56 protein-coding genes (1 of these 56 cut by a window edge) are annotated in these 55540 nt (G+C 68.2%); 17 read left to right on the top strand and 39 right to left on the bottom strand.

Annotated features, from left to right (window positions below):
* The 14 genes from ACIG5A_RS43465 to ACIG5A_RS43400 form a co-directional block, all read right to left on the bottom strand.
* Nucleotides 1–1694 carry the 5' portion of a hypothetical protein gene (locus ACIG5A_RS43465; protein ID WP_397251467.1) on the bottom strand. 616 nt of this gene lie to the left of the window's left edge, so the window shows 1694 of its 2310 coding nt (coding positions 1–1694); it begins with the start codon at nt 1692–1694; its stop codon lies beyond the left edge, outside the window.
* A gap of 7 nt (nt 1695–1701) precedes the next feature.
* Complete coding sequence (locus ACIG5A_RS43460) at nt 1702–3192, bottom strand: SCO6880 family protein (RefSeq protein ID WP_397251465.1); 1491 nt, start codon at nt 3190–3192, stop codon at nt 1702–1704.
* On the bottom strand, nt 3189–4661 hold the full coding sequence (locus ACIG5A_RS43455) for a hypothetical protein (RefSeq protein ID WP_397251577.1): 1473 nt from the start codon (nt 4659–4661) through the stop codon (nt 3189–3191). Before ACIG5A_RS43455 ends, ACIG5A_RS43460 begins: the two co-directional genes overlap by 4 nt.
* A complete protein-coding gene (locus tag ACIG5A_RS43450; protein WP_397251462.1) occupies nt 4655–5488 on the bottom strand; it encodes a hypothetical protein in 834 nt (277 codons plus the stop codon). The genes ACIG5A_RS43455 and ACIG5A_RS43450 overlap by 7 nt, the downstream gene beginning before the upstream one ends.
* Nucleotides 5482–6297 carry a hypothetical protein gene (locus ACIG5A_RS43445; protein WP_397251460.1) on the bottom strand — a complete coding sequence of 272 codons (816 nt, stop codon included), beginning with the start codon at nt 6295–6297 and terminating at the stop codon, nt 5482–5484. The genes ACIG5A_RS43450 and ACIG5A_RS43445 overlap by 7 nt, the downstream gene beginning before the upstream one ends.
* On the bottom strand, nt 6294–6938 hold the full coding sequence (locus tag ACIG5A_RS43440) for a hypothetical protein (RefSeq protein ID WP_397251458.1): 645 nt from the start codon (nt 6936–6938) through the stop codon (nt 6294–6296). Before ACIG5A_RS43440 ends, ACIG5A_RS43445 begins: the two co-directional genes overlap by 4 nt.
* A 29-nt stretch (nt 6939–6967) precedes the next feature.
* Nucleotides 6968–7252, bottom strand: a complete 285-nt coding sequence (locus ACIG5A_RS43435; RefSeq protein WP_397251456.1) for a hypothetical protein — start codon at nt 7250–7252, stop codon at nt 6968–6970.
* Nucleotide 7253: 1 nt separating this feature from the next.
* Complete coding sequence (locus ACIG5A_RS43430; RefSeq protein WP_397251454.1) at nt 7254–7550, bottom strand: hypothetical protein; 297 nt, start codon at nt 7548–7550, stop codon at nt 7254–7256.
* Between the two features lie 37 nt (nt 7551–7587).
* Nucleotides 7588–8226, bottom strand: a complete 639-nt coding sequence (locus ACIG5A_RS43425) for a DUF6668 family protein (RefSeq protein WP_397251452.1) — start codon at nt 8224–8226, stop codon at nt 7588–7590.
* Nucleotides 8223–9101, bottom strand: coding sequence for a MinD/ParA family protein (locus ACIG5A_RS43420; RefSeq protein WP_397251450.1), 879 nt, complete (start codon nt 9099–9101; stop codon nt 8223–8225). The genes ACIG5A_RS43425 and ACIG5A_RS43420 overlap by 4 nt, the downstream gene beginning before the upstream one ends.
* A gap of 13 nt (nt 9102–9114) precedes the next feature.
* Nucleotides 9115–10035 (bottom strand): hypothetical protein, encoded by a 921-nt coding sequence (locus ACIG5A_RS43415; RefSeq protein ID WP_397251448.1) that lies wholly within the window; start codon nt 10033–10035, stop codon nt 9115–9117.
* A gap of 51 nt (nt 10036–10086) precedes the next feature.
* Entirely contained in the window at nt 10087–11673 is a 1587-nt protein-coding gene (locus ACIG5A_RS43410) for a cutinase family protein (protein ID WP_397251446.1), read from the bottom strand.
* A 311-nt stretch (nt 11674–11984) separates the two neighbouring features.
* The gene (locus ACIG5A_RS43405; RefSeq protein WP_397251444.1) at nt 11985–14378 is read right to left on the bottom strand and encodes a RelA/SpoT family protein; all 2394 of its coding nucleotides are present in this window, start codon (nt 14376–14378) and stop codon (nt 11985–11987) included.
* A gap of 190 nt (nt 14379–14568) precedes the next feature.
* Nucleotides 14569–15522: an alkaline phosphatase family protein gene (locus ACIG5A_RS43400; RefSeq protein WP_397251442.1), complete on the bottom strand. Its 954-nt coding sequence runs from the start codon at nt 15520–15522 to the stop codon at nt 14569–14571.
* 247 nt (nt 15523–15769) lie between these two features.
* On the opposite strand from ACIG5A_RS43400, the gene ACIG5A_RS43395 reads away from it, so the two are divergent.
* Both ACIG5A_RS43395 and ACIG5A_RS43390 read left to right on the top strand, forming a co-directional pair.
* Nucleotides 15770–16498, top strand: coding sequence for a metallophosphoesterase (locus ACIG5A_RS43395; RefSeq protein WP_397251440.1), 729 nt, complete (start codon nt 15770–15772; stop codon nt 16496–16498).
* Nucleotides 16499–16611: 113 nt separating this feature from the next.
* Nucleotides 16612–16944 (top strand): YnfA family protein, encoded by a 333-nt coding sequence (locus tag ACIG5A_RS43390; RefSeq protein WP_397251438.1) that lies wholly within the window; start codon nt 16612–16614, stop codon nt 16942–16944.
* 28 nt (nt 16945–16972) lie between these two features.
* Here the strand turns inward: ACIG5A_RS43390 and ACIG5A_RS43385 are convergent, their stop codons facing one another.
* The 3 genes from ACIG5A_RS43385 to ACIG5A_RS43375 all read right to left on the bottom strand — a co-directional run bounded on the left by ACIG5A_RS43385 (nt 16973) and on the right by ACIG5A_RS43375 (nt 19946).
* Entirely contained in the window at nt 16973–17599 is a 627-nt protein-coding gene (locus ACIG5A_RS43385) for an NUDIX hydrolase (protein WP_397251436.1), read from the bottom strand.
* Between the two features lie 116 nt (nt 17600–17715).
* Nucleotides 17716–18972, bottom strand: coding sequence for an adenylosuccinate synthetase (locus ACIG5A_RS43380; protein ID WP_397251434.1), 1257 nt, complete (start codon nt 18970–18972; stop codon nt 17716–17718).
* A 35-nt stretch (nt 18973–19007) separates the two neighbouring features.
* Nucleotides 19008–19946: a hypothetical protein gene (locus tag ACIG5A_RS43375; RefSeq protein ID WP_397251430.1), complete on the bottom strand. Its 939-nt coding sequence runs from the start codon at nt 19944–19946 to the stop codon at nt 19008–19010.
* A 103-nt stretch (nt 19947–20049) separates the two neighbouring features.
* Between ACIG5A_RS43375 and ACIG5A_RS43370 the strand changes: the two genes are divergently transcribed.
* Together ACIG5A_RS43370 and ACIG5A_RS43365 are read left to right on the top strand one after the other, a co-directional pair.
* Nucleotides 20050–20436 carry a RidA family protein gene (locus tag ACIG5A_RS43370; RefSeq protein WP_397251425.1) on the top strand — a complete coding sequence of 129 codons (387 nt, stop codon included), beginning with the start codon at nt 20050–20052 and terminating at the stop codon, nt 20434–20436.
* 87 nt (nt 20437–20523) lie between these two features.
* Nucleotides 20524–20877 (top strand): MmcQ/YjbR family DNA-binding protein, encoded by a 354-nt coding sequence (locus ACIG5A_RS43365; RefSeq protein ID WP_397251423.1) that lies wholly within the window; start codon nt 20524–20526, stop codon nt 20875–20877.
* On the opposite strand, the gene ACIG5A_RS43360 is transcribed toward ACIG5A_RS43365, so the two are convergent.
* From ACIG5A_RS43360 to ACIG5A_RS43350, 3 genes are all read right to left on the bottom strand, one after another.
* Nucleotides 20874–22463, bottom strand: coding sequence for an ATP-binding cassette domain-containing protein (locus ACIG5A_RS43360; RefSeq protein WP_397251421.1), 1590 nt, complete (start codon nt 22461–22463; stop codon nt 20874–20876). The genes ACIG5A_RS43365 and ACIG5A_RS43360 overlap by 4 nt on opposite strands.
* Nucleotides 22464–22615: 152 nt before the next feature.
* Entirely contained in the window at nt 22616–23227 is a 612-nt protein-coding gene (locus ACIG5A_RS43355; RefSeq protein WP_397251419.1) for a DUF4291 domain-containing protein, read from the bottom strand.
* A 55-nt stretch (nt 23228–23282) separates the two neighbouring features.
* Nucleotides 23283–23840: a helix-turn-helix domain-containing protein gene (locus tag ACIG5A_RS43350; RefSeq protein ID WP_397251417.1), complete on the bottom strand. Its 558-nt coding sequence runs from the start codon at nt 23838–23840 to the stop codon at nt 23283–23285.
* Between the two features lie 59 nt (nt 23841–23899).
* Here ACIG5A_RS43350 and ACIG5A_RS43345 point away from each other — a divergent pair, with 59 nt between their 5' ends.
* On the top strand, nt 23900–25246 hold the full coding sequence (locus tag ACIG5A_RS43345) for an erythromycin esterase family protein (RefSeq protein WP_397251415.1): 1347 nt from the start codon (nt 23900–23902) through the stop codon (nt 25244–25246).
* Between the two features lie 62 nt (nt 25247–25308).
* Here ACIG5A_RS43345 and ACIG5A_RS43340 read toward each other — a convergent pair whose 3' ends face one another.
* The 5 genes from ACIG5A_RS43340 to yajC all read right to left on the bottom strand — a co-directional run bounded on the left by ACIG5A_RS43340 (nt 25309) and on the right by yajC (nt 31031).
* Nucleotides 25309–25881 (bottom strand): adenine phosphoribosyltransferase, encoded by a 573-nt coding sequence (locus ACIG5A_RS43340; protein ID WP_397251413.1) that lies wholly within the window; start codon nt 25879–25881, stop codon nt 25309–25311.
* A gap of 38 nt (nt 25882–25919) precedes the next feature.
* Nucleotides 25920–27638, bottom strand: a complete 1719-nt coding sequence (locus ACIG5A_RS43335) for an ABC transporter substrate-binding protein (RefSeq protein WP_397251411.1) — start codon at nt 27636–27638, stop codon at nt 25920–25922.
* Nucleotides 27639–27657: 19 nt separating this feature from the next.
* Nucleotides 27658–28869: a protein translocase subunit SecF gene (gene secF / locus ACIG5A_RS43330; protein ID WP_397251409.1), complete on the bottom strand. Its 1212-nt coding sequence runs from the start codon at nt 28867–28869 to the stop codon at nt 27658–27660.
* Nucleotides 28866–30584: a protein translocase subunit SecD gene (secD, locus tag ACIG5A_RS43325; protein WP_397251407.1), complete on the bottom strand. Its 1719-nt coding sequence runs from the start codon at nt 30582–30584 to the stop codon at nt 28866–28868. Before secD ends, secF begins: the two co-directional genes overlap by 4 nt.
* Before the next feature lie 99 nt (nt 30585–30683).
* Nucleotides 30684–31031, bottom strand: a complete 348-nt coding sequence (yajC, locus tag ACIG5A_RS43320; RefSeq protein WP_397251405.1) for a preprotein translocase subunit YajC — start codon at nt 31029–31031, stop codon at nt 30684–30686.
* 343 nt (nt 31032–31374) lie between these two features.
* Here yajC and ACIG5A_RS43315 point away from each other — a divergent pair, with 343 nt between their 5' ends.
* Complete coding sequence (locus tag ACIG5A_RS43315) at nt 31375–32730, top strand: hypothetical protein (protein WP_397251403.1); 1356 nt, start codon at nt 31375–31377, stop codon at nt 32728–32730.
* Nucleotides 32731–32775: 45 nt separating this feature from the next.
* On the opposite strand, the gene ACIG5A_RS43310 is transcribed toward ACIG5A_RS43315, so the two are convergent.
* Nucleotides 32776–34266, bottom strand: a complete 1491-nt coding sequence (locus ACIG5A_RS43310) for a flavin-containing monooxygenase (RefSeq protein WP_397251401.1) — start codon at nt 34264–34266, stop codon at nt 32776–32778.
* A 79-nt stretch (nt 34267–34345) separates the two neighbouring features.
* On the opposite strand from ACIG5A_RS43310, the gene ACIG5A_RS43305 reads away from it, so the two are divergent.
* Complete coding sequence (locus ACIG5A_RS43305; RefSeq protein WP_397251399.1) at nt 34346–34993, top strand: TetR/AcrR family transcriptional regulator; 648 nt, start codon at nt 34346–34348, stop codon at nt 34991–34993.
* Nucleotides 34994–35173: 180 nt separating this feature from the next.
* Nucleotides 35174–35788 (top strand): DivIVA domain-containing protein, encoded by a 615-nt coding sequence (locus ACIG5A_RS43300; protein ID WP_397251575.1) that lies wholly within the window; start codon nt 35174–35176, stop codon nt 35786–35788.
* Between the two features lie 460 nt (nt 35789–36248).
* Here the strand turns inward: ACIG5A_RS43300 and ruvB are convergent, their stop codons facing one another.
* Genes ruvB through ruvC form a run of 3 tightly spaced genes read right to left on the bottom strand, consistent with a single transcriptional unit; the run spans nt 36249 to nt 38533 of the window.
* Nucleotides 36249–37340 (bottom strand): Holliday junction branch migration DNA helicase RuvB, encoded by a 1092-nt coding sequence (gene ruvB / locus ACIG5A_RS43295; protein WP_397251397.1) that lies wholly within the window; start codon nt 37338–37340, stop codon nt 36249–36251.
* A 3-nt stretch (nt 37341–37343) separates the two neighbouring features.
* Entirely contained in the window at nt 37344–37943 is a 600-nt protein-coding gene (ruvA, locus tag ACIG5A_RS43290) for a Holliday junction branch migration protein RuvA (RefSeq protein WP_397251395.1), read from the bottom strand.
* Nucleotides 37940–38533, bottom strand: coding sequence for a crossover junction endodeoxyribonuclease RuvC (ruvC, locus tag ACIG5A_RS43285; protein WP_397251573.1), 594 nt, complete (start codon nt 38531–38533; stop codon nt 37940–37942). The genes ruvA and ruvC overlap by 4 nt, the downstream gene beginning before the upstream one ends.
* A 150-nt stretch (nt 38534–38683) precedes the next feature.
* Here ruvC and ACIG5A_RS43280 point away from each other — a divergent pair, with 150 nt between their 5' ends.
* The 5 genes from ACIG5A_RS43280 (at nt 38684) to ACIG5A_RS43260 (ending at nt 42328) form a co-directional block, all read left to right on the top strand.
* Nucleotides 38684–39220: a PadR family transcriptional regulator gene (locus tag ACIG5A_RS43280; RefSeq protein ID WP_397251393.1), complete on the top strand. Its 537-nt coding sequence runs from the start codon at nt 38684–38686 to the stop codon at nt 39218–39220.
* Between the two features lie 19 nt (nt 39221–39239).
* Nucleotides 39240–39671, top strand: a complete 432-nt coding sequence (locus ACIG5A_RS43275) for a PPOX class F420-dependent oxidoreductase (RefSeq protein WP_397251391.1) — start codon at nt 39240–39242, stop codon at nt 39669–39671.
* An 83-nt stretch (nt 39672–39754) separates the two neighbouring features.
* On the top strand, nt 39755–41161 hold the full coding sequence (locus tag ACIG5A_RS43270) for an alpha/beta hydrolase (protein ID WP_397251571.1): 1407 nt from the start codon (nt 39755–39757) through the stop codon (nt 41159–41161).
* 70 nt (nt 41162–41231) lie between these two features.
* On the top strand, nt 41232–41438 hold the full coding sequence (locus ACIG5A_RS43265) for a DUF5988 family protein (RefSeq protein WP_397251389.1): 207 nt from the start codon (nt 41232–41234) through the stop codon (nt 41436–41438).
* A 326-nt stretch (nt 41439–41764) separates the two neighbouring features.
* Entirely contained in the window at nt 41765–42328 is a 564-nt protein-coding gene (locus ACIG5A_RS43260; protein ID WP_397251387.1) for a DUF4333 domain-containing protein, read from the top strand.
* A 64-nt stretch (nt 42329–42392) separates the two neighbouring features.
* Here ACIG5A_RS43260 and ACIG5A_RS43255 read toward each other — a convergent pair whose 3' ends face one another.
* Together ACIG5A_RS43255 and pdxT are read right to left on the bottom strand one after the other, a co-directional pair.
* Nucleotides 42393–43145: a YebC/PmpR family DNA-binding transcriptional regulator gene (locus ACIG5A_RS43255; protein ID WP_397251385.1), complete on the bottom strand. Its 753-nt coding sequence runs from the start codon at nt 43143–43145 to the stop codon at nt 42393–42395.
* Between the two features lie 147 nt (nt 43146–43292).
* A complete protein-coding gene (gene pdxT, locus ACIG5A_RS43250) occupies nt 43293–43946 on the bottom strand; it encodes a pyridoxal 5'-phosphate synthase glutaminase subunit PdxT (protein WP_397251383.1) in 654 nt (217 codons plus the stop codon).
* Nucleotides 43947–44186: 240 nt separating this feature from the next.
* Here pdxT and ACIG5A_RS43245 point away from each other — a divergent pair, with 240 nt between their 5' ends.
* On the top strand, nt 44187–45878 hold the full coding sequence (locus ACIG5A_RS43245) for an amino acid permease (protein WP_397251569.1): 1692 nt from the start codon (nt 44187–44189) through the stop codon (nt 45876–45878).
* 283 nt (nt 45879–46161) lie between these two features.
* Here ACIG5A_RS43245 and ACIG5A_RS43240 read toward each other — a convergent pair whose 3' ends face one another.
* Both ACIG5A_RS43240 and ACIG5A_RS43235 read right to left on the bottom strand, forming a co-directional pair.
* On the bottom strand, nt 46162–46983 hold the full coding sequence (locus ACIG5A_RS43240) for an acyl-CoA thioesterase (RefSeq protein ID WP_397251381.1): 822 nt from the start codon (nt 46981–46983) through the stop codon (nt 46162–46164).
* Nucleotides 46984–47020: 37 nt separating this feature from the next.
* The gene (locus ACIG5A_RS43235) at nt 47021–47164 is read right to left on the bottom strand and encodes a hypothetical protein (protein WP_397251379.1); all 144 of its coding nucleotides are present in this window, start codon (nt 47162–47164) and stop codon (nt 47021–47023) included.
* A 221-nt stretch (nt 47165–47385) separates the two neighbouring features.
* Here ACIG5A_RS43235 and ACIG5A_RS43230 point away from each other — a divergent pair, with 221 nt between their 5' ends.
* On the top strand, nt 47386–47997 hold the full coding sequence (locus ACIG5A_RS43230) for a hypothetical protein (RefSeq protein WP_397251377.1): 612 nt from the start codon (nt 47386–47388) through the stop codon (nt 47995–47997).
* Between the two features lie 32 nt (nt 47998–48029).
* Here ACIG5A_RS43230 and ACIG5A_RS43225 read toward each other — a convergent pair whose 3' ends face one another.
* From ACIG5A_RS43225 to ACIG5A_RS43205, 5 genes are all read right to left on the bottom strand, one after another.
* Complete coding sequence (locus ACIG5A_RS43225; protein ID WP_397251375.1) at nt 48030–48764, bottom strand: SDR family oxidoreductase; 735 nt, start codon at nt 48762–48764, stop codon at nt 48030–48032.
* 192 nt (nt 48765–48956) lie between these two features.
* On the bottom strand, nt 48957–49457 hold the full coding sequence (locus ACIG5A_RS43220; RefSeq protein ID WP_397251373.1) for a hypothetical protein: 501 nt from the start codon (nt 49455–49457) through the stop codon (nt 48957–48959).
* A 177-nt stretch (nt 49458–49634) separates the two neighbouring features.
* Complete coding sequence (locus ACIG5A_RS43215) at nt 49635–50072, bottom strand: GNAT family N-acetyltransferase (protein WP_397251371.1); 438 nt, start codon at nt 50070–50072, stop codon at nt 49635–49637.
* 263 nt (nt 50073–50335) lie between these two features.
* Nucleotides 50336–51262: a LysR substrate-binding domain-containing protein gene (locus ACIG5A_RS43210; RefSeq protein WP_397251369.1), complete on the bottom strand. Its 927-nt coding sequence runs from the start codon at nt 51260–51262 to the stop codon at nt 50336–50338.
* Nucleotides 51263–51550: 288 nt separating this feature from the next.
* A complete protein-coding gene (locus ACIG5A_RS43205) occupies nt 51551–52147 on the bottom strand; it encodes a hypothetical protein (protein WP_397251367.1) in 597 nt (198 codons plus the stop codon).
* A 141-nt stretch (nt 52148–52288) separates the two neighbouring features.
* Here ACIG5A_RS43205 and ACIG5A_RS43200 point away from each other — a divergent pair, with 141 nt between their 5' ends.
* Together ACIG5A_RS43200 and ACIG5A_RS43195 are read left to right on the top strand one after the other, a co-directional pair.
* Nucleotides 52289–53455: a sensor histidine kinase gene (locus ACIG5A_RS43200; RefSeq protein ID WP_397251365.1), complete on the top strand. Its 1167-nt coding sequence runs from the start codon at nt 52289–52291 to the stop codon at nt 53453–53455.
* A gap of 67 nt (nt 53456–53522) precedes the next feature.
* On the top strand, nt 53523–54158 hold the full coding sequence (locus ACIG5A_RS43195; protein WP_397251363.1) for a response regulator: 636 nt from the start codon (nt 53523–53525) through the stop codon (nt 54156–54158).
* Between the two features lie 80 nt (nt 54159–54238).
* On the opposite strand, the gene pdxS is transcribed toward ACIG5A_RS43195, so the two are convergent.
* Nucleotides 54239–55159, bottom strand: a complete 921-nt coding sequence (gene pdxS, locus ACIG5A_RS43190; protein WP_397251361.1) for a pyridoxal 5'-phosphate synthase lyase subunit PdxS — start codon at nt 55157–55159, stop codon at nt 54239–54241.
* Nucleotides 55160–55540: the final 381 nt, after the last annotated feature.

The following is a 55540-nucleotide window of genomic DNA, read 5'->3' as shown; positions in this document are numbered from 1 at the left end:
ATGACAGCGGCTTTGAGCTTCTTGTCGCCGGTCGGGATGTGCGAGACGTCGATGCACACCGCGACGGCGCCGGTATCGATCGGCACCGTGGTCTGCCCGTTGAAGATCGCGCCGAACGGGCCCTGGGTGAGCGCGCGCAGCGAGCGGCGCAGGCCCTTGATCGCCACCTGGTATTCGGCCGCGTCGTCGGCGCCGGCGTCGAGCTGCAATTCGTCACCGCCCGCGACGATCACCTCGAGGAGGTTCTCCATGATCGGCGGCTGTTCCGGGGTGAAACCGCTGCCCGGCTGGTACAGGATGCGCAGCGCGGTGGCGATCAGCGTCTCCTCGTAGTCGCGCACCCGCGCGCCGCGCACCAGCTCGACCAGGCCTGCGATCAGCGTCACCTGCCTGGCCCGCATGTCTTGCAGCACTTGCATTTGCAGCGCGGGCAGCTCGTTGAGCCGCGGCACCACCGAGCCGAGTACACCGGCGGCGAGCGGGTTGAGCTTGCCGTGCCCGTAGCCGAGGTCGATCACCTGGCCGCCGACCAGCTCGACCATCTTGCGGTAGTCGGGCTTGACATCGGCGAGGATCAGCGGCGTGATGCCCTGCGCGATGCCGCCGAGCACGATCCGGCGCACCAGCGAGGACTTGCCGAAACCGTTGAGGCCGAGGACGAAAAGGCTCGGCGCGGTGATGAAGCTGCCGCGCATGAACCAGTTCATCGGATCGAAGCAGACCGGCGCGCCGGTGTGCAGATGCGAGCCGAGCGGTGTCCCGATCAGCGGCGCGCCCGCGCCGACCGACCACGGCCACAGACCGGCGACCTGCGCGGTGGTCGCGCGATATTCGACGGGGCGGCCGACCACGTTCATCCGGCCGCCGCCCGGGCCCGCATAGCCGCGGTCGGTGAGTTGGGCTGTGCTGCGGTCGAATCCGTCCTCGAAGGTGGCCTCGGCACGCGCGGCGTAGTTGCGCCTGCGGATATCGTCGGTGCGGATGCGGAACGACGCCCATCCGGCGCGCAACCCCGTCTGCTCCCTGGCGATCGCCTCCAGCTTGGCCCTGGTGACGTCGTCGAGCAGCGGTGGGCCGGACTGTTTACGCTTGTCCGCCTTGGCCTTTGCGCGCCGCGCCGCCTTGTCCTGCTGCGGTGCGCCCATCGCGCGGTCGGCGGTGTAATCGGTTTTCGCGACCCGCTGACCGCGGCTCGACTTCTTGGTGGTGCGATCGGGCCGCGGCGCGCGTGGCTGCCCGCCGTCGCGCGGCCTGCCGTTGCGCGCCGACTCGGCACGTGCCCGATCGGCGGAACCTCGTTCGCCACGGGGCTTTTCGCCACCGCGTCCGGCATCGCCACCACGGGCAGCATCACCACTACGCCTGGCATCGCCGCCGCGCGCCCGCCGCTCGGCCCCCTCCCGCGCCGAGCGCCGTTCCCGTTCGGGTGTCTCTTCGACGCCCGAACGCTCGTCGCCGCTCACCCGAGGCGCAGCGGCCGAAGGTCGCTTCGCGCCGGGCCGAGCGTCGCGAAGCGGCGTCTCGGCACTCGCTGGTCGCCGTGGCCGGTCCGGCATGTCCTCGATACCGGAGCGCTCACCACCGCGCGGCCTGCGCTCGGCGGGGCGCTCGCCCCAGTCGTCGTCGCGGCGCTGCCCGCGCCGGGGCGGGGCGCCATCGCGCTCCCGTACCGGCGGCTCGTAATCACGTGCCATGAATCACTCACCCCGCCAATGCCTTCGGAATGGTCGCGTGTTCCGGCAGGATCACCCCGCAGCCGAGCGAGGCCGCGAAGGCCGCCGCCTGGTAGCGGTAGCACCGCCGGATCTTCAGGCGCGCCTGCGTGGACAGATCGCGCGTGATGGCTTCGATACGCGGCAGATCGCCGCGCAGGGGCTCGGTGATGGTCACCAGCGCCCCGAAGCGGGTCACACCGTGACCCCGGGCTTGTTCCTCACGGGCTTGCTGAGTGGCGCCGACCCGCAGTGTCGCGGCGGCGGAGACGACGCCCCGTTCGCTCTGCTGTGCCACCAGCGCGTTCTTGAAGTCGTCGTCGACGATTTCGGCGGCGTCGGCGGCCGAGTGCGGGCGGTACACGATAGCGATTCGTTTGCGCGGTACCTCGGGATTGGGAGCAAGCAGTCGCTGCAGCACGCGTTCGTCCACCGCGCCCTCGGGTGCGGCGTCCATCTCCCAGGTGACCGAGCGGCCGCCGTCGTGCACCAGATGGTCCCATTTCTCGTCGTGCGAGACCGGTCCGGCGTCGGCCCAATCCAGGCCGTGCCCCCCGGGATCCGCGGCGGCGACCTCGAGATCGGCCTGCGACGCCGGGTCGTAGCTGCGCCGGATGAACGAGATCACCTCGTCGGCCGACATCGGCTGCGCGCGCACGCCCGCCTCCGCCATCGCGGCGCAGATGCCGGGCAGCCGACGGCCGATCTCCACCGCCTCCTCGGCCGGGTTCTTACGGCGTTCGGCGGTGGTGGCCTTGAAGGTGATGGCCACGCGCGGCAGCAGCTGCACCCGCTCCTGCGGCAGCTCGGTCGCCAGCTCGTACATCACCTGCTGTGCCAGCTCCGGCGCGTCCGGGCGGGTGATCGTGGAAACCTCGGTGAGCAAACGGTTTCCGGTCTCCGGCACGGTATCGATGACCGGGACGACGGCGACGATGTCGCTGGTCTGGCCGACCGAGGCGAGGAAGGTGCCCCACGCCGAGACCCAGCGGTCGATCACCGGCTGATCCACCGCCTCGTGGCCCTGCGGCCACGCGCGCAGCACCACCGTGTATTGCGCGAACTGCGGTAGGTGGATCATGCCGAAGCTGTAACCGCCCGCGTCGATGCCCTCGTACAGCTTCGACGGGGCGAGCAACCCCGGTAGCCGGGTGACCCCACCGGGGATGCGGGAGAACCGCCCGCCCCGGTACACGTGCTCGCCACGCTTACGCGAGCGCATCCAGTTGAACATCATTATTCCGTTCTCGTATCCGGAGCGGCCCCCTGTCCGCCACACCAGTGGAACCATCACGACCAGGCCGACGCCGCCGACGATCGCGCCCCACTTGAATCCGCCGACCAGCGCGCACAGCAGCGCGGTGATCACGACGACGAAGCCGAGCACGGTCTCCTCCCAGCGCAGGCCGAAAAGGCCTGCGCTGCGGGGCTTCTGCCACAGTCCGTACGAGCGCCGCTCGTAGGTGTCCGTTGTCGTCATCGCGGAATGGTGCTCCTCCCGAGGTCGGGCGACCGGTTCGCCCAGCGGTCGCCCGCGACGTCACCCATGGCTTGATCGGCCCGGCTCAGACCGCTGGTCGCGGCGCGTGCCGCGCCGACCCGGCCCGCCACCCTGGCCGCACCGGACTGTACTGCGCCCGAGCCCGACGGCCCGGAGGCGCGCGGCGGAGTTCCGCCGCCACCACCGCCGCCTCCGCGTGGCGAGGGCGGCCTGCCGCCGGTGCCGCGCGTGCCGCCCGCCCCGCCCGGCGGGCGCGGTCCGGTGGAACTGCCGCTGACGTACCCCGCGGAACCCGGTGCGGCCGTACCGCGTACGCCGACCGCCTTGGTACCCATGGCGCCGAGCGCCGCGACGCCGACGAGGGTGCCGCCCGCCGCGGTGAGACCGGAACCGCCGCTACCGACGATCGCGACCGCCGGGGTGACCAGGCGCATCAGCGCGGGCAGCACGAACGCGACGCTGCACAGCAGCACGACCGCGACCAGCATGCGTTGCGCCTCTTCACCTTCCGGCAGGCCGCCGGTCGAGGTGAGGCTGTCGACGTGGCCCGCGGTGGTGAACGCGATCATGTAGACGATCGCCGCCACCGGCTTCCACAGCATGAACGCGATGACCCAGCCGATCAGCTTCTGATACGACGACTTACCGACGTTCATCCCGGACGCGGCCGCGGCCAGCGGCAGCGCGCCCGCCGCGACGAGCAGCAGCCCCTGCCTGACGATGGCCAGTACGATCTGCGCCAGCGCGCCGAGCAGGCCGACGATCGCGATGATCAGCACCAGGCCCGGCGAGAAGGCTTGCAGTTTACTGGTTTTCACCATCAGCTCGGCCAGGTCCTTGGCGTTGCCGTTGGTCGACTCGCTGATGATCCACTCGGAGAAGCGATCCGAGGCCTGGGTACCCGCGACGATCACCGCGCCGAGCATCCAGGAACTGAATACCACCCTGGCGAACATGCGGAACGATTCGGCGGCCTCGTTCATCACCGCGCCGCGGCGCGCCTCGGCCAGCCTGGCGCCGGAAAGTATCACCGAGGCGATGAGTAGCAATATCTGCGCTTGATAGGTGTAGTCGTTGATCTTCGTGAACAGCGAACCGGAATCACTGGCCGCCTCGTTGGGCACCTTCATCCAGAATGTCAGCGCGAGAATAATGGCCTCGCCGAGGCCGTTCATCAGCGAATCGACCACCTTGCCGAAGGTGGAGTCCCACGCCTTGTCCTTGACCGCGTTCGCCGCTTGACCGGGATGGGAGGCGGCATTGCCCGCCTTGCACGCGGCCGACGCGGCGTCACCGAGGGAGAATCCGGGCAGGCCGACATTGTCGAGCGTGTCGTGCAATTCGTTGCACTTCTCGTCGAATCCGTAGGTCTGACCATAGGCCACCGTCGGCGTCGCGATCATCACCGTGAATATGACCGCGAGGATCGTGAACAGCCGCCTCACCATTGTGTCCACCCATCGATCGAGTCGATCGTCTCGAGCGGTTGTGCCTCGCTCGCGGACGATTTGAGTTTCCAGCCACCATCGCGCCATGCCATATTCAGTCTCATGGCCACCCAACTTCGCCCGCCGTGCAGGAAATCACGGGTCTTGCGGGCAATACGTACCACAGCGAATTCGTCACTATAGCTTTCGATTCGGAATGCGTCGGATGCGAACAACAGCGGTTTTGCCGACTCGGGTAGCTGCTCGGGGATCTTGCCCTCGGCCAGTTTCTTGTCGCGGTCGGCCTGTTCCTGGGGTGTGAGGATCACCAACTGCTGCCACAGGGCCCGATCGGTCGATCGAGCCGCCGTGCGCCAATAGATCTGCTCGGCCGCGAGCGCGGCGCCCTGCGGTGTGTGGCCCAAGCCGATCGGCACCCCGTTCTCGATCCCGGTCGGACCGTCGGTGGTGGAGAACGGAATCACCGGGCCGTTGTATATCCGCTGCCAGCCGCCCTGCTCGGTGGTGCCGCCGGGTGCCGCGGTGAGCCAATCCGGATCGGTCGGCTTACGCTGCCCGCCGTTCTGCGTAAGCGGCTGTCCCGCAGGGTTTTTCGGCAGGTCGAAGCGGTGTCCGAAAGCGTCGGCGTCCATTTCGGCAAATCCGGTCGCCGCAGGCGCTTCCGGCGCGGGCGCGTTCACCGAGCTCACATTGGTCCGCGTCACCCGATCGCCCTGAGCGGCGTTGTCGCGCACCGCGACAACGGTCACCGTCGCGGTGACGGCCACGGCGATCAGCGCGCCCGCGCCGTACAGCGCGAGCGGCGAGCGGCGGCGCGCGCTCACCATTTCGTCCACCCCGCCAGCGATTCGACGAAGTCGCCCCTGGCATTGGCGGAGGCGGCGGGCTTGAGGCGCCAGTCCCCCGCGTCCCACACCATCACCAGGCGCACGGCGATCCAGGTCTGCTTGCCGTCCTGTACCTCGCCGCGGGCCGCCAGCCGCAGAATCGCCAGATCGTCGGCGTAGTCGTCGATTTTGAACGCGTCGGTGGCGACGAAATATTTGGTGATCTTCTCCGGCTGCTGCTGCGGCAACCGGTCCGCGGCGAGTGCCTTGTCGTAGGCGGCGATCTGCTGCGCGTTGACCCGCACCTGCCGCACGTACAGATCACGGTCGGCGGGCCTGGCGTTGAGCCGGTAGGTGATCTGCGCCGCCGCGAGTGCCGCGCCCTGCGGTGTATGCGAATAACCAACGGCCAGGCCGTCTTCGATCCGGCTCGGCCCGTCGGAGGTGGAGAACGGCACCGAGGCGCCGTACACCCGCTGCCAGCCGTGCGGGCCGGTGGTGCCCTCCGGCGCCGCGGTCAGCCAGTCCGGATCCGAGGACTTGCGCTGGCGCGTGGGATCCTGCGTCAGCGGCTGTCCCGCGGGGTTGTTCGGGATGTCGACGCGCCTGCCGAGCAGATCCACGTCCGGATCGGCGAAGCCGGTGGCGTCGGCATTGCCGCCCTTGGCCACCGAGCCGCTCGCGGACGAATCGTCGCGGCTCACATACATGATCACGCCGACGATCACGATGAGCGCGAGCACGGCCGCGGACGCGACCGCGCCGAAGGAGACGCGATCGCGCGCGTACGGCTCCCTCTCGCTGCTCATTTCGGCGCCTCCAATGTCACGATGTCGGTGGGTAATACGTCGATGGCTTCGACGTGTCTTGCGGTCGATTCCGGGTCGGGCAGGCGTAAGCGCCAGTCCTTGCCGAACCACTCGACGGTGGTGTGGTTCACCGCGCGTGATTTGTCCGAGTACTCGGTATAGACGTCTACCGCTGAGCGGTCATCGGTGTAAGCCGTGATCTTGTAGCCGAGCAGTCGCGGTGCGTATTCCGGCGCCACCGGGCCGGTGATGGACAGCTGCAGCCTGCTCACCGCCCACTCGTCCTTGGCCCGGTCCGGCACCACCTCCTGGGCCGCGACCTTGCCCCACTGGCCGTCGACCGCAACCGAGAGCCGCACCTGGTGGATGATCGCGGCGAGCGCGGCGCCGACCGGCGAGCGCTCGAAACCCGTTGCCGCGCCGTCGACCGTCTGCTTCGGCCCCTGATCGGCGTGCGGCAGCGACACACCCTGGTAGGCCTGCCAGCGCACGCCGGTCGGCGCGGCCGACAGATCGGACCGGTCGCGGTCATCGCCGCCACCGCAGCCGACGGCGGCCATCAGCAGGGCAACCCCGACCGCCGCCGAACCGCGCGCCCGGTAACGCCGGAGCGCGCCACTCGGGCAATCACGTCGCGTCACTGTGGAATTCATCGAGGATCCCGGATGCTTCACGCCGGCAGGAACGCGAGGGCGATCCCGGAGGCGGTACTGGCGACGATGGCACCGAGCAGGCTCATCAGCACGCCGTGCGAGGCGTCGTTCATCGCCAGATCGCTGCGGAACGCGAGCCACAGCCGACCGGCGGAGACGATCATCCACGCCAGGCACACCAACAGGACGAACCAAAGCAGCCAATTCAGCAGGTGCATCAGCGGTTCCAGCACCTCGGACGGCATTCGCTTGTACGCGAGCAACTCTGCCGCCGACATCCGCGTTTCAGTTGTCTCGGACATCTCAGGTGCCGATGACCGCGTTCATGATGGTGCCCGCGCTGGTCGCCACCACACCACCGATCATGGCGCCCGCCACCATCTTCGGCGATTCGAGTCCACCGCCGGTCCACTTCTCCCAGGCGAATTTGCCACCCGCGTAGGTGATGCCACAGATACCGGACAGCAGGACGAACCAGGTGAGGTACCGGACCAGCTGGAGGATCTTCTCCGAGCCGGGCGGCGCCTCGGGAACCGGATTGCCGACCTGCGCCAGGACCGTGCCGTACGTGTCCTGCACGGCGAGGAGCAACATACTCATCGGACACCCTCCTGGAAACGTGTACTAAGGTTTACGCTCACTCGTCCTCCCCGAAATCTGTACTCGCACTGAGATTCTCGCGCACGGCGGCGACGATGTCGTAACCGAGCTCTCTGATGTCGAGCGGGACTTCCTCCAGCGGGTCGATCTTGCGCTTCTTGTGCGGCAACGGATCTCCCGGCGCCCACACCGGCAGCTTCTCCGCCTCGACCAGCGTCCACTCCTCGTACCACGGCACCTGCCACAGCTGACCGGCCAGCGAGCCGACCACGTCGCGGTAGCGCCTGATCTCGGCGGGCAGCCTGCCGGGCCGGGCGGCGACGGTGATCAGCCCGAGCACGTCGACGCCACCGGCGAAACCCGAATGATGTTGGCGCAGAAGGTCATGCGCCCGGGTGAGACCCGAAATGGTCTCTCTGGCAACCAGAACGACGAAGGGCGATTCACGCTCGAAGACGCCGGGCCAGCGGCGGCTCGAATCCGCCGCGGGCGCAAGCACATGCGCGAGGGTACTGGCTCCGGCACCGCCATGCACACCCAGTAACCAGACCAGCGGCGCCCGGCCGACACCGGGGACGGGACGGTCCCAGATCGGCGCGCGACGCGATTCGGGAGGGGCGACAACACCGGCGGGGGCGGCTTCGGGGCGGCGAGGAAGATTCATGGCGGCGGTCATGATGCCACCCCGGCGAGCAGGCGCCCATAGGCCCGGCGCGTCTCGGCCGCCAGCGAGGCGTGCCGGACGAGTTCGCCGCGGGCCAGATGCGGATCGTACGGGATCTCCCTGATATCGCGGACCCAGCCGGACAGGTGTTCGCGCAAATGATCCGCAACGCGCGACTCGCCACCCGGATGCTGGTGTGAGACAACGATTGTCGTATCGCCGACGATGCCGGCACCCTGTCCCTCGGCCGAGTCACCGAACTGGTCGTCGAGCCATTCCAGGGTCACCCGAAGCCGGTTGGCCGCGTCGGCGCGTGCCGGAATGGCAAGTACCAGAGCAACATCCGCGTCGGCGAGCAGCGGACGCAGCTGACGCCCGGCAATCGGGCTGCCGCCGTCGTACACCGCGGTGTAGCCCGCGTCGTCGACCGCGCGCGCGACGGTCAAATACGTGGCGCGTCGCCGCAACGGCGCGGCGTCGCGCCAGAGCAGTCCGATCCCTGAGCTCGCGCGCGAGAGGCACTCCTTCAGCGGCGCGGGCTCGTCGTCGCCGCGCCCGTACAACCATGACTGCAGGCTGATCGGATGCAGGTGTTCGTCGGCGCCGCGTAGCGCCAGATCGCTGCCCGCCGCCGTCGCGTCCACCGCGATGGTCGGTATCCCGGCGACGCCGAGTTCGCCCGCGATGCCGAGTGCGGTGGTCGTCGTGCCCGCGCCGCCGCAGCCGCCGACCACCAGGATCGGGCGCTGGACCGGTTCGGCGTAGTCGTCGTCGGAGCCCTTGCCGCGTCGCAGGCGCACCACCGGAGCCGTACCGCGCGCGTCCCCACTCGACGGCCCGTCCTGCGCGGGTGCCTCGTCGAGCCAGCGGCTCCAGTCCTCTGCCATTTCCTCTTCTCCTCTATCCGGCCGCGATACCCGTGATCAGGGTGCGACCGCCGATCACCGCGGTGGTGACCGTCTGCTTGTACGTGGCGGGGACACCGCCGGGCCGATATTCGGTGACCTCCACCGAGTACTTGCCCTCGGCGAGCGTCGCGATGCGCACGCAGTGCGTAGTACCCACCGGAATGGAGTCGATGCCACGCTGGATCAGCGGTGCGGGCGCCACGTTCGCGTCGGGCGCGACCACCTGCCTGACCTGCTCACCGGAGCGCGCCACGTAGTAGGCGTGCTGGAAGGCGAGCACCGCGTCCGGTCCGCTGCCGGTGCCACCGGCCTCGGCGCTGCGCAGCGTGCCGCCGGTGCGTTCGGTCGGGCAGGCGCCGGGCAGGAGACCGGGCGCCGGGCTCGAATGGTTGCTGCCCGCGGTGAATTGCATGGTGGCCGGTGTGCCGGTGGCGGCGCCCTGACCGGCCCGCAGCAGATACATCACTCCGGCGGCGGCCGCGGCGAGCAGTACGACGGCGACGATCAGCACCGCGATCACCCGGCCGCGCCGGGAGCGCCGACGCTCACGCGCCGCCTTGCGTAGGTCCTTGGCAGACGCGGGTGCCGCACCCGGTGCGTAGTCGTCCTCGTCCGGCCACGGGAAGCGCACCAGGTCGCCGTCGCGCGGCTCGGCGTAATCGTCGTCCGGACCGGGGGCGCGGCCGTCCACCCAGTCCGACCAGCCGCCGGTGAATTCGGCGCGCCGCGACGGCAGATCGGGCGGCACCTCCGCCTTGACGCGCTCGGCCTCGGGATCTTCCTCGCGAATGTAGTGCGGGTACCTGGCGGGCCCGTCGTCGTCGAAGGGAGCGTGCGGTGTCACCGGGCGCGCGCCCGGTTCGGGCTCCAGCGCCTCGTACCACCGGGACAGGTCTTTGTACGACTTCAACATTCCCCCATTCCCGCGGAAGGCGCGTGTCGCATCGTCGGACCCTCTCGGCGTTCAGTTCGTGGAGAACGGGTAGGTGTTGGCGGTGCCCGGGCGTACCGTGGGCGGATTCGAAGTCGCGCCGCCGGATGAGGCGCCCTCGGCTCCTGTCCCGAACGGAAATTCTCCCGTACCGGAGGTATTCGGCGTAGCCGACGCGCCGGTACTCGGCCCGGCGATTCCGTTCTCGGCGGATGTTCGGCTACTCTGCGGGGCTGCCTTACCGCCGAACCTGTCGGCCACATCCTTGGCCACCGCGGCGAACCACTCGGCAACGAACCTGGTCGGCGCGTCGCCGTTCGCCGCGACCGTCGCATTGTTGTACGCCTGGTGCCGCTGGACGGTGTCCCAGTAGCGCACCCAGGTGGTGACATCGAGCAATTCGCGGTTGTCTGTGATGGTGGACACCACGGCATCGAACGCCTGAGTTACCAAGCGCGACACCGTGGTCGGCGGCACCAGCTGGGTGACCGCGTCGGCCAGCCCGGTGCCGAGCAGCCGCAGCCCGGCCGCCGGATCGGCCAGTCCCGCCGTGGCCAATTCGCTGAGGGCCGCCGGGTTGATGACGGACCTGACCAGGGTGGCCACCGCGTCGATCCCGATCATGCCGACCCGCAGCAGCGCCCGCAGCGCGGCGGGCACGTCCAGCGGCGTGCGCGGGTCGGCGGCGTCGGCGATGCGCTGCGAGATGGACCTGCCCGGCGCGAGCGACATGGCGGCGAGCGAGGCGCCTTTCACGTCCTCGTCGACGACCCGCGTCGCGGTCTTGATCGAGGTGTAGGCCAGCGCCTGCGCGATGGAGACCAGCGAGGCGACCGGATCACCGCCGGACAGCGTGGACTGGCCCGCGATGGTGGCCACCGCGCGCAGGATCGGCGCGCCCGCGGGCGCGTCGCACGAAAGATCGCCCGCCGCACAGAAACTGGCCACTCGGCCGGTCAGTGCGCCGAAGTTCGCCGCCCTGTCCCGCTCCGGGCCGATGCCGCCGCCGGAGGCCGGTGACTGCGGTAGCGCCTCGATGCCCGCCAACCGGTCGCCCGAGGTGCCCGGTGCGGCGTCGGGGGTCATCTTGCCCGGCGAACCGGGGAACAGCGGCGCGCCCGGGTTGCGGGTCGGATCGCCGAACAGCGCGACCGCCGCGACCCGGTCCGCGGGCAACACGCCCGCGCCGTTGCCGATCTCCTGCGCGAACATCGAAGCGACATGTGCCCCTTGCGAATACCCGACCACGGCGAAGCGGGTCTTCGCGCACGCGTCGGCGACCGTCCGCGCCATCGACCGCAGCCGCGCGAGTCCACCCGCCACCGAATCCGCGTACGGGACGGTGGTCGTCGAGGTCGCTCCGCCGAAGCTGGATTCGTAAGGGACATAGGCGCGGTCGACCAGACCGGCGTCGGGGGCCTTGGCCAGCATGGGCCGGAAAACGGTGGACAGCATGCCGGTATCCGTCGTCGGCGCGGCATCCGGCGACGATTCCCCGGTGCCCTGAATTCCCAACGCGTACAGTGCCGGACAGACGGTGATCGACAGCTTCGTCGACGGCTCGGCTACCACGGGAGCGATGCCGGCGGTCGAGACAGCAACGGTGAACGCAACGAGCATTCCCGCAAGTCTTCCCGTGCCTCTGGCCATGACGAATCCGCTATCAGTTCGTATTGCTGCAGTTAACACAAGCCCGTCGAAACGCCATAGACCGTAACAGATTCCGGTTATTACCGCCGCAACAGCGAAAATCTTCCAGGAATAGCCCCGGAATTCACGACACTTGCCCATGGGGCGGGGGCCGCGCCCGGACAAGTTTCCGGTCGCGGCGCAGCGGGGGCAATCGCGGAGCGATTACCCGGCCATCGGAAACCGTTGGCGCGCTGGCTAACTCGAAGCTACCAACCGAACAGTCTGCTCGATGGCCGGGCTCAGGCCGCCGAGGTCACCCGGTAGACGTCGTACACGCCCTCGACATTCCGAACCACATTCAGCAAATGGCCGAGATGTTTCGGGTCGCCCATTTCGAAGGTGAATTTACTGATAGCCACGCGGTCGCCGTGGGTGGCCACCGAGGCGGACAGAATATTCACCTTCTCATCGGCGAGCACCTTGGTGACATCCGAGAGCAGCCTGGTGCGATCGAGCGCCTCGATCTGAATGGCGACCAGGAACACCGACGACGGCGAGGGCGCCCACGCCACCTCGATGATGCGCTCGGCCTGCTCGCGCAGCGAACCGGCATTGGTGCAGTCGGTGCGGTGCACGCTCACCGCGCCGCCGCGGGTCACGAAGCCCATGATCTCGTCGCCGGGCACCGGGGTGCAGCACTTCGCCAGCTTGGCCACCGTGCCTGGCGCGCCGGGAATCAGCACGCCCGCGTCACCGGTGACGCGCTGGCGGTTCGGCGTCGTCGACGGGGTGGAGCGCTCGGCGAGCTCGTTCTCCACGTCACCGATGCCGCCGAGCTGCGCCATGAGCCGCTGCACCACATGGTGCGCGGAGACCTGGTGCTCGCCGACCGCGGTGTAGAGGGTGGAGATATCGGTGTAGTGCAGTTCGTGCGCGACGGCGGTCATCGCGTCGACGCTCATCAACCGCTGCAGCGGCAGCCCGACGCGGCGAACCTCCTTGGAGATCTGCTCCTTACCGCTTTCCAGCGCCTCCTCGCGGCGTTCCTTGGCGAACCACTGCCGGATCTTGGCCTTGGCGCGCGGGGAAACCACGAAGTTCTGCCAGTCGCGGCTCGGTCCGGCGTTCTGCGCCTTCGAGGTGAACACCTCGACCACTTCGCCGTTCTCCAGCTGCCGTTCCAGCGCGACCAAGCGGCCGTTGACCCTGGCGCCGATGCAGCGGTGACCGACCTCGGTGTGCACCGCGTACGCGAAATCGACCGGGGTCGACTTCTGCGGCAGCGTGATCACATCGCCCTTCGGGGTGAACACAAAGATCTCCGGCGACTTCAGGTCGAAGCGCAGCGACTCCAGGAATTCGGCCGGGTCCGCGGCCTCACGCTGCCAGTCGAGCAGCTGGCGCATCCACGCCATATCGTCGACTTCGGTGCTGTCGTTGGAGTGTTTGCCGCGGGTCTCCTTGTAGCGCCAGTGCGCGGCGATGCCGAATTCGGCGGTGCGGTGCATATCCTGGGTGCGGATCTGCACCTCGAGCGGTTTGCCGTCCGGGCCGACCACCGTGGTGTGCAGCGACTGGTAGACGCCGTAGCGCGGCTGCGCGATGTAGTCCTTGAACCGGCCCGCCATCGGCTGCCACAGCGAGTGCACCACGCCGACCGCCGCGTAGCAGTCGCGCACCTCGTCGCACAGGATGCGGATGCCGACCAGGTCGTGGATGTCGTCGAAGTCCTTACCCTTGACGATCATCTTCTGGTAGATCGACCAGTAGTGCTTGGGGCGGCCCTCGACGATCGCGTTGATCCGGGACGCCGCAAGGGTATTCACGATTTCCGCGCGTACCTTCGCCAGGTAGGTGTCGCGCGAGGGCGCGCGGTCGGCGACCAGGCGCACGATCTCGTCGTACTTCTTGGGGTGCAGGATGGCGAAGGCCAGATCCTCGAGTTCCCACTTGACCGTGGCCATGCCTAGGCGATGGGCCAGCGGCGCGATCACCTCGAGTGTTTCCTTGGCCTTCTTCGCCTGCTTCTCCGGCGGAAGGAAACGCATGGTGCGCATGTTGTGCAGGCGGTCGGCCACCTTGATCACCAGCACGCGCGGGTCGCGGGCCATCGCGATGATCATCTTGCGGATCGTCTCGGCCTCGGCGGCCGCGCCGAGGTTCACCTTGTCCAGCTTGGTGACGCCGTCGACCAGGTGCGCCACCTCCGCGCCGAAATCGAGGGTCAGCTGCTCGAGCGAGTAGCCGGTGTCCTCCACGGTGTCGTGCAGCAGCGCCGCGACGAGCGTGGTGGTGTCCATGCCGAGCTCGGCCAGAATGTTGGCCACCGCGAGCGGATGGGTGATGTACGGATCGCCCGATTTGCGGAACTGATGTTTGTGCCGCTCGTCCGCGACGTCGAACGCGCGTTGCAGCAGCGTCAGATTCGCCTTCGGATACAGCTCACGATGCACCGAGGCGAGCGGCTCCAGCACCGGCTTGACCGCCGCGATGCCGCGCTGGCCGGTCATCCGGCGGGCCAGGCGCGCCCGCACCCGCCGCGAGGCCGAGGTCGGTACCGCCGCCGAAGCGCCGGGCTGCCTCGGCGGTTGCGCCTGCGGGGTCGGCGGCGGCGCCGAGGCGGGCTGGGCACCATTGACTCGCGGGTCGACTGCCGATTGCTCGACATTCGCCCCGCCAAGATGCTGAGTCATGCCACCACCTTCCAACGCCGCGATCGGACCACCCTATCCGAACGCCGCAACCGCCCAGACCACCAACTTTAGTCCCGCACTCGAGCATGCGTCCGATACGAGCCTGCCGATCGGACAACGAATGGATACCGCCTCGAGTGCCCGGATGGTTACATCCGCTCGATGGTGTCGCTTCGGTGGTGTCGCGGGATCAGCGGACGCTGGCGGCTTCGACGGCCGGGATGGCGCGCATCGAGACCCCGTCGGCGTCGCGGGCGGGCGGTGCGCCGTGCAGATCCAGGACGGTCGGGGTGATGTCGACCAGGGTGTAGCGGGAGGTGGTGGCTCCCGCGGGGAAGTCGGGGCCGCGGGCGATGACGAAATTGGTTGTCTCGTCCGAGGATTGGGCGCCGTGGCCGCCCTTCGGGGTGTGGCCGTGATCGGCGGTGACCAGGATCGTCCACTGTTCGGCGGGGTTGGCCTTCGCGCGGGCGTCGATCGCGGCGACGATGCGGCCGACCTGGGCATCGATGCGGAGCACGGCCGCCAGGTAGGCGTCGGACGCGCCGCCGTGGGCGTGGCCCGCGAAATCGACCTGATCGAGGCAGACGAACAGGAAATCGGGGGCGAAGCGGGTGATGGCGGTGACCGCGGCATCCGTGCTGGCGCCGTCGGTCTTGTCCTCATCGGGGTCGTTCGGCACCGGAGGTGTGGAGATGACGACATCGGCGTGCGGGGTGCCGCTGCCCGCCATGATCGCGATCATGTCCCAGGTGGCGATGGACTGCGTCTTCAGGCCGGGGCGGAAGCGCTCGAGCTGAGTGAACACCGTCGGATACTTCGCGAACGGTTTCGCGTCGAACCCGTTGTCCTTGATGCCGTGCTTACGGTCCCAGACACCGGTCAGCACCGTTGCCCACGACGGGCCGGAAATGGTGATGTGCGGGGCGATGGAGCTGCGGCTGAGCAGGCCTTCGGCGCTGAGCCGCAACAGATTCGGGGCCTTCACCTGCTGAACCTTGTGATACATCAGGCCGTCCAGGCCGAGGACGACGACCTTGGGCACGCTGACCTCCGCCCCGGCGGCCCGGGTGGCCGCGGCTACCGGAAGTAGCGTAACGGCCGCGACCGCAACAGCATTCGACAACAGCTGCCTTCGGTTCATGATCCGAACCATGCGGGGTAGCCATGGCCGTACGGAAGGCGCCGGAGCGACTGTTCATTGACGTTTCATCGGTAGCGCCATCGCTGGTCGCCTCGCTGAACACCGAGCCAACTCTCCATAGCCGATAGCTATTCCTACAGTTCACACGCCGTGTCTCAGTGATGAACGCCGGATTTACGGCAATCCGGCGCCGAACGCGGGCGCGAGCCCGATTGACACCGCATCGCCCATCTGGCTGGCTGGGGCCATGCAGTCCCGCGTCCGGATCGCCGCCGTCGCCGATCTCCACCTGCGCGCCGCCGTCGCAGGCAAATTCCGCCCCGCCTTCACCGGCCTCGGCGCACACGCCGACATGCTGCTGCTCGCCGGCGATCTCACCGAGGGCGGCACCCTCGGTGAGGCGGATATGCTGTGCGCCGAGATCGCCGACCTACCGGTACCCGTGGTCGCCGTACTCGGGAACCACGATCACGACCGGCGGCTCGGCTACCGCATCGCCACCATGCTCACCGGCATCGGCGTGCACATGCTCGAAGGCGACACCGTCACCCTGGAGGTGGCCGGTACACGCGTCGGCATCGCGGGCGTGATGGGCGGCAGCGGCGGCTTCCCCGGCCATCCCGGCACCCCCGACGAAGGCAGCCTCGAACACCAGGCCCGAATGCGCCGCGGGCCACTGGACGCACTGGTGCTGCGCCAGGCACTCGACTCCCTCGACACCGAAATCCGCATCGCCCTGATGCATTTCGCACCGGTGATCGACACCCTGGTCGGCGAGCCGACGAAGATCTACCCCGGATTGGGCTGCCACGAGCTCGCGGACGCCATCGACGGCGGCGGCGCATCGCTGGCCATCCACGGCCACGCCCACGCCGGCACCGAATGCGGCAAGACCGCGGGCGGGGTTCCGGTACGCAATGTTTCGTACCCGGTGCTGAAGCGGGCATACGCGGTATATGAACTGCAACTCTGCTGAGCGGACACTTTTCGCCCCGCGCGACGGAATCGGCGGATCCGTGAGCTGACAGTGCCGGTTGAGCAGAGGTCCGCCGAACATCGATAAGCCCGGCCGGTCGGTACCTTTCGTGTATGACCGTTGCCAAGTCGCTGCTGCTGTTCGCGTTGGCCGCGCTCGCCGAGATCGGCGGCGCCTGGCTGGTCTGGCAGGGCTGGCGTGAACAGCGCGGCATCCTGTGGATCGCGGCGGGTGTCGTCGCGCTCGGCGCCTACGGTTTCGTCGCCACCTTCCAGCCCGACCCCAACTTCGGCCGGATCCTTGCCGCATACGGCGGCGTCTTCGTCGCGGGCTCGCTCGCCTGGGGCATGCTCGTCGACAAATTCCACCCCGACCGCTGGGACTACCTCGGCGCCGCCATCTGCCTGATCGGCGTCGCCATCATCATGTACGCCCCGCGCGGTTGAGCACGCCGAGCGCAGGGGGTTCGATGGGCTAGCTGTCGGGGGTGAAGGCCCAGACGACGGCGGGGCGGCCGGTGGCTTTGACGCGGCGGCGTTCGGCGGTGCGCTCCAGGCCGGGGATGGCGGCGAGGGTGCGGTTGAGGTTGGCCGGGTCGGGGCGGGTGCCGAGGATCGCGGTGGTGAGCTCCACCGCTCGGGTGGCGGGGAATTCGTCGCCGGTGAGTGCGCGGGTGAAGGTGCGGTCCTTCCAGAGCAGGCGGGTGAGCAGGCCGCGCGCGGCGTCGACGATGCGGTTGTGATCGAAAGCGAGCGCGGGCACCTGATCGAACGAAACCCATTGCGCCGGACCCTCATGCGGGCCGACCACCGCCCACATCGCGATCGACAGCGTCGGCCCGCGCGGATCGCGGTTCGGCTCGTCGAAGGTCACCAACTGGCCGACCGCCCCGATCGCGGCCTCCGGCACGCCGAGCTTCGCGTGCACCGCCCGCCGCGCCGCGGCAACCAGCCGCTCCCCCCGCCCGAGCAGCACACCGGGCAACGCGAGTTCACCGGCGAACGGCGCCCACTCGCGCGGCGCGACACCGACGGTCACCCCGGCATCGTCGGGCCAGAACCGCAACGCCACCACATCCACCGAAACCACGGACTGCTCCACGCCGACCCATCCTGCCCCAGACCCCACCCACCCGATAACCACCCCACACAAACCCCGGCCGTACCGGTCGATCGGCGAGTGTGCACTCAGGCGGTGCTACTCGACTGCGGCGGTTGTCATGCCGCGGCTACGGCGGGGGCGGTGGGGGTGCGGTGGGTGCGGGTTGGGCCGTTGGCGGTGAGGACTACCGGAGTTCGGAGTTCGTGCTCGAGCCAGGAGACGAGGTCGGCCGGTAAGGGGGTGAGGGTTGGGGTGGCGGTGGTCAGGAGGTCGGTCAGGTGCTGTTGGTGGGTGAGGTCTTGCCAATTCCCGAGGGGTAGGTGGTCGACGGTGCCGGTGGGGGTGCGGTATTCGGTTGCGGCGTAACGGGTTCCTGGGGCGTCCAGGTGGGTGACGGCGAGGCCGTCGATGCCGCCTGCGGCCTCGATGGCGTAGCGGAGCAGAATCGGGTCGAAGTGGCCCAGGCGGAACGGGCCCTGGTAGCGGCCGATGGTGTTGTGCGGCTCCGGGATTGCGAGGGTGGTGTCCTCGGTGGGGAAAGGGCCCGCGCCGTGGCGGGTCAGGTAGGTGCGGGTGACGCCGAGTACGTAGCCCGTCGCGCCGATGGCGGCCAGCATGGCGCGGGCGTTGCGCGGTTCCACGGTGGACCAGGTGGTGTGCGGGTGGAGGCCGCGCCATTCGTCGAGCAGGATGCCCTGTGCGCCTTCGAAGATCAGGCGTCCCCGCCGGGCGAAACGGGCGAGTTGGCCTGAGCCGCTGATGGTTACGGCCGCGGCGAATTCGCGGTACATGTCGACGAGGTCGTCGATCGGCTCGTAGCGGTGCTCGCTCGGCGCGATCAACGGTGCGTAGTGCGCGGCGAGCGCCTGGAGCTTCTCGCGAAGCACCGTGGGACGCAGGCAATCCGACACCGTCGGCGCGTCGTGGTCCAGCGCGTGGCTCGCCGTCTCGCCGATGCCACGACCGCAGGAACCGTGCCGCGAGGAACCCCTCGCGTCTTCGCGGGCACGGTTCGCCGCGATGTGGATCGGTGTGGTCAGCAGCGCGCGTTCGTCGATGTGCAGCAGCCCCAAGGGATTCGGCACACCGAGCGCCGCCAACTGCCGCGCCTCCCCCGCCAGCGCGATCGGCTCGACCAGCATGTACCGCGAAAGCAGCGTCGGCACACCGGAAAACGTCCCGGACCCGAACTGCGCGAACGTGTGATGCCGCCCCTCGGCGACCACGTTGTGCGCCGCCTGCGCACCCCCGTTGAACCGCACCACCGCACCGACCCCGAGCCCCGCCTCCGCCGAGCACAGCCAATCGACCGTCGCCCCCTTCCCCGCATCCCCGAACCCCAGATCGACCACCACAATGTGCCGCCCGACCATGTCGAACTCCTCCCTGTCCACGCGCGGCGAACTGGTCAGTGGCCGCTGGGGAGGGCTCGGGGGCCGTGGGCGGCGAGTGCCTTTCCTACCGCGGTGGATTCGGTGGTGGAGCCGACGTCGCGGAGGTCGGCCAGGCCGGTGTCGAGGTCGACGGTGTTCTCTTCGAGGCCGATGGTGAGGGCGATGAGTTCGCAGACGGCGGCGGGGTCGTCGAGTTTCAGGAAGTTCTGGCCGAGCAGGGCCCGCCAGTGGTCGGCGATGTCGGGGTCGTCGAAGTAGCTGGACTCGTTGGGCAGGACGTAGTACACGTGCCACCGCTCGGCCAGTTCGCGGTAGATCGAATCGACCGCGATGTTGCGGCCCACGTTGTCGCCGATGACGTTGCGGATGTGACGGACCGGCAGGTGCGGCTTGTTCAGCTCGTCGCCGATGAGGAACAGGTAGCCGCGCTTGCCGCGCTTCTCCCACGCATCGGTCACCACGTGTGTGGCCATGAAATACGCTGCGAGCTCGTAGCTTTCGGACTTCTGACCACCGCCGCCGCCCTCCAGGAAGATCCGGCGCAGCTGCTCGTCCATCCGATTGTCGGATTCGAACTGTCCGATCTGCAGCGGCACCCGGTCGCTGTCGGCGTCGCCGATGGCGCCGAACAGGATCTGCGGATCCCGCGCATATCCCTTGCGCTGCAACAGCCCGTGCAGTTTGCCGAGCTTGTCCTGCATGATGCGCGGCACCCGCCCCATCGATCCGGTGACGTCGAACAGCACCGCGATGGGCAGCGAATGACCGTGCTCGGCCGAATCGCGGCATTCCCGGACGTCGACGCCGAGCGGGTCGAGCGCCGGATGCGGCCGCCATCGGCCGTACGGCTCGGACCGCATCTCGGCGGTGTATCCGAAGTCGTCGAGCCCCCTGCTGGCACGAAATGTCTTGGCCGCCCGATACGCGGTGTCGTCCCAATTTCCGTAACCCATGTGGATCACTTCCTCCCGTGTGATTGTTTTAGTGTAGAAGACTAAAACAGGGGGCGTCAATACTCGGAGGCGAATTACGTTGCGACATGACAAGATCGGTGACGTGCAGTTGGTACCACGCAATCCCACCGAAGGCGTCTACCCCGCGACCGAGGACTACATCCACGCGATGGAGGTCACCGGCGCGCAGAAGTTCCTCTTCATCTCCGGCACCATGGGTCTCGATCCCGACGGCAAGCCGGGCGCGACGCTCACCGAGCAACTCACCCTGATCTGGAACAACATCCGAGCCATCCTGGCGTCGGCCGAGATGACCGTCGACAACATCGTCCGGCAGACCAGCTACCTGCGCGACGCCGCCTACGCCGAGGAGAACGCGGCAGCGCGCCTGGAAGCGCTCGGCGGCCGCGCCATCCCGACCACGGCGATCGTCGTCCAGACCCTGGTCAGCGAATGGCTCGTCGAGCTGGAGATCGTCGCCGCGGGCTGAAAGAACCGGCTCCGGCCGGGGCGCGGGCAACCCTCGGGCCGGGCAACGGCTGACCCGCGGGGTCGGCATCGCGTTTAGACTGCGATCGTGGAGCCGCTGACGCGTGTGCGGGCGATATGCCTGGCGCTGCCGGAGAGCAGCGAGCGGCTCAGCCACGGCAGCCCGACGTTCTTCGTGCGCACCAAGACATCGTTCGTGAAGTTCATCGACGGTGGATACGACGAGCCGGGCCCCACGATGTGGTGCCCGGCCCCACCGGGTGTGCAGGCCGAACTGGTCGACGCCGAGCCCGAGCGGTTCTACATCCCGCCGTATGTCGGCCACAGCGGCTGGATCGGGGTGCGCCTCGACGTCGAACCCGATTGGGACGAGATCGCCGAGATCATCCGCGACGCCTACCGGAAGGTGGCGCCGAAGAAGCTCTCGGCGTCGGTCGACTAGCGGACCAGTGTCTCGGCCAACCCGTCCGCGGTCAGCTCGAGCCGCCGCGTCACCCCGATGTCGTCGAGGAAGCGGGGGTCGTGGCTCACCACGATCAGCGCGCCCTCGAAACCGGCCAGTGCCTGGGTGAGATGGTCCAGGCTCGGCAGGTCGAGGTTGTTCGTCGGCTCGTCCAGCAGCAGCAGTTTCGGCGCCGGATCGGCCAGCAGCAGCATGGCCAGCGCCGCGCGCAACCGTTCACCGCCCGACAGTGCCGCCGCCTCGACATCGGCGGCGGCGCCACGAAACAGGAAGCGCGCCAATTGAGCTCGGATCTGCTCCGCCGAGGCGTGCGGCGCCGTGGACGCCACGTTCTCGAATACCGAACGCCGCTCGTCGAAGATGTCGAGCCGCTGCGGCAGCATCCGCCACGGCACCTTCGGGTGTTCGGCCGCGATCCGGTGCAGCAGCGTGGTTTTGCCGACGCCGTTGCGCCCGGTGAGCGCGATCCGCTCCGGGCCGGTGACCCGCATGGTGACCTCGGGCCCGCACGCCAACCGCACCTGCTCCAGCTCGATGACGTCCTGGCCCGGATAGAGCCTGGTGTCGGGTAGCTTCACCCGGATCTCGCGGTCCTCGCGCAGCATCTCCTGCGCTTGCTGCAACTGATCCTTGGCCTTGTCCACCTTCTCGATATGGTTGTTGCGCAGCTTGCCCGCCGACACCTGTGCCTGCCGTTTGCGTTCGGCCATCACGATTTTCGGCTCGCGCTTGCTGTCCCACATCTTCTGGCCGTAGCGCAGCCTGCGGTCGAGCTTGATGTGCGCCTCGACGAGTTCCCTGGACTGCTTGCGCACATCGCTGCGCGCGTCGCGGACCGCCGCGCGTGCGGCTTCCTGCTCGGCCTCGATGATCCGCTCGTACGCGCTGAAATTGCCGCCGAACAACCGCATGTCGCCCTGCCGCAGTTCCGCGATGGTGTCCATCCGGTCGAGCAGTTCGCGGTCGTGGCTGACCGTGAGCACCGTACCGGAGAATTCGGCGACCACATCGTAGAGCCGTTCTCGCGCAACCCGATCCAGGTTGTTGGTCGGCTCGTCGAGCAGCAGCACATCCGGTTCGCGCAGCAGCTGCGCGACCAGCCCGAGCAGCACCGTCTCGCCGCCGGACAGCGTGTCCAGCCTGCGATCCAGCTGCTGCGCCGAATCCGCGAGGTAGTGCAGGCCGAGCCCGCCGAGCAGCGCGATGGCGCGTTCCTCGACGTCCCAGCGCGCGCCGACGAGTTCGAAATCGCGCTCGTCACCGGCCCCGGATTCGATGCGGTGCAAGGCTTTCCGGATATCGGCAATGCCGAGCACGGCATCGACCCGCTGCCCGGCGGCGAGACCGAGGTCCTGCCGCAGGTAGCCGAGCAGACCGGTCACGGTGATGATCCCGCGCGCCGGGGTCAACTCGCCGGCGACCAGCCGAAGCAACGTGGATTTACCGGCCCCGTTACTGCCGACCAGCCCGATATGCCCGGGCCTGAACACCGCGGCGAGTCCCTCGAAGACGGGCGTGCCGTCCGGCCAGGAAAAAGTGAGATCGGAAAAAGAAACATTGGTCATGCGAACTCCATGAGGATGCGACGGATACGCGGCGCGCGATGGCGGGCCGCCCGTGGGCACTACCTCACAGCTTCAACGGCATGACTCCGATCGACGGAAATAAGACTCGTATAGGTTAAACACAATTCGGCGCCGTGCGCCAGTGGTTTGCCTCACAGCCCAGGCGCCGCACCGATTTCCGTGGCGATCCGCGCGGGCAGCGGGTACGGCCGCTCCACCGGCACGGCCTGCGCCGCCGCCGCCAGCCGACCTGCCGCGACGAGCTCATGGATCCGATGCGCCGCATCGGTGACATCGCGGATTCCGGTGATCCACCGGTCGACGTATTCGTCCACCGCCGGACCGCCGAGCCCGATCTGCAGCGAGCGGTGCGCGAGCGGCCGATGATGAAGGTCCCGCTCAGGGTCCCACTGGATGCGCACCGGGCTCACGCGCAACCGGTCCGACCATGCCTGCCGATCCGAATACATCTCCGGCACATAGTGACTCATACAGGCCCTGGCCAATGCCCACTCGAACCCGGTGCGGGTGATCGTCACCGCGAGCACCCGCTCCTGCCCAGGCTCGGCCGCCCATCCGCAGCGATACATCATCCACAGGAACGACGGCTTGATCCACGTCATCCGCTCCCGCTTGAACGGCGCGACGAAAGTTCCTGCCCCCAAGGCGGCTTCGGCGATCTCCGCCGAATAGGCCTGGTACACAACGATCGTCGCCTCGTCATAGACCGCCCGCACCTGACGCAGCGGCACCGCACTACTCACCCCGCGATGCTGTCACCCCGACCACCGGCCGGCAAAGCCCTTTTCGCCGGGTGGGTCAGTCCGCCTCGGCGGCGTTTCGAGTCGGCGCCTCCTCGATCGGGAACTGGATGATGCTCATCAGGTACGGAATGCGTTCCGGCGCAGGCTCGTTGGCCACCCTCGGCCGCAATGTTTCCAGCATGGCCGCGACCAGCTCGCCGTGCTCCTCGGGCGTCAGCCAGAAGATGCCCTGGCGATAGCCGATCGCGTCGGCGACCGGGTCGGCGCCCGCGCGGTCGAGATAGGCGTTGAAGTCGGCGTGCAGCGCGGCCAGGGTCGCGGTGAAACCGTTGCGGTGGTCGTCGAGGGACATCGTCGCGGCGGACTCGGCGTCGATCGTCGCGCGATCGCGGCGCAACCGGTAGTGGCGCTCGACGGCGCCGTGTACGCGCTGTTCGTCGGCGACCTCGAGCACTCCCGCCTGAGCGAGCAGGCCGACATGGCGGTACAGGCTCGTTTTGGGGATGTCGGGGAAGTGTGCGCACAACTCCGACGTGGTACGGGTGCGTCCACCGGACATGGCGTGCACGATGCGCAGTCGCACCGGATGCAGGAGGAGGTCGAGTGGATCCATGGCTAGACGATCCCACATTTGGTACCGTTACCAAAATTGGAAATGCAGGAGGGTGGAAGATGACCACGAATACGCCGACGGTGACCGCACGGCTCAGCGACCAGGCGATTCACCCGCTGCGCACCCTCGATCCGGCCGAGCCGCTCGACGATCTCGCCTGGCTGGACGAGGCGATCGGCGACGCACGCGTGGTCGCCATCGGCGAGAGCGCGCACTACAACAGCGAGTACTACCGGCTCCGCCATCGCCTGCTCCGGTACTTGGTGCAGCGGCACGGGTTCGGCGCCTACGCGATGGAGTCGGGATTCACCGAGGGCTGGACGACCGATAGCTGGGTCCGCGGCACGGCGCCCGCGGCAGACCTGGATCAGGTCATGGCCGGGGGCGTGACATCGCTGATGGGCCTGTGGACCGAGATGCGCACCCACCTCGCGTGGATGCGCGACCACAACAGCACCGGCTCGCCCCAGGTCGGCTTCTACGGCATCGATCTGCCCGGCTCGAACGCATCGCTGCTCCCCGGTCTGGACGCCGTGCTCGGCTACCTCGCGCAGGCCGACCCCGGCTTCGAGGTGGACCCCGAAATCCGGGAAGCCGCGGCCATTTTCGCGGCTTCCTCGCCGTTCTCGGTCCCCGCAGCCATGTCCGCCTACGCGAATCTCACACCTGAACAACGGAATTCGCAGACCGCGAACCTGGCCGACCTCACCGCCCGCCTGACCGCGCGGCGCCTCGACTACGTCGCGCGGACCGGCGTCGAATCCTACGAGCGCACGCTGCGCACCATGCGCCTCACGGCCACTCTGGACATGATGATCCGGCAACTGCCCCAAGGCAATCAGCGGGATGTGATGCTCAACCGCGACGCCGCGATGGCGGATACCGTCGAGTGGATCCTGCAGCGCGCGGACCGTGTCCTGCTCGCCGCCCACAACGGTCACATCCAGCGCCATCCGACCACGCTGCCCGGCATGCCCCCGACGGCGACCCTCGGCATGCACCTCGCCGATCGACTCGGCGGGGACTACGTGGTCATCGGCACCACCGCGGGCACCGGCCGGACACTCAACACAGATCCGTCGGAGTTCTACGCGGGCAAGCTCTTCCAGGATCTTCCCGCCCCGGAACCGGGCAGCCTGGACGCCCTCATGGTCGCGACAAGCGACGGACCGTTCGCCGCGGACCTACGCCACCTGTCCCCTGCCGACTCCGCGGCCGTCGAGGCGTGTACCCGGCACCGCATCGGCGCTTACTACGCCGATCTCGACGCGCTGAACGCATTCGATGTCGTCGTCCACATCCCCCACGTCACCGCGGCCGAACCCGATCGAGCCGCGTTGACGCATACACCCCAGGATGTCCAGGAAACCTTCGCGGCCTACCGCGCGACGTCATCGGCCGACTGATCCGAACGCCCCTCGGCGCTGAGCAGACGGAATGCGGCCACACCGCTCAGCGAACGGGGCGGTCAGAGCTTGACGATCGAGGTGATCGGGTAGTCGCCTTGAATCGCACGGCCGTTGAGGAATTCGAGCTCCAGAACGACTGCGGCGGAGATGATTTCGGCGCCGGCCTCCTGGAACAGGGCAGCGGCGGCGGCCAGGGTGCCGCCGGTGGCGAGCACGTCGTCGAGGAGCAGGACGCGGCGGCCGGCCAATTCCACACCGTTGGCGGGGATTTCGAGGGCGGCGCTGCCGTATTCGAGGCTGTACTCACGAGAGATGACCGGCGGGGGAAGCTTGCCGCCCTTGCGGACCGCGACGACGCCGGTGCCGAGCATGGTGGCGACGCCCGCGCCTAGGAGAAAGCCGCGGGCATCGATGCCCGCTACCAGATCGGCGTCGGGAGCGGAGGCGGCGAGGCAGTCGATGACGGCGCGGAAGCCCTCGGGATCCGCGAAGACCGGGGTGAGATCGGCGAAACGCACTCCAGGAGTAGGGAAGTCGTCATGCCAGCGGGTGAGGCGTTCGACCTGTTCGGCGGCCAGGGCGGTCCGCTCGGCGACTCTGTCGTCGGATTCGATCGCCGCGTGCTTACTCATCGACACCTCTCCATGGTCACATTCACCCTCAACACCTGTCACCTTTTCAGCACCCAGCGATCCATATTCCAGCCGGTGCCCGCCTGGTTGGGCGCGGCGACACCGTTCTGCATCCCGTTGCCGAAAGCGATGGTGCGCGGGGTGACGAACAGGGGAATGCTCGGCATCTCCGCCCACAGCAGGTTCTCGGCCTCGGTGAGCAGATTCAGCGTGAGCGACGAGTTGTCGTCGCCCACAAGCTGATCGGTGATGGCATCGTAACGGCCGTTACCGAAGCGACCGAAATCGAGCCCGCTACCGGCGCGCAACGCGCTGGTCGCCGCGGTTCCGGTCAGCGAACCGGCCGGACCCGGCCGTGATGCGGTACTCGCCAGCACCGCGTCGACTTTGCCCTCGGTGAGCTGGGCCGGGCCGAAATCGGGCGCGCCTGCGTCAACCACGGTGATACCCGCGGGTTTACACGCCTCCGCGATCATCGTCACGGTCTGCGTGCGCCGCTCGTCCGGGCGCAGATAACCGACCCGCACAGTGATATCCGGCGTCCGCGCGGCGGCCAGCGCCGCCGTCGCGGCGGGCACGTCGGCGCCGCGGTACTTCTCGGCCGCGCCGGTGCTCGCCCCGTAGAAGATCGAATCCTGTTGCTGGATACGCGAGTTCAGCGGTGCGGTGCCGAGACCGGTCTTCGGCGCGTCCTTGGCCTTGCCGAGCTTGTCGAACAGCGCCTGGCGCGGCACGCACAGCGCGAAAGCCCGCCTGGCGTCCGCGGATCCGAATACACCGCCGGTGCCGAGCACCAGCTGCTCGGCGCCGCGCCCCGGCACGCTCTGCGCCGAAAAGCCGTCCAGATTCAGGTCTTTCACCGATCCGGCGCCGACGTCGACGACGCCCACCGCGTTGTCGGCGACCTTCGACTTGATGTCGGCGGTCTTCGGGAACACCACGATGCGCCCGGTCTGCGGCTTGTTGCCCCACCAGCGCTCATTGGCCACCAGCACCAAACCGTCCTTGGCACTGAACGATTCGATCCGGTACGGCCCGGACGCCGGGAACCGCGCGGCCTCCAGCGACCCCGAGCCGAGGCTCCAGCCGCTGTTCCAGAAGTCGGCGAGCCGCTGGATCGCACCCGGGTCACCGGATTGCAAGGCGGTCACCACATTCGGCACGTTGGCCACCCGCGCGGCCACGTGCGCGGGCATCAGCTCACCGGCGGCGAACAGGGTGCGCCACGGCAGATAGTGCCGCCCCGGCCGGAACACCACGGTGGCGTCCTTGGAACCGGGCTGGCATTCCACCCGCTCGATATCGGCGTAGCCCGCGGTGTCGGCCGCGTCGAACAACGGAACCTGGCCGCGGTCACCGGGTTTGGTGAACCGCCCGCTGCGCGCGGACCAGGCGAGCACCAGGTCGTCGCAGGAGGTCTTCACGCCGTCGGAATACACACCGTCCGGGTTGAGCCGGTACTGGATGGTCTGCGACTCCCCCGGCACCTCCTTGGCCGTGCCGACGTCGGTGTCGGCGACCGGCTGCCCGTCCGGACCGGTGTAGAAGAACCCGGTCAGCACCCGCGAGAACACGCTGGCCGAACCACTGCTCGCGCCGAGCGTGGTGCCACCGTTGTAGGTGGCGATCACCGCGTCGACGGCGTAGCCGATGGACGGCACCTGGTTCTGACTGGAGCAGCCCACCGCGAGCCCCGCGGCGAGCGCACCCGCGGCCAGCGCCCCGATCAGCCGGACCGATTTCCGTCGATACCGCATGAAACCCCTGCCCCTGGTGTCAGTGCCGCCTGTTCCGTTTCCCACTGGGCCGCGCGCCCGGCCGCGGCGCCTGGCCCGCCTCACGAGGCTGCCGTACGGGGACGTCACCGAAGCCACGGCCGCTCGCGGCGGCCGCACGCTGTTCGGCCAGCGCGGTCGCGCGGGCACTGGCCTGACCCGAGCGGCGGGCGAGCACCTTCTTGGTGTGCGCGGCCACCGGGCCGAAACGCTCCTTGATCGACACCAGCAGCGGCACCGCGAAGAAGATCGACGAGTAGGCGCCGACGATCATGCCGACCAGCTGCACCAGCGCCAGGTCCTTCAGCGTGCCGACGCCGAGCAGCCACACCGCGATCACCAGCATGCCGACGATCGGCAGGATGCCGATGACGGTGGTGTTGATCGAGCGCATCAGGGTCTGGTTGGCCGCGAGGTTCGCCTGCTCGGCGTAGGTGCGCCGGTTCAAATGCAGGATGCCCCTGGTGTTCTCCTCGACCTTGTCGAAGACGACCACGTTGTCGTAGAGCACGTAACCGAGGATGGTGAGCAGGCCGATCACCGCGGCGGGCGTCACCTCGAAACCGACGAGCGAGTAGACGCCCGCCGTGACGATCATATTGAAGAACAGCGAACCGATCGCCGCGATCGACATGTCGCGCTCGAATCGGATGGCGATGTAGACCATCGTCAGCGCGATGAACACGATGAGCGCGATGAGCGCCTTCTGGGTGATCTCGCCACCCCAGGTCTCGCTGATCTCCGCGACGCTGATCGCGTTGCGGCTCACCGTGCCGTTGGCGTCCTTCGGCTGGAAGGCGTCGAACAGCGCGTTCTGCAAGGTCTCGGACTGCGTGTCGTTCAGTGTGTCCGAACGGATCTGGATCGTCGACGCGGCGCCCGAGCCGACCTTCTGCACCGTCACCGGCGCGTGGCCGATGGCCCGGCTGTAGACCGCCTCGACCTGATCGTTGCTGACGTTCGAGGCCGCGGGCAACGCGATCCGCGAGCCACCGGCGAAGTCGATGCCGAGGGTGAATCCGCGAAGTCCGATGCTCAGCAACGAGATCAGCACGAAGGCGGCGGTCAGCGCGTAGTAGAAGCGGCGGCGGCCGACGATCTCGAACCCGCCGGTACCGGTGTAGAGCCGCTCGAAAACGCTGTGCTTGGGCCCGGCAGGCTGATCGTCGAGTTCCTCGTCGAACGCCGGTTCCAGGGTCGAGTTGTTCCTCATCGTCCGCCCTCCTTGACCAGGACGCCGCTGCTCGCTTTGCGTTCCCTGGCAATCTGCTGAATCGCGCCCAGGCCGTTGACCGACGGCTTCGCCCAGAACGCCGACCGCGACGCCAGCATCATCAGCGGTGCGGTGACCAGGTACAGCACGATCACGTCGAGCACGGTGGTGATACCGAGGGTGAACGCGAAGCCCTTGACCTGTCCGGCCGCGAGCACGTACAGCACCACGGAGGCGATCAAGCTGACCGTCTTACCGGACAGGTTGGTGCGCTGGGCGCGCGCCCAGCCGCGCGGCACCGCGGAACGGAAGCTGCGGCCCTCGCGCATCTCGTCCTTGATGCGTTCGAAGAACACCACGAACGAGTCGGCGGTCAGGCCGATACCGATGATCAGACCGGCGATACCGGCCAGGTCGAGGGTGAAGCCGATCCAGCGCCCGAGCAGGATGATGATGCCGTAGACGGCGACACCCGAGGCGAGCAGCGAGAATCCGGCGAGGAACCCGAGCATCCGGTAGTAGAGCAGGCAGTACAGGAGCACCACCGCGAGGCCGATCGCACCGGCGAGCAGACCGGCGCGCAGTGACGAGAGGCCGAGCGTCGCGGAGACCGTCTCGGCCTCCGAGGTCTGGAACGACAGCGGCAGCGAACCGTACTTCAGCGTGTTCGCCAACTCCTTGGAGGTCTTGGCGTTGAAGTTGCCGGAGATCTGCGTGCTGCCGCCGAACTGCCCGGCCGCGCGCACCACCGGCGCGCTGACGACGCGGCTGTCCAGGGTGAACGCGAGCTGCTTGTTCAGGTACTCGTTGGTGAGCTTGCCCCACTCGTCACCACCCGCGGACTTGAACTCCACGTTGACGACCCACTGTGCCTGGCTCAGCGCCGAATTCGCGTCCTTGATCTCCTGGCCGTCGAGCTTGCTCTTGTCGAGCAGGTAGACCTCGTTGCCATCGGTGGAGCAGGTGACCAGCGGCAGGTTCGGATCATCCGCACCGGCCAGCGGGTCGAGCTTGGTGCAGTCCATCGCGAGCATCGCGGCCTGCTGCGTGGCCGGATCGGTGCTCTGCCGCAGTGCCTTGGCGTCGGCGATCTCCTTCTGCGCCAACTGCTGCGGGGTCTGCGTGCCGGGAGCCGGCGAAGGCGTGGGGCTCGGCGTGGGCGCCTGGGCCGGGAACACGCGGTTCTGCGGCTCGGGAGCAGGCGCGGTCTCCGGGGCGGGCGCGGGCGGCACGCCGGTATCCGCCGGCGGCACCGCACCGGGCTGACCGGGCGGCGTCGCGCCGGGCGTTCCCGGCTGCGTCGCGCCGGGCGTACCCGGTTGCGCGGCGCCCTTCGCGGGTTGCGAGCCGAGCACCGGGCGCACGTAGAGCTTGGCGGTGGTGGCCAGCGAGCGGGCCTGCTGCCCGTCGTCGCCGGGCACCGTGATGACCAGGTTGTCGCCGTCGATGACGACCTCGGAGCCCGAGACACCGAGACCGTTGACCCGCTGCTCGATGGTCGACTGCGCACGGCGCAGCGCGTCCTGGCTCGGCTTGCTGCCGTCCGGGGTGCGGGCGGTCAGCGTGACCCGGGTGCCACCCTGCAGGTCGATGCCGAGCTTCGGCGTCGGGGACTTGTCACCGGCGAAGAACACCAGCGCATAGATCACGGCCAGCAGCACGGCGTACACGCCGAGCAGCCGGAACGGATGCGCCGTTCCCTGGGAAGGTGGCACGGTAGGTCATCTCCTAGACGGAAAGTCGAGAATGGAACAGGCGGGCATGCACCATCGCGCCGGATCTCCGGCCGGGTACCGCGACTCGGTCGAGCCGGGTCAGTCCTTGGTCAGCCGGGTCTCGGTCTGATCGACGGACTCCTCGACGGAAGCGGCATCGGCCTCGTCGGTCGCGGTCTCGTCGGTCGTCTCATCCACGGTGCGCACCTCGCGGATGGCCTGGCGCAGCCAGGTGGTGACGACATCCTCGGCGATCTCCAGGTCGACCGTGGTCTCGTCGATGTCGACGACCGTGCCGTAGAGACCCGACGTGGTGATCACCGCATCGCCGACCTTGAGCGTTTCCTGCATGTCCGTGACCTTCGCCGCCTCCTTCTTCTGGCGGCGGATACCGAGGTACATCGGCACGAGCAGGGCTACCAGCAGCAGCGGAAACAGAAGTTCCATCGTCGAAGTCAGTCCCTAGTGTTGTGGGGCGGATCGGGCATGTACGCACATAGTCTGCCAGTTCGTGTCGCCACCGCCACACCGGCACACCCAGTTGACCGTGAATCCGCGGCCGCCTATCGGTCGAGCGACCTGAATCCACGGCCACGCGCTGCCACCGCGGGCCGGAGACCGAATGGTATCCGGACGAAACCGCAGATTAGGTGAATCTTGTTGCGCTACCGTAAATCTCGCAGGAAATTCACCTTATCAGGACGTCCCGCCTGCGTCGCCGGGAGCCTGTCTTCGCACGAACTCATCGCGTATCGAGCCCGTGGATCGGGGCGTTCTGCGCATTTCAGAAATGGGGACGACGATGGCCGAGGAAGCCAGAATCGATGTAAAGACGCTTTTCCAGAAGGCGGCCGGTGATCTGTCCGCGCCGGAGTTGTACGAACTCGCGCGCATCGCGGAATCCGGGCCGTGGTTCGGGATGCCGGTGGCGCGCTCCACCGAGCAGGTCCGCAGGCCTAATTTCGAGTGGCCGCTGGTCTCCGAACATCCCTATCTGGGGAAGTACGGAAAGGGCACGGCGGCGGTCTACCTCGGCAACGGCCATGAGCGGCTGGTCCGCCCGATGATCTTCGCCGACGGCTTCAACTACGGTCCGAGCAATCTCGACGACCTGTGGCAGTGGTTCAACGCGCCGTATTCCGAAGCGGGCGAACAGCTCTTCGACCAGCTGCTGGCCGCGGGCATCGATATCGTGCTGCTCGGCTTCGACACCCGCCACGACTACGTGCAGGTCAACGCCGGTGTGGTGCGGGCGTGCCTCGCGAAGGTGATCGCCGAACGGCAGGGCAATGCCAAGCTGATCACCGGCGGCGTGAGCATGGGCGGCCTGATCACCCGCTACGCGCTCGCCGCGATGGAGGCCGACGGGGACAACCACGACACCGAGACCTATCTGTCCTGGGATTCGCCGCACAACGGCGCGTGGGTGCCGCTGATCCTGCAGCAGATGGCGCACTTCTTCGAGATCTTCGAGGCGGCGAACCCGTTGAAGGCGAGCAAGGCCGCGCTGCTGCGCAGCCCGGCCGCGCAACAGCTGCTGTACGCCTGGGTGGAGGATTCGCGGTATTCGGGTCCGGTCGCCACCGCGTCGCCGCTGCGCACCCAGTTCGTGGAGGAATTGACCGCGCTGGGCGGATTCCCTTCGCAGCCGGTCAAATTGGGTGTCGCCAACGGGCGCGGTGACGGCCGGGGCCTCGGCCACACACCCGGTGAGATCGTCTTCGAGAAGAAGTTCCTCGGCGGCCTCGCGGGCAGCGCGACCGCGCGCTTCCAGCCCGCCTTCGGCACACAGCGGCCGATCGGCGGGATGCACCTCGGGCTCACCGTGCGCACCTCGACGACCAGCGCGGTCGCGCCGTTCGACGGCGCACCCGGCGGCACGCTGGATTCGTTCGGCCAGGTGGCGGGCACGCTCGGCATCGAGCTCGAGGAAGCCAAGCGGTGGGGCTGCTTCGTGCCGACGATCAGCGCGGTCGGGTTGACGTTCGACCCGCTGACCTGGCCGGTCGAACTGGACAAGGATCTGCGCGGGCTGAAGCCGGAGGACACCGCGCTCAACGAGTTCTGTTGCGACACAGCGAACTCCGAGCATTCGGCGGTAACGCCGACGCTCGCCGAATGGGTGCTGCGCAAGATCGCGAAGTAGCGAGCGGCCCGCCGCCGCGGCGATCCGCGGCGGCGGGGCGGTCGATCAGGACGCCGCGCCGTAGGCGTAGTCGTCGAGCGGGAAGGTGACCGCCTCGCGGTGGGCGTTCAGCGTGCTGGTCGGGCGTAGCAGCGCGGCCTCGCCGTGCTGGTTGAAGTAGTAGCTGCGCGCGGTCGAGCAGTCGCCGCCGTAGAACACCGAGGAGCCGAGCTTGTCGGTGACCCGGTCCAGGAATTGGGCGTTGGCCTGTTCGGTGACCTCGAAGGTGTGCTCGCCGCGGCGGAACAGCTCACCGAACAGCCTGCCCATATGCTTCATCTGCGCTTCGATGGTGGTGAAGTACGACAGCCCGCTGTAGGAGTAGGGGCTGTTGAGCGAGAGGAAGTTCGGGAACTTCGGCACGGTGATGCCCTCGTAGGCCTGGAACCTGTTGTCGCGCCACCACTTCCCGAGGTTGAGCCCGTCGCGGCCGATGATCTCGATGGCCGGGAAGTTCACATCCCACAGGTTGAAGCCGGTGGCCAGGATCAGAGTGTCGATCTCGGTCTTGTGCCCGTCGGCGGTGACGATGCCGTCGGCTTCGACGTGATCGATGGAGTTGGTCTCCAGGTGGACGTTCGGCTGGTTGAACGTCTTGAAGTAGTGGTTGGAGAAGGTGGGGCGCTTGCAACCGAAGTCGTAGTGCGGGGTGAGCTGCCTGCGGGTTTCCTTGTCGCGCACCTGCGCCCGCAGATGCGCCTTGGCGAGTACGCCCGCACCCTTGTTCATCAGCTTGGCCTGCTTGAAGTGCAGCACGCCGACCACCATCAGCGCCTCGAGCAGGCTGGTGTTGACCAGCCGCGCGGCCTTCTGGGTGGCGGGCACCTTGGCGAACAGCTTCTGCACCGGGGCCGGGATGGCGGCATCGACCTTCGGCACCACCCAGATCGGGGTGCGCTGGAAAACGGTGAGCTCGCGCACCTTCTTGGCGGCCTCGGGGACCAGTTGCACCGCGGTGGCGCCGGTGCCGATGATGGCGGCCTTGCGATCGGTCAGATCGAAGTCGTCCTCCCACGCGGTGGTGTGGATGATCTTGCCCGCGAAGGTATCGATGCCGGGGAACGGCGGGGTGTAGGGCTGGGACAGGAAGCCGGTGGCGGTGAGCAGATAACGGCCCGTGAGGGTTTCACCGCCCGCGATGGACACCACCCAGTGCTGGTGCTCCTCGTCCCAGCGGGCGCCGTCCACCACGGTGCCGAAGCGCATCCGGCGGCGCAGGCCGTACTTGTCGGCGATGAAGGCCGCGTACTTCTTGAGCTCCTTGCCCGGCGCGAACAGCCGCGACCAGTACGGGTTGGGCTCGAAGGAATACGAGTAGGTGACCGAGGCGATGTCCACCGCCAGGCCCGGGTAGTGATTGACGTGCCAGGTGCCGCCGAGATCGTCTTCCCGCTCCAGGATGACGTAATTGCTCAGGCCTAGTCGGTCGAGCTCGATGCTCGCACCCATTCCGCCGAATCCCGCACCGACAACGATCGCGTCGAACTGAGGCGCCACGCCGAACCTCCAGGGTTTGTGAATCAGATATCACGGAATGACACCTCATTCCGTTTGTGACGACTGTATCATTGGCGAGGTGACGAAGCCATCCACGCGTGCGCCCCGGCGGGCTGGGAATGCCATTCAGCGACGTAAAGCCGAACTCAAGCAGGAGATCATCGACACGGCCTTCGTCTGCTTCGCCGAGAAGGGCTATCACGCCACCGGTATCGCCGATATCGCCGGTCAGCTCGGTATCGGGCACGGCACCTTCTACCGGTACTTCAGCAACAAGCGCGACATCATCGACCACGTCATCGACGACCTCGCGGCCCGCATCATCGACGCGCTCGGCACCGAGAACGCCCCCGACGCGGCAACCAGCCTCGAGGAGTACCGCGCGCAGACCGACCGGATCGGCACCGCGCTCACCAAGATCCTGCTGCAGGACCGCCGCGTCGCGCAGCTGCTGCTGTTCCACGCCACCGGTATCGATGACGAACTCACCGCCCGGTTGTATGGCCTGCTCGACACCGCGGACGCACTCACCGCGGGCTATCTCGAGCACGGCGTCGAGCAGGGTTATCTGCGCGCCGACCTGGACACCGTCAACACCGCCCGCGCGGTCACCGGGATGCTGCTGGCCGGGATCGTGCACGGCTTGCGCGATCCCGATGACGCGGCGATTGCCGGATTGACCCAGGCCATTCGCCGACTGCTGATCGACGGCGTCCGGAGAGGCTGAATTCCCGAGTTCGCTGACCGGATTCGTGTTGATCCGGCGAACATTTCGCGAACCACACGCGCCCGTGACGACTACTGTGGGTCTCGACCGTCGCGGGACGCAGGGGCGCACATGTTCGCAAGAGACCGGGCAGTACGACAATCACATTTTCCGGCGGAAGGGGGCGATATGCCTGACACAATGTCGCGAGTGACACCCGACGACGTCAGCCGAACACATTTCGCCATGCCGCCGATGGGCCACCGTGGCTACCACGCCGAAGAGGTGGACGCCTTCCTCGAACTCGTCGCCGCCACGCTGGCGGGGCGCGGCGTGCTCACCGCCGACGACATCCGGCACGTCAACTTCGACGCGCCCCGCTTCGGCGGCCGCGGCTATCAGGCCGAACAGGTCGACGAATTCCTGGACCGGGTGCGGGTCGAACTCGAATTCCGCCAGCGCGGCACCCGCCCCACCCCCGCGGGCCCGAGCCACAACGGCAACGGCGCGCTACTCACCCCGGACGACGTGCACCGCATGCGCTTCACCCAATCGGCGGTCGGCAGGCGCGGGTATCACGAGGAAGAGGTCGATGCCTTCCTCGACCTGGTCGCCGCCACCCTCGCGCACGGCGGACCGGGCAGCCTCACCGTCACCGACCTACGCTCCGTCCGCTTCACCGAGGCACGCCTCGGCACCCGCGGCTACCAGCGTGACGAAGTGGACGCCTTCCTCGACCTGGTCATCACCGCCCTCGACCACGCCGAACACCAGCACCACCACCGCTGGGTCCCGCACCGCGAACCGGTCGAATAGGCCACTCCCCCAACCCCTCCCGCCGAGCGCAGGCGGAAGGGCGCGGTGACAGCAGGCAGCCGAAGGTGGCGCGAGCGCCGTCGAATGGGTTGCCGGAAGCAGCATCTCGAGCAGCCGGGCCCTTCAGCACACCAACCACCGAGCCAGTCGAGCCCCGTTCACACAACCTCGTCGAGCGCAGTCAAATGTCCCCAAGGGGCGGCGTGTCGCAGGGCCATTTGACTGCGCTCGGCGAAAACCTGGCCCATGCAGTGGCCTCGGCCGCTGGCGTTGCGGGATCGGCACGCTCGGCTGGCTTCGGTGGAGCGCACCGCATTTCAGCTATCCCTGACCGAGGTTCAGCGGGCAGACACACGCGAGCACAGTCGAATGGCCCCTGGGAACGGCGTGTCGCGGGGCCATTCGACTGCGCTCGGCGATTGCCTGTCCCGCAACATCTCTCGGCTGGTGATGGGTGGGGTCAGTCGAAGAGGTCGAGGGTGGGGTGGGGTTCGCGGCCTCGGACTTCGATGGAGCCGAAGACGAGGTCGGGTGGGGGGACGAGGCCGAGGTGTTCCCAGGCGGCGGCGGTGGCTACGCGGCCGCGGGGGGTGCGGGCGACCATGCCCGCGCGGACCAGGAAGGGTTCGCAGACCTCTTCGACGGTGGCGGCCTCCTCGCCAACGGCGACGGCGAGGGTCGAAACACCGACGGGGCCGCCGCCGAAGCTGCGGACCAGCGCGGCGAGGACGGCGCGGTCGAGGCGGTCCAGGCCGAGCACGTCGACGTCGTACACCTCGAGTGCGGCCTGGGCGATGGGGCGGGTGATCAGGCCGTCGGCGCGGACTTCCGCGTAGTCGCGCACACGGCGCAGCAGGCGGTTCGCGATGCGCGGCGTGCCGCGGGAGCGGCCGGCGATCTCGGCGGCGGCATCCTTTTCGATCTGTACGCCGAGAATATGCGCCGAACGCAGCAGGATGCGCAGCAACTCGGCGGGGTCGTAGAAATCCATGTGGCCGGTGAAGCCGAACCGGTCGCGCAGCGGACCGGTCAGCGCGCCAGACCGGGTGGTGGCGCCGACCAGCGTGAACGGGGCGATATCGAGCGGAATCGACGTCGCGCCAGGGCCTTTACCGACCACCACGTCGACGCGGAAGTCCTCCATCGCCAGGTACAGCATTTCCTCGGCGGGGCGGGCGATGCGGTGGATCTCGTCGATGAACAGCACATCGCCCTCGACCAGGTTGCTCAGCATCGCGGCCAAATCCCCAGCGCGCTCCAGCGCCGGACCGGAGGTGATGCGCAGCGCGGTACCGAGTTCGGTGGCGATGATCATCGCCATACTGGTCTTACCGAGGCCGGGCGGACCGGAAAGCAGCACGTGATCGGGGGTGCCGCCGCGCTGTTTGGCGCCGCGCAGCACCAGCGCGAGCTGTTCGCGCACCCGCGGCTGGCCGATGAAATCGTCGAGGGATTTCGGGCGCAGGCTGGCCTCGATCTCTCCGTCGGACTTCAGATAGCTTGCGGTGACTTGGGATTCGGCGTCATCGGTGACGGGGTCTTCGTAGTCCATCGTCTACCGATTCTTGCCCAGCGCACTGAGCGCGGCGCGCAACGCCGTCGAGGTATCCGCGCCGGGCTGCTCGGCCAGCACCGAATCCACCACCGGCTCGGCCTGTTTGGCCGGGAAGCCCAGGCCGACGAGCGCCTCGACCACCTGATCGCGCACCGGTGTGAGCACCGGCGCGCTGCCGGGCGGGCCCGCGGGCACCGGAACGAGATTCACCTTGTCGCGCAGTTCGACCACCATGCGCTCGGCGCCGCGCTTACCGATGCCGGGCACCCTGGTCAACGCCGCGACATTGCTTTCGGCGAGCGCCTTGCGCAATGCCTCGGGTTCGAGCACCGCGAGCACCGCCATGGCCAGCCGCGGGCCGACGCCGCTGACGGTCTGCAGCAGGCCGAACAGGTCGCGCGCCTCGGTGTCGGCGAAGCCGAACAGCGTCATCGAGTCCTCGCGCACGATCATCGCGGTGTACAGCCGGGTTTCCGCGCCGCGGGTGAGGGTGGCCAGCGTGGACGGTGTGGCGTTGAGCCGATAGCCGACGCCCGCCGCCTCGACCACCACATGGTCGAGCGCGATCTCGAGCACCTCGCCACGTACCGACGCGATCACGGACGCACCACCTTCCTCTGCTCGGCAAGCCGCTCTGCCTGTTGAACGGCAAGCCGCTGCATGTATTTCCGCTGCGCTTCGGCGGCCTGTGCCTCGGCCTTGGCCATCCGATCCATCAGCGGCGCCCGCCAACAATGACAGATGGCCAGTGCGAGCGCATCAGCCGCGTCCGCCGGTTTGGGCGCGGTGGCCAAGCCGAGTATCCGGGTGACCATCGCCGTCACCTGCGCCTTGTCCGCGGTGCCGTTGCCGGTGACCGCGGCCTTCACCTCGCTGGGCGTGTGGAACGCGACGGGAATGCCACGGCGCGCCGCCGCCAGCGCGATGACGCCGCCCGCCTGCGCGGTGCCCATGGCGGTGCGCACATTGTGCTGGGCGAAGACCCGTTCGATCGCCACCGCCTCGGGTTGGTGTGTATCCATCCAGCATTCGGCGGCGTCGGCCACGCCGAGCAGCCGATGCGCGAGATCCATATCGGCGGGTGTACGCACCACATCCACGGCGATGGCGGTCACCTTCCGGCCGAGCCCGCCGTCGACGACGCTGAGGCCGCACCGGGTGAGCCCGGGATCGACACCCATCACCCGCACGAACGCCCCTCTCGCAGACACGAACAACTGTTCGAGAGTCTAACCGAGCCGACCGCATCGCCGCCCCAACGACACGGGTGGAGTCTTTGCACGGTCGGTGCGACATAGGTCGCATCGACATATGTCCCAGCCGACACTATGTTCGGGACAATGACCAGCGCACTGACTCTCGCCATCCTGGGATTCCTGCACGAGCAGCCGCTGCACGGCTACGACCTGCGGGTGCGCATCGCCCGGCTGTCCGGTCACGCCAGCACGGTCAGCCACGGCACGCTGTATCCGGCGATCAAACGCATGGAAGCGGCGGGGCTGCTCACCAGGCAGGCCGAACCCGGAGCGGCCGCCGCGCCACGGCATATGCTCGGCCTCACCGAGGCGGGTGAGATCGCGCTGCTCGAGCGGCTGCGTGCCCCCGCCGATGTGTTCATCACCGACGAGAACCGCTGGTTCATCCTGCTCTCCTTCCTGCGTCATCTCGGCGAGCCGCACGCGCAGGCCGCGGTACTGCGCAGGCGGCTGGACTTCCTCTCCGAGCCGAGCAGCTTCTTCTACGACGGCACCCGGCCCCTCACCGCCGAGGAGGTCGACGACCCGTTCCGTCGCGGCGTCCTGCGCATCGCCCGCGCCACCAGTACGGCCGAAATCGACTGGCTCACCGAAACTCTGCGCGAACTGACCGACCGATAGGAGCACCACCGTGTATCCCATGACCGACGCCGAATGGCGGACCTTCGTCCTCGCGGGCACCCGCACCGGCAAACTGGCCACCCTGCGCACGAACGGGCGCCCGCACGTCACCCCCGTCTGGTTCCTGCTCGACGAGAGCGACACCGGGCCGGCGCGCGTCGTCTTCACGACCTGGCACGAATCGCTGAAATATCGCTCGCTGCGCCGCGATCCGCACTTCTCGCTGTGCGTCGACGATCAGGAACCGCCATACGGCTACGCCATGCTGGAGTGCACCGCCGAATTCACCGACGACCCGGCGCAATTGCGCGAATGGGCGACTCGCATCGGCGGACGCTACATGGGCTCCGATGCCGCGCGGGCCTACGGCGAGCGCAATTCGGTCCCCGGTGAATACCTGGTCCGTGCCACCGTCGAACGGGTGATCGCCCTTCGTGATATCGCCGCATAGCCGTCCACAGGTGAGGTGGAGGGGATTCACAGCTGATCTCGAGGAAGCGGCTCGACAATGCCGTGGTGCCCGTTCTCCGTGCCATGTTCGCCGCGCCCGCGATTCCGGCCGCGCCGCAGTTGCCGCCCGCCGATTCGCATCCCGATTACGGGTTCCGCCATGGTCTTTCACTGACGCACGGGTGGCTGCCGGTGACGGTGCAGGTGCTGGCCGTCGTCGTGCTGGCCGTCGCGATCGGGTGGCGGACGCGGCGGTGGCGGCTGGTGTGGCTGCCGGTGTGTGCGCTGTTCGGTGCGGCGGGCGCGGTCGCGGCGTGGGCGTACATGAACGATCAGGGGCTGGCCTCCGATCCGGCGCCGGGCCCGCTGTGGGTGTGCGTCGGCGCGACCGTCGCCGCGCTCGCGGTGGTCGTGCTCGGCTGGCGCGGGGCGCGGTGGTGGCGGCGCGGTATCGCGCTGCTCGCGGTGCCGCTGGCGTTGCTGAGCACCGGAATCGTGCTGAACCAGTGGGTCGGCTACTACCCGACCGTGCAGGCGGCCTGGAACGCGCTGACCGCGGGCCCGCTGCCGCACCAGACCGAACTCGCCGCGCTGCCCGCGCTGCGCGGCACCAACGTCGGTGACGGCCGGATCGTGCCGGTCCGAATCCCGGACGCGGGCAGCGGCTTTCCGCATCGCACCGAATACGTGTATCTGCCGCCCGTCTGGTTCACCGGCGCGACACCGCCCGCGCTGCCGGTGGTGATGATGATCGCCGGCGAATTCAACACACCGGCCGACTGGCTCCGCAGCGGCCAGATCATGCCCGAGCTCGACCGGTTCACCGCCGCGAACGGCGGCCGCGCGCCCATCCTCGTCTTCGTCGACTCCAGTGGCAGTTTCAACAACGACACCGAATGCGTGAACGGTCCACGCGGCGACGCGGCCGACCATCTCACCAAGGATGTGCCCGGCTATGTGGAATCCCGGTTCGGCGCCACCGCGGATCCGGCCCGGTGGGCGGTGGTCGGCTGGTCGATGGGCGGCACCTGCGCGGTCGACCTGGCCGTCATGCATCCGGAACTACTGCACACCTTCATCGATATCGCGGGCGATATCGGCCCGTCCTCCGGCACCAAGGAGCAGACGATCCAGCGCCTCTTCGGCGGCGATGCCGAGCGGTGGGCCGCGTTCGATCCGCGCACCGTGATGGCCGCGCACGGCGGATACACCGGGATGGCCGGGCTTTTCGACGACCTCGCACCGCAGCGCACCGGCAGGCAGCGGCCCGCGTCGGGCGCCGCCACCGGACTCGGCGGGCGCGGCGGCTACGACACCGGCGAGACCGGCGCCGCCGAGAAGCTGTGCGACCAAGCGAAAACGGTCGGCATCGACTGCACCGTGCACACCTCCCAGGGCGGTCACACGTGGCAGTTCGCCGCGGCGGCGTTCACCTCATCGCTGCCGTGGCTCGTCGGGAGGGTCGGCATGCCCGTTCCCGATACGGCATGACGCCGCCGACGCGCGGGGCCGAAACCGCGAAACCCGAAACCCCGGCGTCGGCGCACCTACCATCGGAGACATGAGCAACGGCGCAAAAGCAGTCCTCGAGGGTGGACCCATAGACCTGCCGAGTCGTGTTGTGACGATCACCCCGCCCGGGACCGAGATCAAAGTGCATTTCAAGAACGGCTACGAACATTTCGAGGCGACGCCGCGGATAAAGGACACCGCCGAAGGACCGCTGCGCGTTTACCAATGGACGTACCGGACCGCGATCGCCGAATAAGAGCCGCGTTCCGGCAGGCGCCCGAATAACGGACGCCTGCCGGTCGGCACAGTGCCGATTCGACGCGTTTCACCGAACCGACGAGCCGCTGAGTTGTGCTGATCGCGTAGCGCTCAGCGGCACACCCTTCGCGATCACCTACGCCATCGGCCTCGTGCGCCACCGCCCGTGCGGCGCGTCCGTCATCGTGCGACGGCACTCGAGCGTTATCCGAGATGACGGTTATCTCCCTGGCGCGCAATATATCTCGCGCCACACCCAGCGGCACTACCATGACAGGTGGATGCGGTCGGCCACTCTCGGCCGCTGGGGGTAGGGAGAGTTCGATGCGCCTTCTGGCGACAACAGTTCTGGCGGCCATCGCCTTGGCCGCGGCAGGCTGCGGCAGCGAATCCGCGCCGACGACAGCACCGGTGAGCAAGCAACAGGTGGAAACCCAGATCACCGAGAAGCTCGCCGCCAAACTCGGCGCGTCACCGCAGGCGGTGCACTGTCCCGGCGACCTGGACGGAAAGGTCGGCGCGACGCTGCGCTGCGATCTGACCGATCACACCGGAATCGAATACGGCGTCACGGTCACCACGACCGCCGTCGACGGCAAGGACGTGAACTTCGAAATCAAGGTCGACGACCTGCCCAAGGCGGGCTCGCTGATCGTCGTGACCAAGGCCGATGTGCAGGAGCAGGTCGCGACCGAACTCGGTGGCCAGGTGGGGAAGCGGCCCAAGTCGGTGACCTGCCCGCAGGATCTGGCAGCGAAGGTCGGCACCACCATGCGGTGCACGTTGCGGGACGACACGGACGCCACCTACGGGCTGACGGTCACCGTGACCTCGGTCGAAGGATCGAATGTCAACTTCGACGTGAAGGTGGACAGCCAGCCGAGCTGACGTCACCTGATATGGATCGGGGCGGCCCATGCGAACATGGACCGCCCCGAATCTATGACCGGGTTCAGTCGTCCAGCTGCGCCAAGACCTCGTCGGAGATGTCTACGTTGGTGTACACGTTCTGCACGTCGTCGCTGTCCTCGAGCGCGTCGACGAGCTTGAACACCTTGCGCGCGCCGTCGGCGTCGACCGCGACCGACATCGACGGCTGGAAGCCGGATTCGGCGGAGTCGTAATCGATTCCGGCGGCCTGCAGCGCCTTGCGCACCTCGATCAGGTCGCTCGGGTCGCTGATGATCTCGAACGATTCGCCGAGGTCGTTGACCTCCTCGGCGCCCGCGTCGAGCACGGCCATCAGCACGTCGTCCTCGGACAGGCCGTTCTTGTCCAGGGTGATGACGCCCTTGCGGTGGAACAGGTACGACACCGAACCCGGGTCGGCCATGTTGCCGCCGTTGCGGGTCATCGCGACGCGCACCTCACCGGCGGCGCGGTTGCGGTTGTCGGTGAGACATTCGATCAGCACCGCGACACCATTGGGGCCGTAGCCCTCGTACATGATGGTCTGCCAGTCGGCGCCGCCGGCTTCTTCGCCGCCGCCGCGCTTGCGGGCGCGCTCGATATTGTCGTTCGGGACCGACGACTTCTTCGCCTTCTGGATGGCGTCGTAGAGCGTCGGGTTTCCGCCAGGGTCGCTGCCACCGGTTCGAGCGGCCACCTCGATGTTCTTGATCAACTTGGCGAAGAGCTTGCCGCGCTTCGCGTCGATCCCAGCCTTCTTGTGCTTGGTGGTGGCCCATTTGGAGTGGCCGCTCATGCCCTACTTCCTTCAGGTCGATGGGTACCCGCGCCGGGCGGACAACTCCCCCAGCCTACTCGGCCGGTCATCATGGTTCGCCGCGTGCACTCGCCCTAGCGCTATCGGGCGCAGCATGTGCGCGGATCCGCGCACGGCCGGAGCCACCTAGAGGTCGCGGACCATATCCACGAACATCCGGTGCACGCGCAGATCACCGGTGACCTCGGGGTGGAACGACGTCGCGAGCACCGTGCCCTGGCGCACCGCGACGATGCGACCGGCGAACGGGCCGTCGGGGACCGTCGCGAGCACCTCGACGCCGTCGCCCGCGCGCTCCACCCACGGGGCGCGAATGAAGACCGCGCGCACCGGGCCGTCGTCGAGGCCGGTGAACCGGAGGTCGGTTTCGAAGGAGTCCACCTGGCGGCCGAAGGCGTTGCGGCGCACCGTCATATCGATACCGAACAGGTGCTGCGCATCGGGCCGGGTATCGAGCACCTCGGAGGCGAGCAGGATCATGCCCGCGCAGGAACCGAAGGCGGGCATACCTTCTCGCAGCCGGGCGCGCAGCGGCTCCAGCAGTTCGAAAACCTCGAGCAGCTTGCTGATGGCGGTCGACTCGCCGCCGGGCAGCACCAGCGCGTCGACCGCGTCGAGCTCGGATGCCCTGCGCACGTTGACCGGTTCGGCACCGCAGTGCTCCAGCGCGGCGAAGTGCTCACGCACGTCACCCTGCAAACCGAGCACGCCGATCCGCGGCGGCGACGCGGCCGCGCGCGCCTGCGGAGTCTGCTCGGCGATCACCGAATCGCGGGCCATGCACCATCCCTTTCGTCCTGATGTCATCGACTTTACGGGCGTCGCGACTGTGGGCCTGATCACGGTCACCGTCAACGTTCCATCAACGCGGGCGGCGGCGGCGAAAAACAGGCAGAGACTCGAAGCGTGATTGCTGTGTTGCCGCGCCGGACGCCTGAGCCGCCCGGAGATACGACTGGTGCCTCGTCCCGCCGCGGTTTGACCGTTTCCACCGGATTGGCCGGATTGTCCCTCGATGCCATGGCATCGGTGTCCTACGGACCCGAAGCCATCGTGCTGGTACTTGCCACCGCGGGCGGCGTCGGGCTCGGCATGACGCTGCCGGTGACGCTGGCCATCGCCGCGCTGCTCGCGGTGCTCGTCGCGTCGTATCGGCAGGTGATCGCGGCGTTCCCGGACGGCGGCGGCGCATACGCGGTGGCGAAGAAACATCTCGGCCACCGCACCAGCCTGGTCGCGGCGGCCTCGCTGATCGTGGACTACGTGCTCAACGTGGCGGTGTCGATCGCGGCCGGTGTCGCGGCGCTGACCTCGGCATTCCCCGCACTGCACGGCTACACGGTGTGGATCTGCCTCGCGGTGCTCGTCGGCATCACCGCGCTCAATCTGCTCGGCATCACCGAGAGCGCACGCGCGTTCATGATCCCGACCGTCGTCTTCGTCGCCGGTATCTTCGCGGTCATCATCGGCGGGCTGGTGCGCTCGGAACCGGCCAGCGTGACCGAGGGTGTCGCGGCGGTCAGCGATATCCACACCGTCGGAGTGCTATTGCTGCTCAAGGCATTCTCCAGCGGATGCGCGGCGCTGACCGGCGTGGAGGCCATCGCGAACGCGGTACCCAGCTTCGAGGCGCCGAAGGTCAAGCGGGCGCAGCGGGCCGAGGTGGCGCTCGGCGCGCTGCTCGGCATCATGCTGATCGGGCTCGCCGTGCTGATCGAGAAGTTCTCGCTGCGGCCGATCGAGGGCACCACGGTGCTCTCGCAGCTCACCGAGGCGGCGCTCGGGCACGGAATCGGTTACTACGTGGTGCAATTCGCGACCGTCATCCTGCTGGCGCTGGCCGCCAACACCTCCTACGGCGGGCTGCCGACGCTGACCAGGATCCTGGCCGACGACAACTGCCTGCCGCACCGTTTCGCGGTCAGCTCGCCGCGCCAGGTGTACCGGTACGGCGTGCTGACGCTCGGGCTCAGCGCCGCGGTGCTGCTGATCGCGGCGGGCGGCAATATGAACGCGCTCGTTCCGCTGTTCGCCATCGGCGTGTTCGTCGGGTTCACCATCGCCCAGGTCGGCATGGTGCGGCACTGGTGGCTCACCCGCGCCGACGGCTGGCAGTGGCGGATCTCGCTGAACGGGTTCGGCGCGGTGCTCACCTTCGTCGCCGCGATCGTCACCACGGCGATGAAGTTCACCGAGGGCGCCTGGCTGATCGTGCTGGTACTGCCCGCGCTGGTGCTCGGCATGGAGCGGATTCGCAACGCCTACAACCGGATTCACGGCTGCCGCGGATCGGGTGCGGTACCCGCGCAACCACAGGCGACAGGGACGGCGATCATCGTCCCGGTGTCGGAGGTGTCCGAGCTGAGCCGGGAGGCACTGTCGGCCGCCATGTCGATCGGCAAAGACATTGTCGCCGTGCATGTCTGCCTGCCGGGTGAATCCGTCAGGGCCTTCACCAAGGCGTGGGAGGCATGGCATCCTGAGGTCAGGCTGGTCCTGCTCGAAGACAGCGATTCGACCGTCGGCGGCCCCGTAGCCCGGTACGTGCGCGACAACTTCGACGGCAGGCGCAAGGTCGTCGTGATCGCCGAAATCGACCCGCCCATGGGCTGGGACCGCGTCCTGCCGAGCCACCGCAGCGACGAACTCGAACGAGAGCTACGCCGCATGACCGACACCGTGGTCTGCCACCTGCGAGTCCAGGTGGGCTGAATACCTGACGAAGTTCAGGCGCCGCGCGGGGTGCGACGGCCACTCGCACCCCGCGCGCCGACAATCGCAAGCTCGCGCCCGTCCGGCGCGCACGTTACGACGCCGCGCATCGAATAACGCCGCAATCCGTGCGCGGCGGTCGAATCAGTGCGCGGCGCAATCAATCACCGACGTGCTGCCACATGGGCCTCGCACGTTTCGTGACGCCGTGCCGAATAGCGCGGAGGTCGGTGCGTGGCGGTTCAAACGGTGCGCGGCACGCGACCTCGTGCGCGGCGGATCATCAGTCGTCGCGGAGGGTACGGATCAACCCTTCTTGCACAACCGCGGCGACCAGTTCGCCGGACTTGTTGAAGATGCGGCCGCCGGTGAGGGCGCGGCCGAAACCCGCGGAGGGCGAGGACTGGTCGTAGAGGAGCCAGTCGTCGGCGCGGAAGGGGCGCAGGAACCACATGGCGTGGTCGAGCGAGGCGTTCTGGGTCGGCTCGTCCGGGTGCGGGACCTTCGACGAACCGAGCAGCGTCATATCGCTCATGTAGGCCAGGGTGCAGACGTGGAACAGCGGGTCGTCGGGCAGCGGGTGGCGGTAGCGGAACCACACCTGCTGCTGGGAGGCCAGACCGGAACGGCGCGCCACCTCGTCCTGCGGCACGGTCCTGATATCCCAGTGTTCCCATTCGCGCATGGCCCACAGGCGTTCCGGGCTCATGGTGGTCGACGCGTCCGGCAGCACCTCGGGGGCGGGCACATCCGGCATCGTGTCCTGATGCTCGGGCCCGGCGTCACCGACGTGGAACGACGCGGACATCGTGAAGATCGCGGCACCGTCCTGCACGCCGGTCACCCGGCGGGTACAGAACGAACGGCCGTCCCTGATCCGCTCCACCAGATACACGGTCGGCTGGTCGGGATTGCCGGGCCGCAGGAAATACCCGTGCAGCGAATGCACCTGGAACCGCGGCTCCACCGTGCGCACCGCCGACACCAGCGCCTGGCCGGCAACCTGTCCGCCGAACGTCCGCGGCAGCTGGGTCTTGGTGGACGCGCCGCGGAAGATGTCCCGCTCGAGCCGCTCTATCTCCAGCGCCTCTTCGATTGTCGCCATGCGCTGAGGTTATCGCGCCGTGGCGCCCGGCAACCTCTCAGGTTCGATCGTCCAATTCGTCCCGGATATCGTCGAAGGTCTCCTGGCGATCATCCAGCCGATGTCTGCCCACTCTGGCGTTCGGCTGCTCGGCCTCGACAGCCTGCGCTTCCACCGTGTCGAACTCGTCCGGCTGTGTCATCTCACTACCCCTGTTCAGAGATTCGATCCGACATAATAGGCGCTGTCGGGCGCAGCCCGCCCGCAGACCTGCGCATGGCCGGAGCGAATGCGGAGGTACGCCTAGCGGCGAGACGCTTGCCGCCCATCCAGGTTAGGTCGCACTATGAGAACCCGGTCCGGAAACCGGATTTCGGCACATCCGACGCGGCGGCGCGCCACACAGGAAAGCATGATGGCGGTATGCCGCACTTCGCCCCGATCACCCAGGACGCACTGGTCGACCGGATCGCCGACGACGTCCGCGCGCTCAGCGGCCACCGCGTCCTCGCCATCGACGGCGCCGACGCCGCGGCCCCACTCGACCTCGCACACCGCCTCGCCACGGCACTGCGCGACACCGGCCGCCCCACCGAGGTCATCTCGCTGCACGACTACATCCGGCCCGCGTCGCTGCGCATGGAGTTCGGCCGCACGGATGAAATGTCCTACCGCACAGCCTGGTTCGACTATGCGGCACTGCGCCGCGAGGTCATCGACGCCCTGCGGCACCACGGCCGCTACCTGCCTGCCCTCTGGGACGAAGCCACCGACCGCTCGGCCCGCGCCGATGTCCGCGCCGCCCTTCCGGACACGGTCCTGATCATCGCGGGCCCCATGCTCCTCGGCCGTGACATTCCCTTCGACCTGACAATCCGCCTCGACATGTCCGAACCCGCCCTGCGCCGCCGCACCCCCACCGAAACCCAGTGGACCATCCCCGCCCTACTCCACCACCACGACGACTCCCCCGAACCCCCGACCTTCGCCCTCCGCTGGGACCACCCCACCCGCCCCGCCCTGCACACCCCCTGACCTCCCTCCTCCGAATCGATGCGCGGCGGATGTCAGACCAGGCGGTGGCCGCCGTCTACGTGGAGGACGGTGCCGGTGATGAAGGCATTGGCCATCAGGGTGCGGATGGCGTGGGCGATTTCGTCGGGACGGCCGATGCGGCCGACCGGGAGGCGCGACGACATGGCTCGGTGGCGTTCGAATTTGGCGTCGGGTGCGATGGTGTCCCAGACCGGGGTATCGATCCAGCCGGGAGAGATCACGTTGACCCGCACCGGGCTGAGTTCGATGGCGAGCGCATAGGCGAGGGAGGCCAGCGCGCCGTTGGCCGCGGCGATGATGCTCGAGCCGGGGCCGGGCCGGTAGGCGGCGATGCCGGAGGTGAAGGTGAGCGAGCCGCCGGGCGCGATGTCGGCGTGCTTGGCGAGCAGGGCGGGGCCGATCAGCTTGGCGTCCAACGTCCTTCGCGCGACCGCTGGATCGAGCTCGGTGATCGGCTGGTAGACGCCGGTGGCGTCCACCGCGGTGGTCACCACGTGGTCCACCGGACCGACCTCGGTGAACAGCCGCGCGATGGAATCCTCCTCGGTGATATCGGCGATGATCGCCCGCACCTTGCCCGGCCCTCCGGACAGCGCGCGTTCCGCCGCGGCAAGCCGTTCGGCGGACCTGGCCGCGATGGTGACCTCCGCTCCCTCCGCCACGAGCGCCGTCGCCAGGGCCAACCCCATCCCGGAGCTCCCGCCGACAACGACGACCCGTTCAGTTGCGTTCACATGTGCTGTCATGTCCCCCACTCGACCATCGCGCCGAGCGAACGTCCATGTCGCACTATCGAATACCCGTTAGCCCCCGCCTAACACCCCAGGTACCCGCCCCGCGAGGCAACACCCCACCGCCCTCGACATCTCGTCGAGCGCAGTCGAATGGCCGTTGATTGCGGCGTGTCGCAGGGCCATTCGACTGCGCTCGGTGGTGGGTCAGGCGCAGGCCGGGGAGGTTTGGCCGAGGTTGGTGAGGCCGGCGCAGGCCCAGGTCTTCTGGACCTTCCACTTGCCGTCCTCGACGACGAAGGGCACGTCGGCGACGTTCTCCTGCCCGTTCAGGGTCAGCTTCGCCTTGGCGTTGAGCGTGTCGCCGAACTGGGTCACCTCGGTGACAACCGTGGTCGCGCCGGACTGCTTGTATGCCTCGGCGAGGCGGTTCGGCAGTTCCGGATCGGCCTGGATGCCCTGCACCAGATCCTGCTTCTGCGAGCTCGGCACCGAGGTGTCCAGCGCGCGCTGCAGCAGGGCGTTCAGTTCGGCGACGGTCGGCGTCGGCGGCAGATTCGGGTTGTTCGACGGCGCCTTGGCGCTGGTCGACACCTTGCTCGGTTTCGCTTCGCTGTCCTTCTTGTCGTCACCGCAGGCACTCATGCCCAAAGCGGCGACAACGGCCAGGCCGGCGATCGCGATGCGTCCGGTCTTCTGCAACTTCAACTGCTCGTCCTTTGCGTTCGAGTAGGCCCGCGTCGCCCCGACTGCGACACGGACGCCATGCCCGAGCGGGATCGCCCGGCATGGAATCGGACACTACGCAGCGTGATTGTGCGGACTCTAAGAGTCCGATTCAGCGTGCGTAAGAGTCCGGATCCCGTTGCCGCGCCGGGCAATCGGCTACAGCGCGACCTCGAAGTGGTGCGCGCTGATCGCCATGTGGTGGCGCATGTACAGCCGGTGCGCGGGCGCGCGATCGGCGGCTACACCCGAATCCAGGTGCACCGCTTCACATCCCAGTCCGCGCGCCTGCTCCTTCACCCACCGCAGCAGCAGATCCGCGTGCCCGCGACCACGGGCGTCGGGCAGCGTGGACAGGTCGTCGACATACAGATATCGCCCCCACGCCGACGACCACGCCGCACGGAACCCGACCACCGACACCGCCTCGTCGCGCCCCTCGTCGAACACCCCGGCCAACCGGTAGCCGACCGGTCGCAGCCTCGTATCGATCAACTCCACTACCGCCTGCACCGTCTCCCACCGCGGCCGCAACGCCAGCATCGCCGCGGCCCCCCACTGCGTCTGCCCCTCGAAGAGTTCCCGAATTTCGCTCACCGCTGCGACGGTAGCGACCCGACCGCCACCCGCCCAGTGCCAATCCGCCCTCACTTCCGGGATCCACTCGCCGAGACGGCGCCGACCTCGGACCGGCGGACGCTGGACCACCGCGGGAATCAGCGGTCGAACCGGGCGAAATATTACCCGTAGGCGAACCGCTGATCAGCTGCCACGCAGTGCCGAAGGTCGTGCGAATCAGCGGCCATTCAGGCCGAACGCGAGGGTGGGTGTGCACTGACGTTTGCGACGACGAGTGCGGCCTATGTGTTTGCACGCTCGTGCGGTGCTGGTGCGGATGAGGCGCTGGGGTGGAGGGGGTGGTGGGGTAGGGCGCGGATCAGGGTTTGGACGGCGGGGTTGGGGGTGGTGGGGTACCAGGCGGCGGCGTAGGTGATTTCGATGGGGCCGCCGCGGAAGGGGCGCCAGGCGAGGCCGGGGGTGGTGGCGACGCGGGCGGAGCTGAGGCCGAGGAGGTCGGGGCGCAGTGGGAGGACGGCGAGCATCTGGGCGTGGCCCATCGCGTTGTCGCTGAGGCGGATTCGGGCGCCGCGGGCGTGCAGGTCGCGGAGCAGGGCGTCATGCAGTTGCGGGGCGGAGTCGCGGGCGAAGAGGATGAGCTCGCGGCCGCTCAGTTCACCGGGGTCGATCTCGGTGGCGTTCGCGAGCGGGTGCGCGGCCGACATGACGACACCCATGGCTTCGCGGGCCAGTGGCCGCTGGGCGAAGCGGTCGGGCAGGGTGACCGGGGCGCGGACCACGGCGAGGTCGATCTCGTCGGCGTCGAGCAGGCGCACCTGGTCGGCGGTGGTGCCGCCGGTGAACACCATGCGGGTACCGGGCAACCGCGCCGCCAAGAGTTCACCGATCCGCTCGGGCAGCCACGGCGGCACACCGTTGAGCAGGCCGAAACGCAGGACGGGCGCACCGGAACTCGCCGTACGCCTGGTCTCGCGCACCGCCTCGTCCATGGACCGCAGCACCCCTTTGCCGGTGCGCGCCAGCACCTCCCCCGCCGCCGTCAACGCCACCCGAGGTTCGCGAACCAGCAACGGCCCGCCCATCTCCCGCTCGAGCACTTTGATCTGCTGGCTCAACGTCGGCGTCGATATGAACAGCCGCTCGGCAGCCCGGCGAAAATGCAACTCCTCCGCCAACACCACGAAATACCGCAACTGCCGCAACTCCATACGTCAGACGCTACCGACCCGGTCGACCGCGTCCGCTTCTGAACGGACACTTTCCCCCGCCACATGGCAGTTTCTGCCAGGCAAGCACGAAGAATGTCCGCCCAGACCCACCCAGACCACAGCGCCGCCACGGCCATCCACCACACCGGTGCTCGACAAATGGCAATTCCCACTCGCCGCGCCGAGGTGGTCACCACTACTGCTCGGCCGAGCGGGCACTTTTCGCGGTCACGCGATGAATTTGTGCGGGAGTGAAAGTGTCCGGCTGGCCGAGCGGTGGCGCCGTACCTAATGGGCGGGGACGGCGTGGGCAATGGTGGCGGAGCGGGATGTGGACGTCCAGACGGTGATGGCCAGCCAGAGCATGCCTGCGCCCGCGGCGATGTGGCCTGCGCGGACCAGTGGGGCGGGGAGCAGGAAGGTCAGGCAGAGCAGGGATAAGCCGACGGTGTACAGGGTGGCCGCGGGGCGGGGGACGACGCCGGTGCGGAGGAGGGCGGTACCGAACAAGATGGTGCCGGTGAGGGCGGTTATCGCGGTGAACAGGAAGGCGAGTTTCGCTGGGCTGGTGAGCAATTCGTTCACGACGGGCCGGTCCAGGTAGACGAGGACGAAGTTGCGGGCGAAGGCGACGCCGGCGAAGTAGCCGAAGCCGAGGAACTGCACCGTGAAGGCGATCATGCCGAACCGGCCGAGTCGACCGTGATGCGGCAGATATATCGCGACGAGCAGGCCGATCCCGAAGGGCACGGCGCCACCGTTGAGCAGCTGGGTGACCGGATTCTTGTGGTCGAGGACCAGTTCGGTGAGTCCGGCGAGCGCGATGGCCGTGCCGCAGAGGAGGCCTGCCGCCGAACCGAGGCGTAGCAGCGATCGTGTGTCCATGGTCGAATTCCTTTCTCGATGTCGCGGTCGACGCTAGGAATCCGGTGGTCACGCCGGTAAGTGCCGGACGGCCCATGACCTTCGGCCACACTTGCGCCGCCGCCTGGTGGCCGGACACGCCCCACCCCTAGGCTCGATCGCATGAATCGGCCACGGGCACTGACCTGGGTGGCATGCTTCCTCTACGCGTCGGTATTGCTCGGCGGCCTGGCGATGGCAGGAACGGGAGCATGCCCACTCGACGCGCGACTATTCGGGTTCGCCGCCGTGCTTGCCGTACTGTTCGCCCTGGAGATCGCCGAAAGTCGCAGGGCCACAACACAAGCGGTAGCTGTCGCCGGACTGGTCGCGCGCTCCGCGCTCTATGCGATCGCCGCCGCACTCGACTGCCAGGGCAACGCCAAGGCACTGTTCGCGCTGATCCCATTGATCGCGTACTTCACTCTCGGCCGCCGGACCGCGTTCGGGCTCGCCACCGCGGGACTGCTCACCGCGACGACGCTGGTATTCACCGGCACCGAGTCGCGCAACGATCCGGAACGCGTCTCGGATCTGCTGATGCTCGCTATCGGCGTGGTGTTCGCGCTGGCCATCGCGGTGATCGCCGAGCGCGAGGAGGCGGGCCGCCGCCGCGCCGAATCGCTGCTCACCGACCTGTCCGACGCACACGCACGGCTGCGCGAATACGCCGACCAGGCCGCCACATTGGCGACGCAGGCCGAACGCACCCGCATCGCCCGCGACATCCACGACACCGTCGGGCACCACCTGGTGGTCACCTCGATCCAACTGGAGAAGTCCGCCGCCTACCGCACCCTCGACGCCGCCACCGCCGACCAAGCCCTCACCGACGCAAGATATTCGGCGAAGCAGGCACTCGACGAGGTTCGCGGCGCACTCGGCGCACTGCGCACCGACGGCACCGAATTCACCCTGGGCGCCGCATTGACCGCCCTGGTCGATCGCCTCGACGACACCGGATTCGCGGTGACACTCGAGGTCGCGGGCGCCGAGGACACCGTGCGTGAACCCGCCCGCCTCGCACTGTATTTCGCCGCCCAGGAGGCACTCACCAACGCCCGCAGGCACGCCAATGCCACCGCCGTCTCCGTCCGCGCCGACCTCACCTCCCCCATCAGCACCCTCGAAATCGCCGACAACGGAACCGGTTTCGCACCAGACACCACGGAAGGCCAAGGCCTGACCGGCATGCGCCAACGCCTCGACCTGCTCGACGGCCACGTCGAAATCACCACCGACCCCACCGGCACCCGCCTCCGAGCCACCATCCCCGAGCCGGTCCGATGAACCGACGCCCCTGGATTACCGCGCTCGACGCCACCGAACACGGTGCGGACAACAGCGGGGCAGTCCTATGAACACGACGGCTCCCGTGCGGGTGGTGATCGCCGACGACGAGCGGCTGGTTCGGGAGGGAATTGCGGCGCTACTGGCGTTGCAGCCGGGGATCGAGGTGCTCGGGGCGGCCGAAAACGGTTCGGAGGCGGTCGAACTCGTGCGGCGGATGAATCCCGATGTGGTGCTGATGGATGTGCGGATGCCCGGTGTGGACGGGGTCGAGGCGGCCGGGATGCTGCGCGGGCAGGCGAAGGTGCTGATGTTGACGACCTTCGATGACGACGACTACATCGTGCGTGCGCTGCGCGCCGGCGCGTCCGGCTATCTGCTGAAAGACTTGCCTGCCGCCGAACTCGCTCAGGCGGTGCGACTCGTCCACGCGGGTGTCGACCAGTATTCGGCCGCGGTGTCCGGGCGGCTCGCGGCGATGGTGCGGGCGGCCGCGCCCAGCACGGCCGTCGTCGAGCTCACCCCGCGTGAGCTGGCGGTGCTACGGCTGCTGGCGGGCGGCGCCGCCAATCGGGAGATCGCGCGGTCGCTGTATCTGAGCGAGGGTACGGTGAAGAATCACGTGTCGAATATCTTGAGCCGCTTGGGAGTTCGCGATCGAACCCAGGCCGCCATCTACGCGCACGCGCACGGTTTGCTCTGAGCCCGAACGCACGCGAGCAGGGACCCCTCGGTATCCCTGCTCGCGTGGTCGAGTTGTCTTGCCGCCGTGGCGGTGTCAGCTCACCAGCCGCGTTCGGCCAGGCGGTGGGGCTGGGCGATCTCTTCGACATTGATGCCGACCATGGCCTCGCCGAGGCCGCGCGAGACCTTGGCCAGCACGTCCGGGTCGTCGTAGAAGGTGGTGGCCTTGACGATGGCGGCGGCGCGCTGGGCCGGGTTGCCGGACTTGAAGATGCCGGAGCCGACGAAGACGCCCTCGGCGCCGAGCTGCATCATCATCGCGGCGTCGGCCGGGGTGGCGATGCCGCCCGCGGTGAACAGCACGACGGGCAGCTTGCCGGTCTCGGCGATCTCACGGACCAGCTCGTAGGGCGCCTGCAGTTCCTTGGCGGCGACGAACAGCTCGTCCTCGGGCAGCGACGCGAGCTTGCGGATCTCCTGGCGGATCTGGCGCATGTGGGTGGTGGCGTTGGAGACGTCGCCGGTGCCCGCCTCGCCCTTGGAGCGAATCATGGCCGCGCCCTCGGTGATCCGGCGCAGCGCCTCACCCAGGTTGGTGGCGCCGCAGACGAAGGGAACGGTGAAGTTCCACTTGTCGATGTGGTTGGCGTAGTCGGCGGGGGTCAGCACCTCGGACTCGTCGATGTAGTCGACACCGAGGCTCTGCAGGATCTGCGCCTCGACGAAGTGGCCGATGCGGGCCTTGGCCATCACCGGGATGGAGACGGCGCCGATGATGCCCTCGATCATGTCCGGATCGCTCATCCGGGACACGCCGCCCTGCGCACGGATATCGGCGGGCACCCGCTCGAGCGCCATGACCGCGACGGCACCGGCGTCTTCGGCGATCTTGGCCTGCTCGGCGGTGACGACATCCATGATCACACCACCCTTGAGCATCTCGGCCATACCGCGCTTCACGCGGGCGGTGCCGATGGTCTGAGTGGTCTCGGGCGTAGTCACGGCAAACTCCTGGGTCATGTGCGCAATCGGGTCGCAAGGGATCGAATCAGCCCAATTCTAGGCGTGCCGATCAGGCCACTTGATAGCCAGTTGAACACGACTGGCCTTGTCACACCCGAGCCAGGAGGCGCCGTAGGTCAGACCGGGTTGATCACCAGCAACTCTGCCCAATACTGGGCGGCGGCGGTGCCGAGAATCGGCTCGAGGAAATCGAACAACAGGTACGACATGGACTACTCACTTCCGCACTGCACCGAACACGACGCCTGACGTCGCTGTCCAGCGCCACAACCGGTCGCGACCCTACCACGCGGTGACACCTGTCACAGGCTCTGTGAATCGCAGTGGACCGCGCGCATGGGCGCGGCGCGAACGCACCGGATTCCGCCGATCGGCGGG

It is taken from the genome of Nocardia sp. NPDC052566 (assembly GCF_044547285.1).
Taxonomy (GTDB): Bacteria; Actinomycetota; Actinomycetes; order Mycobacteriales; family Mycobacteriaceae; genus Nocardia.
The sequence above is the reverse complement of the archived record's forward strand: the minus strand, read 5'-3'. Positions and strand labels throughout refer to the sequence as shown.

Excerpts from the sequence above, each read along its gene's own strand:
- ACIG5A_RS43460 (WP_397251465.1), bottom strand. The coding sequence starts at position 3,192 with ATGACGACAACGGACACCTACGAGCGGCGCTCGTACGGACTGTGGCAG.
- ACIG5A_RS43455 (WP_397251577.1), bottom strand. The coding sequence starts at position 4,661 with ATGGTGAGGCGGCTGTTCACGATCCTCGCGGTCATATTCACGGTGATG.
- ACIG5A_RS43450 (WP_397251462.1), bottom strand. The coding sequence starts at position 5,488 with ATGGTGAGCGCGCGCCGCCGCTCGCCGCTCGCGCTGTACGGCGCGGGC.
- ACIG5A_RS43445 (WP_397251460.1), bottom strand. The coding sequence starts at position 6,297 with ATGAGCAGCGAGAGGGAGCCGTACGCGCGCGATCGCGTCTCCTTCGGC.
- ACIG5A_RS43435 (WP_397251456.1), bottom strand. The coding sequence starts at position 7,252 with ATGTCCGAGACAACTGAAACGCGGATGTCGGCGGCAGAGTTGCTCGCG.
- ACIG5A_RS43430 (WP_397251454.1), bottom strand. The coding sequence starts at position 7,550 with ATGAGTATGTTGCTCCTCGCCGTGCAGGACACGTACGGCACGGTCCTG.
- ACIG5A_RS43425 (WP_397251452.1), bottom strand. The coding sequence starts at position 8,226 with ATGACCGCCGCCATGAATCTTCCTCGCCGCCCCGAAGCCGCCCCCGCC.
- ACIG5A_RS43420 (WP_397251450.1), bottom strand. The coding sequence starts at position 9,101 with ATGGCAGAGGACTGGAGCCGCTGGCTCGACGAGGCACCCGCGCAGGAC.
- ACIG5A_RS43415 (WP_397251448.1), bottom strand. The coding sequence starts at position 10,035 with ATGTTGAAGTCGTACAAAGACCTGTCCCGGTGGTACGAGGCGCTGGAG.
- ACIG5A_RS43410 (WP_397251446.1), bottom strand. The coding sequence starts at position 11,673 with ATGCTCGTTGCGTTCACCGTTGCTGTCTCGACCGCCGGCATCGCTCCC.
- ACIG5A_RS43405 (WP_397251444.1), bottom strand. The coding sequence starts at position 14,378 with ATGACTCAGCATCTTGGCGGGGCGAATGTCGAGCAATCGGCAGTCGAC.
- ACIG5A_RS43400 (WP_397251442.1), bottom strand. The coding sequence starts at position 15,522 with ATGAACCGAAGGCAGCTGTTGTCGAATGCTGTTGCGGTCGCGGCCGTT.
- ACIG5A_RS43395 (WP_397251440.1), top strand. The coding sequence starts at position 15,770 with ATGCAGTCCCGCGTCCGGATCGCCGCCGTCGCCGATCTCCACCTGCGC.
- ACIG5A_RS43390 (WP_397251438.1), top strand. The coding sequence starts at position 16,612 with ATGACCGTTGCCAAGTCGCTGCTGCTGTTCGCGTTGGCCGCGCTCGCC.
- ACIG5A_RS43380 (WP_397251434.1), bottom strand. The coding sequence starts at position 18,972 with ATGGTCGGGCGGCACATTGTGGTGGTCGATCTGGGGTTCGGGGATGCG.
- ACIG5A_RS43375 (WP_397251430.1), bottom strand. The coding sequence starts at position 19,946 with ATGGGTTACGGAAATTGGGACGACACCGCGTATCGGGCGGCCAAGACA.
- ACIG5A_RS43360 (WP_397251421.1), bottom strand. The coding sequence starts at position 22,463 with ATGACCAATGTTTCTTTTTCCGATCTCACTTTTTCCTGGCCGGACGGC.
- ACIG5A_RS43350 (WP_397251417.1), bottom strand. The coding sequence starts at position 23,840 with ATGGATCCACTCGACCTCCTCCTGCATCCGGTGCGACTGCGCATCGTG.
- ACIG5A_RS43345 (WP_397251415.1), top strand. The coding sequence starts at position 23,900 with ATGACCACGAATACGCCGACGGTGACCGCACGGCTCAGCGACCAGGCG.
- ACIG5A_RS43340 (WP_397251413.1), bottom strand. The coding sequence starts at position 25,881 with ATGAGTAAGCACGCGGCGATCGAATCCGACGACAGAGTCGCCGAGCGG.
- ACIG5A_RS43335 (WP_397251411.1), bottom strand. The coding sequence starts at position 27,638 with ATGCGGTATCGACGGAAATCGGTCCGGCTGATCGGGGCGCTGGCCGCG.
- secF (WP_397251409.1), bottom strand. The coding sequence starts at position 28,869 with ATGAGGAACAACTCGACCCTGGAACCGGCGTTCGACGAGGAACTCGAC.
- yajC (WP_397251405.1), bottom strand. The coding sequence starts at position 31,031 with ATGGAACTTCTGTTTCCGCTGCTGCTGGTAGCCCTGCTCGTGCCGATG.
- ACIG5A_RS43315 (WP_397251403.1), top strand. The coding sequence starts at position 31,375 with ATGGGGACGACGATGGCCGAGGAAGCCAGAATCGATGTAAAGACGCTT.
- ACIG5A_RS43300 (WP_397251575.1), top strand. The coding sequence starts at position 35,174 with ATGTCGCGAGTGACACCCGACGACGTCAGCCGAACACATTTCGCCATG.
- ruvB (WP_397251397.1), bottom strand. The coding sequence starts at position 37,340 with ATGGACTACGAAGACCCCGTCACCGATGACGCCGAATCCCAAGTCACC.
- ACIG5A_RS43280 (WP_397251393.1), top strand. The coding sequence starts at position 38,684 with ATGACCAGCGCACTGACTCTCGCCATCCTGGGATTCCTGCACGAGCAG.
- ACIG5A_RS43275 (WP_397251391.1), top strand. The coding sequence starts at position 39,240 with ATGACCGACGCCGAATGGCGGACCTTCGTCCTCGCGGGCACCCGCACC.
- ACIG5A_RS43270 (WP_397251571.1), top strand. The coding sequence starts at position 39,755 with ATGTTCGCCGCGCCCGCGATTCCGGCCGCGCCGCAGTTGCCGCCCGCC.
- ACIG5A_RS43265 (WP_397251389.1), top strand. The coding sequence starts at position 41,232 with ATGAGCAACGGCGCAAAAGCAGTCCTCGAGGGTGGACCCATAGACCTG.
- ACIG5A_RS43260 (WP_397251387.1), top strand. The coding sequence starts at position 41,765 with ATGCGCCTTCTGGCGACAACAGTTCTGGCGGCCATCGCCTTGGCCGCG.
- ACIG5A_RS43255 (WP_397251385.1), bottom strand. The coding sequence starts at position 43,145 with ATGAGCGGCCACTCCAAATGGGCCACCACCAAGCACAAGAAGGCTGGG.
- pdxT (WP_397251383.1), bottom strand. The coding sequence starts at position 43,946 with ATGGCCCGCGATTCGGTGATCGCCGAGCAGACTCCGCAGGCGCGCGCG.
- ACIG5A_RS43245 (WP_397251569.1), top strand. The coding sequence starts at position 44,187 with ATGGCATCGGTGTCCTACGGACCCGAAGCCATCGTGCTGGTACTTGCC.
- ACIG5A_RS43240 (WP_397251381.1), bottom strand. The coding sequence starts at position 46,983 with ATGGCGACAATCGAAGAGGCGCTGGAGATAGAGCGGCTCGAGCGGGAC.
- ACIG5A_RS43235 (WP_397251379.1), bottom strand. The coding sequence starts at position 47,164 with ATGACACAGCCGGACGAGTTCGACACGGTGGAAGCGCAGGCTGTCGAG.
- ACIG5A_RS43230 (WP_397251377.1), top strand. The coding sequence starts at position 47,386 with ATGCCGCACTTCGCCCCGATCACCCAGGACGCACTGGTCGACCGGATC.
- ACIG5A_RS43225 (WP_397251375.1), bottom strand. The coding sequence starts at position 48,764 with ATGACAGCACATGTGAACGCAACTGAACGGGTCGTCGTTGTCGGCGGG.
- ACIG5A_RS43210 (WP_397251369.1), bottom strand. The coding sequence starts at position 51,262 with ATGGAGTTGCGGCAGTTGCGGTATTTCGTGGTGTTGGCGGAGGAGTTG.
- ACIG5A_RS43205 (WP_397251367.1), bottom strand. The coding sequence starts at position 52,147 with ATGGACACACGATCGCTGCTACGCCTCGGTTCGGCGGCAGGCCTCCTC.
- ACIG5A_RS43200 (WP_397251365.1), top strand. The coding sequence starts at position 52,289 with ATGAATCGGCCACGGGCACTGACCTGGGTGGCATGCTTCCTCTACGCG.
- ACIG5A_RS43195 (WP_397251363.1), top strand. The coding sequence starts at position 53,523 with ATGAACACGACGGCTCCCGTGCGGGTGGTGATCGCCGACGACGAGCGG.
- pdxS (WP_397251361.1), bottom strand. The coding sequence starts at position 55,159 with ATGACCCAGGAGTTTGCCGTGACTACGCCCGAGACCACTCAGACCATC.